The sequence below is a fragment of the Azospirillum cavernae genome (genome assembly GCF_003590795.1).
GTDB classification, from domain to species: Bacteria; Pseudomonadota; Alphaproteobacteria; order Azospirillales; family Azospirillaceae; genus Azospirillum; species Azospirillum cavernae.
The window spans coordinates 56178-113317 of record NZ_QYUL01000003.1 but is presented as its reverse complement, the minus strand read 5'-3'; the positions used below and the strand labels follow the sequence as shown (position 1 = coordinate 113317).

General features: G+C 66.7%; 51 protein-coding genes, 3 tRNA genes and 1 pseudogene (2 of these 55 cut by a window edge). 27 read left to right on the top strand and 28 right to left on the bottom strand.

The features are described 5' to 3' along the window. The 5 genes in view from D3877_RS20490 to D3877_RS20470 are tightly spaced (at most 44 nt apart) and all read right to left on the bottom strand, a layout consistent with a single transcriptional unit that may run on beyond the window. Positions 1-404, bottom strand: partial view of a MetQ/NlpA family ABC transporter substrate-binding protein gene (locus tag D3877_RS20490; protein WP_119832658.1) — the 5' portion only. Its footprint begins 403 nt before the window's first position; 404 of the gene's 807 nt are visible here — the first part of the coding sequence; its start codon is at positions 402-404; its stop codon lies off the left edge, out of view. Between the two features lie 12 nt (positions 405-416). Next, positions 417-1085 (bottom strand): methionine ABC transporter permease, encoded by a 669-nt coding sequence (locus tag D3877_RS20485; RefSeq protein WP_119832657.1) that lies wholly within the window; start codon positions 1083-1085, stop codon positions 417-419. Beyond that, entirely contained in the window at positions 1063-2115 is a 1053-nt protein-coding gene (locus tag D3877_RS20480) for a methionine ABC transporter ATP-binding protein (RefSeq protein ID WP_119833115.1), read from the bottom strand. The genes D3877_RS20485 and D3877_RS20480 overlap by 23 nt, the downstream gene beginning before the upstream one ends. A gap of 44 nt (positions 2116-2159) precedes the next feature. Further along, entirely contained in the window at positions 2160-2264 is a 105-nt protein-coding gene (locus D3877_RS20475; protein ID WP_238475000.1) for a MetQ/NlpA family ABC transporter substrate-binding protein, read from the bottom strand. Positions 2265-2284: 20 nt separating this feature from the next. Beyond that, positions 2285-2485 carry a hypothetical protein gene (locus D3877_RS20470; RefSeq protein ID WP_119832656.1) on the bottom strand — a complete coding sequence of 67 codons (201 nt, stop codon included), beginning with the start codon at positions 2483-2485 and terminating at the stop codon, positions 2285-2287. 502 nt (positions 2486-2987) lie between these two features. Between D3877_RS20470 and hisG the strand changes: the two genes are divergently transcribed. The 12 genes from hisG (at position 2988) to D3877_RS20410 (ending at position 12319) form a co-directional block, all read left to right on the top strand. After that, positions 2988-3695 (top strand): ATP phosphoribosyltransferase, encoded by a 708-nt coding sequence (gene hisG / locus D3877_RS20465; RefSeq protein WP_238474999.1) that lies wholly within the window; start codon positions 2988-2990, stop codon positions 3693-3695. Next, positions 3679-4998, top strand: coding sequence for a histidinol dehydrogenase (gene hisD, locus D3877_RS20460; RefSeq protein ID WP_119832654.1), 1320 nt, complete (start codon positions 3679-3681; stop codon positions 4996-4998). Before hisG ends, hisD begins: the two co-directional genes overlap by 17 nt. Then, positions 4995-5477, top strand: coding sequence for a UPF0262 family protein (locus D3877_RS20455; RefSeq protein ID WP_119832653.1), 483 nt, complete (start codon positions 4995-4997; stop codon positions 5475-5477). Before hisD ends, D3877_RS20455 begins: the two co-directional genes overlap by 4 nt. A gap of 22 nt (positions 5478-5499) precedes the next feature. Further along, complete coding sequence (locus tag D3877_RS20450; RefSeq protein WP_199720871.1) at positions 5500-5967, top strand: arsenate-mycothiol transferase ArsC; 468 nt, start codon at positions 5500-5502, stop codon at positions 5965-5967. 165 nt (positions 5968-6132) lie between these two features. Then, complete coding sequence (locus tag D3877_RS20445; RefSeq protein ID WP_119832651.1) at positions 6133-8454, top strand: hybrid sensor histidine kinase/response regulator; 2322 nt, start codon at positions 6133-6135, stop codon at positions 8452-8454. A 267-nt stretch (positions 8455-8721) separates the two neighbouring features. Next, entirely contained in the window at positions 8722-9597 is an 876-nt protein-coding gene (locus tag D3877_RS20440) for a lysozyme family protein (RefSeq protein ID WP_238474998.1), read from the top strand. Positions 9598-9708: 111 nt separating this feature from the next. Beyond that, positions 9709-9927, top strand: coding sequence for a translation initiation factor IF-1 (gene infA, locus D3877_RS20435; RefSeq protein WP_119832649.1), 219 nt, complete (start codon positions 9709-9711; stop codon positions 9925-9927). Positions 9928-9962: 35 nt separating this feature from the next. Continuing rightward, positions 9963-10559 carry a Maf family protein gene (locus D3877_RS20430; RefSeq protein WP_420796909.1) on the top strand — a complete coding sequence of 199 codons (597 nt, stop codon included), beginning with the start codon at positions 9963-9965 and terminating at the stop codon, positions 10557-10559. 22 nt (positions 10560-10581) lie between these two features. After that, entirely contained in the window at positions 10582-11799 is a 1218-nt protein-coding gene (locus D3877_RS20425; RefSeq protein WP_119832648.1) for a ribonuclease E/G, read from the top strand. Further along, positions 11796-11993, top strand: coding sequence for a DNA gyrase inhibitor YacG (locus D3877_RS20420; RefSeq protein WP_119832647.1), 198 nt, complete (start codon positions 11796-11798; stop codon positions 11991-11993). The genes D3877_RS20425 and D3877_RS20420 overlap by 4 nt, the downstream gene beginning before the upstream one ends. Before the next feature lie 106 nt (positions 11994-12099). After that, positions 12100-12175: transfer RNA gene (locus D3877_RS20415), tRNA-Phe, on the top strand. A gap of 68 nt (positions 12176-12243) precedes the next feature. Next, positions 12244-12319, top strand: a tRNA-Phe gene (locus D3877_RS20410). A 141-nt stretch (positions 12320-12460) separates the two neighbouring features. Here D3877_RS20410 and D3877_RS20405 read toward each other — a convergent pair. From D3877_RS20405 to D3877_RS20320, 18 genes are all read right to left on the bottom strand, one after another. Further along, positions 12461-13429, bottom strand: a complete 969-nt coding sequence (locus D3877_RS20405; RefSeq protein WP_119833113.1) for a choline ABC transporter substrate-binding protein — start codon at positions 13427-13429, stop codon at positions 12461-12463. A gap of 101 nt (positions 13430-13530) precedes the next feature. Then, positions 13531-14067 (bottom strand): prolyl-tRNA synthetase associated domain-containing protein, encoded by a 537-nt coding sequence (locus D3877_RS20400; protein WP_119832646.1) that lies wholly within the window; start codon positions 14065-14067, stop codon positions 13531-13533. Between the two features lie 143 nt (positions 14068-14210). Beyond that, positions 14211-15092: a glycine betaine ABC transporter substrate-binding protein gene (locus D3877_RS20395; protein ID WP_119832645.1), complete on the bottom strand. Its 882-nt coding sequence runs from the start codon at positions 15090-15092 to the stop codon at positions 14211-14213. Between the two features lie 53 nt (positions 15093-15145). Continuing rightward, positions 15146-16210: an HAD family hydrolase gene (locus D3877_RS20390; protein ID WP_274379640.1), complete on the bottom strand. Its 1065-nt coding sequence runs from the start codon at positions 16208-16210 to the stop codon at positions 15146-15148. A 107-nt stretch (positions 16211-16317) separates the two neighbouring features. Continuing rightward, complete coding sequence (locus tag D3877_RS20385) at positions 16318-17202, bottom strand: ABC transporter permease (RefSeq protein WP_119832644.1); 885 nt, start codon at positions 17200-17202, stop codon at positions 16318-16320. A gap of 3 nt (positions 17203-17205) precedes the next feature. Then, a complete protein-coding gene (gene proV / locus D3877_RS20380) occupies positions 17206-18480 on the bottom strand; it encodes a glycine betaine/L-proline ABC transporter ATP-binding protein ProV (RefSeq protein ID WP_238474997.1) in 1275 nt (424 codons plus the stop codon). Between the two features lie 97 nt (positions 18481-18577). Then, complete coding sequence (locus D3877_RS20375; RefSeq protein ID WP_119832643.1) at positions 18578-19360, bottom strand: adenine nucleotide alpha hydrolase family protein; 783 nt, start codon at positions 19358-19360, stop codon at positions 18578-18580. Continuing rightward, positions 19353-20573 carry an electron transfer flavoprotein subunit alpha/FixB family protein gene (locus D3877_RS20370; protein ID WP_119832642.1) on the bottom strand — a complete coding sequence of 407 codons (1221 nt, stop codon included), beginning with the start codon at positions 20571-20573 and terminating at the stop codon, positions 19353-19355. Before D3877_RS20370 ends, D3877_RS20375 begins: the two co-directional genes overlap by 8 nt. Then, the gene (locus D3877_RS20365) at positions 20570-22477 is read right to left on the bottom strand and encodes a DUF3483 domain-containing protein (protein ID WP_119832641.1); all 1908 of its coding nucleotides are present in this window, start codon (positions 22475-22477) and stop codon (positions 20570-20572) included. The genes D3877_RS20370 and D3877_RS20365 overlap by 4 nt, the downstream gene beginning before the upstream one ends. Before the next feature lies 1 nt (position 22478). Next, positions 22479-24515, bottom strand: coding sequence for an NADH:flavin oxidoreductase (locus D3877_RS20360; RefSeq protein ID WP_119832640.1), 2037 nt, complete (start codon positions 24513-24515; stop codon positions 22479-22481). Positions 24516-24631: 116 nt separating this feature from the next. Beyond that, on the bottom strand, positions 24632-25951 hold the full coding sequence (gene glyA / locus D3877_RS20355; protein ID WP_420796908.1) for a serine hydroxymethyltransferase: 1320 nt from the start codon (positions 25949-25951) through the stop codon (positions 24632-24634). A 79-nt stretch (positions 25952-26030) separates the two neighbouring features. After that, entirely contained in the window at positions 26031-27410 is a 1380-nt protein-coding gene (locus D3877_RS20350) for an L-serine ammonia-lyase (RefSeq protein WP_119832638.1), read from the bottom strand. Positions 27411-27589: 179 nt separating this feature from the next. Continuing rightward, positions 27590-28207: a sarcosine oxidase subunit gamma gene (locus D3877_RS20345; protein ID WP_158599954.1), complete on the bottom strand. Its 618-nt coding sequence runs from the start codon at positions 28205-28207 to the stop codon at positions 27590-27592. Continuing rightward, on the bottom strand, positions 28200-31220 hold the full coding sequence (locus D3877_RS20340) for a sarcosine oxidase subunit alpha (RefSeq protein ID WP_119832636.1): 3021 nt from the start codon (positions 31218-31220) through the stop codon (positions 28200-28202). Before D3877_RS20340 ends, D3877_RS20345 begins: the two co-directional genes overlap by 8 nt. After that, a complete protein-coding gene (locus D3877_RS20335; protein ID WP_119832635.1) occupies positions 31217-31546 on the bottom strand; it encodes a sarcosine oxidase subunit delta in 330 nt (109 codons plus the stop codon). The genes D3877_RS20340 and D3877_RS20335 overlap by 4 nt, the downstream gene beginning before the upstream one ends. Before the next feature lie 13 nt (positions 31547-31559). Then, the gene (locus D3877_RS20330) at positions 31560-32810 is read right to left on the bottom strand and encodes a sarcosine oxidase subunit beta family protein (RefSeq protein WP_119832634.1); all 1251 of its coding nucleotides are present in this window, start codon (positions 32808-32810) and stop codon (positions 31560-31562) included. 135 nt (positions 32811-32945) lie between these two features. Then, positions 32946-34064, bottom strand: coding sequence for a GlxA family transcriptional regulator (locus tag D3877_RS20325; RefSeq protein WP_119832633.1), 1119 nt, complete (start codon positions 34062-34064; stop codon positions 32946-32948). Between the two features lie 124 nt (positions 34065-34188). Continuing rightward, positions 34189-35151: a GlxA family transcriptional regulator gene (locus D3877_RS20320; RefSeq protein WP_238474996.1), complete on the bottom strand. Its 963-nt coding sequence runs from the start codon at positions 35149-35151 to the stop codon at positions 34189-34191. 227 nt (positions 35152-35378) lie between these two features. Here D3877_RS20320 and betB point away from each other — a divergent pair, with 227 nt between their 5' ends. Beyond that, entirely contained in the window at positions 35379-36848 is a 1470-nt protein-coding gene (gene betB, locus D3877_RS20315; RefSeq protein WP_119832631.1) for a betaine-aldehyde dehydrogenase, read from the top strand. 68 nt (positions 36849-36916) lie between these two features. After that, the gene (gene betA / locus D3877_RS20310) at positions 36917-38614 is read left to right on the top strand and encodes a choline dehydrogenase (RefSeq protein WP_119832630.1); all 1698 of its coding nucleotides are present in this window, start codon (positions 36917-36919) and stop codon (positions 38612-38614) included. A gap of 120 nt (positions 38615-38734) precedes the next feature. Here the strand turns inward: betA and D3877_RS20305 are convergent, their stop codons facing one another. Then, entirely contained in the window at positions 38735-39142 is a 408-nt protein-coding gene (locus D3877_RS20305; protein WP_338014627.1) for a MarR family winged helix-turn-helix transcriptional regulator, read from the bottom strand. A 100-nt stretch (positions 39143-39242) separates the two neighbouring features. On the opposite strand from D3877_RS20305, the gene D3877_RS20300 reads away from it, so the two are divergent. Together D3877_RS20300 and D3877_RS20295 are read left to right on the top strand one after the other, a co-directional pair. Further along, a complete protein-coding gene (locus tag D3877_RS20300; protein WP_119832628.1) occupies positions 39243-39668 on the top strand; it encodes a VOC family protein in 426 nt (141 codons plus the stop codon). A gap of 319 nt (positions 39669-39987) precedes the next feature. Beyond that, entirely contained in the window at positions 39988-41913 is a 1926-nt protein-coding gene (locus tag D3877_RS20295; RefSeq protein ID WP_119832627.1) for a bifunctional 5-dehydro-2-deoxygluconokinase/5-dehydro-2-deoxyphosphogluconate aldolase, read from the top strand. A gap of 22 nt (positions 41914-41935) precedes the next feature. On the opposite strand, the gene D3877_RS20290 is transcribed toward D3877_RS20295, so the two are convergent. Continuing rightward, entirely contained in the window at positions 41936-42175 is a 240-nt protein-coding gene (locus D3877_RS20290; protein WP_119832626.1) for a hypothetical protein, read from the bottom strand. A 309-nt stretch (positions 42176-42484) separates the two neighbouring features. Between D3877_RS20290 and iolD the strand changes: the two genes are divergently transcribed. The 8 genes from iolD (at position 42485) to iolG (ending at position 52885) form a co-directional block, all read left to right on the top strand. Then, positions 42485-44332 (top strand): 3D-(3,5/4)-trihydroxycyclohexane-1,2-dione acylhydrolase (decyclizing), encoded by a 1848-nt coding sequence (gene iolD, locus D3877_RS20285; RefSeq protein ID WP_119832625.1) that lies wholly within the window; start codon positions 42485-42487, stop codon positions 44330-44332. Between the two features lie 62 nt (positions 44333-44394). Next, positions 44395-45285 carry a myo-inosose-2 dehydratase gene (gene iolE, locus D3877_RS20280; RefSeq protein ID WP_119832624.1) on the top strand — a complete coding sequence of 297 codons (891 nt, stop codon included), beginning with the start codon at positions 44395-44397 and terminating at the stop codon, positions 45283-45285. A 34-nt stretch (positions 45286-45319) separates the two neighbouring features. Continuing rightward, positions 45320-46825 carry a CoA-acylating methylmalonate-semialdehyde dehydrogenase gene (locus D3877_RS20275; protein ID WP_119832623.1) on the top strand — a complete coding sequence of 502 codons (1506 nt, stop codon included), beginning with the start codon at positions 45320-45322 and terminating at the stop codon, positions 46823-46825. A gap of 114 nt (positions 46826-46939) precedes the next feature. Beyond that, positions 46940-47896, top strand: a complete 957-nt coding sequence (locus tag D3877_RS20270) for a substrate-binding domain-containing protein (protein ID WP_119832622.1) — start codon at positions 46940-46942, stop codon at positions 47894-47896. A gap of 117 nt (positions 47897-48013) precedes the next feature. After that, a complete protein-coding gene (locus D3877_RS20265; protein ID WP_119832621.1) occupies positions 48014-49603 on the top strand; it encodes a sugar ABC transporter ATP-binding protein in 1590 nt (529 codons plus the stop codon). 16 nt (positions 49604-49619) lie between these two features. After that, entirely contained in the window at positions 49620-50642 is a 1023-nt protein-coding gene (locus tag D3877_RS20260) for an ABC transporter permease (protein WP_119833110.1), read from the top strand. Positions 50643-50668: 26 nt separating this feature from the next. Beyond that, positions 50669-51811, top strand: coding sequence for a Gfo/Idh/MocA family protein (locus D3877_RS20255; protein WP_119832620.1), 1143 nt, complete (start codon positions 50669-50671; stop codon positions 51809-51811). Between the two features lie 57 nt (positions 51812-51868). Beyond that, on the top strand, positions 51869-52885 hold the full coding sequence (gene iolG, locus D3877_RS20250) for an inositol 2-dehydrogenase (protein WP_119832619.1): 1017 nt from the start codon (positions 51869-51871) through the stop codon (positions 52883-52885). Between the two features lie 53 nt (positions 52886-52938). Here the strand turns inward: iolG and D3877_RS20245 are convergent. Together D3877_RS20245 and D3877_RS29545 are read right to left on the bottom strand one after the other, a co-directional pair. After that, positions 52939-53027: transfer RNA gene (locus D3877_RS20245), tRNA-Ala, on the bottom strand. Between the two features lie 273 nt (positions 53028-53300). Continuing rightward, positions 53301-53696, bottom strand: a complete 396-nt coding sequence (locus D3877_RS29545; RefSeq protein WP_147395245.1) for a hypothetical protein — start codon at positions 53694-53696, stop codon at positions 53301-53303. A gap of 166 nt (positions 53697-53862) precedes the next feature. Between D3877_RS29545 and D3877_RS20235 the strand changes: the two are divergent. Together D3877_RS20235 and D3877_RS20230 are read left to right on the top strand one after the other, a co-directional pair. Then, positions 53863-54372: pseudogene (locus tag D3877_RS20235) on the top strand (methyl-accepting chemotaxis protein); the annotation flags it as partial. A gap of 148 nt (positions 54373-54520) precedes the next feature. Then, positions 54521-55366, top strand: a complete 846-nt coding sequence (locus D3877_RS20230) for a MurR/RpiR family transcriptional regulator (RefSeq protein WP_119832617.1) — start codon at positions 54521-54523, stop codon at positions 55364-55366. A 185-nt stretch (positions 55367-55551) separates the two neighbouring features. Here D3877_RS20230 and D3877_RS20225 read toward each other — a convergent pair whose 3' ends face one another. Then, positions 55552-56694: a porin gene (locus D3877_RS20225; RefSeq protein WP_119832616.1), complete on the bottom strand. Its 1143-nt coding sequence runs from the start codon at positions 56692-56694 to the stop codon at positions 55552-55554. A gap of 389 nt (positions 56695-57083) precedes the next feature. Here D3877_RS20225 and iolB point away from each other — a divergent pair, with 389 nt between their 5' ends. Next, positions 57084-57140 carry the beginning of a 5-deoxy-glucuronate isomerase gene (gene iolB / locus D3877_RS20220; RefSeq protein WP_119832615.1) on the top strand. The gene runs 753 nt beyond the window's last position, so only the first 57 of its 810 coding nucleotides appear in the window; its start codon is at positions 57084-57086; the stop codon falls past the right edge of the window.

Below are 57140 nucleotides of genomic sequence, written 5' to 3'. Positions count from 1 at the left end.
GGGATGGCGACCTTGTCGCCGACGGCCAGATCGTCCAGGCTCTTGAGCTTCTTGGAATAGATGCCGATGGGGAAAACCACCGTCTTGGCGACGCTGACGATCTCGTAACCGCGATCCCGAACCTGATTGTCGAGATAGGGCTGATGCTGGAACGAGTTGGCGTCCAGATCGCCCTGCGACAGCGCTTGGTTGGGGATCACATAGTCGGAGAATTCCAGCACCTGAAGGTCCAGGCCTTCCTTGGCGGCCAGCGGCTTGACGACTTCCAGAATCTGGGCGTGCGGGCCGGGGGTGACGCCGATCTTCAGGCTTTCCGCCATCGCCGCGCCCAAAGGCGCGCCAAGGGCGATGGCGACGGTGGCGGCGCCGGCCAGCAGGGCCGTCAGCGAACGGATACGCAGCATCACGAACTCTCCTCAGACTTTCAGATGTCGTTTGTTGACGCGGCGGGCGATCCAATCGCCCGTCGATTGCACGATTTGCACCAGCACGATCAGCACCACGACCACCGCCAGCATCACTTCCGGCAGGAAGCGTTGATAGCCGTAGCGGATGCCCAGATCGCCCAGACCGCCGCCGCCGACCGCGCCGACCATCGCCGAATAGCCGATCAGGCTGACCGCCGACAGGGTCAGACCCATGGCGATGGCGGGCATCGCTTCGGGCAGCAGAACCTTGGTGACGATCTGGAACGGGGTGGCCCCCATCGCCTGGGCCGCTTCGATCAAGCCGCGATCCACCTCCCGAATCGCGTTTTCAACGATGCGGGCGATGAAGGGGGCCGCCGCGACGGTCAGCGGCACGATGGCGGCGCTGGTGCCGATGGAGGTTCCGGCGATCAACCGGGTGAAGGGAATGATCGCCACCACCAGAATGATGAAGGGGGTGGAGCGGGTCATGTTGACCACCGCCCCGACGATCCGGTTGAAGACCAGATTCTGCAACAGCTCGCCCCGCCCGGTGACGGCCAACGCGACGCCGATGGGCAGGCCAATCAGCGTGCCGATGGCCCCCGACACCGCGACCATGTGCAGCGTGTCGATCAGCGCCTTGATGAGCAGATCAATGATTTGCGGGGAGAGCATAGCCCAGAACCTCGACACCCAGATGATTGACGTTCAGCAGGCTGATGGCCGCCTCGACGGCGGTGTCATCGCCCAGCGCTTCGACCACCAGCGTGCCGAAGGGCGCGCCCTGGATCTCGTCAATCTGGCCGTGCCAGATGTTCAGATCCAGGTTCAACTGACGGCTGATGGCGCTGATGACCGGGCTGGTCGCCTTTTCGCCGGTGAAGGTGATGCGCAGCACCGGGTTGGCCCCCGGCTGCGGCGTCGGCGACAGTCGCGCGCGCAGACCGTCGGGAATGCCCCGGTTGATGACCGGATCGACGAAGCTGCGGGTGGTCGGGTGGGTCGGGTGGGCGAAAATGTCGAAGACCGGCCCCTGTTCGATCACCCGCCCGGCTTCCATCACGGCGACCTTGTGGCAGATCTCCTTGATGACGCCGATCTCGTGGGTGATGAGGACGATGGTCAGGCCCAGCCGCCGGTTGATGTCGGCCAGCAGATGCAGGATCTGCGTGGTGGTTTCCGGGTCGAGCGCGGAGGTCGCCTCGTCCGACAGCAGAACCTTGGGCTTGCTGGCCAGCGCGCGGGCGATGCCGACGCGCTGCTTCTGCCCGCCCGACAGCTCCGACGGGTAGCGGTCGCGCTTGTCGGTCAGACCGACCAGATCGAGCAGCGGCTCCACCGTCTGGCGAATCACCGGCTTGGCCACCCCGGCCAACTCCAGCGGCAACGCCACATTGTCGAACACGGTGCGCGAGGACAGCAGGTTGAAATGCTGGAAGATCATGCCGATGGAATGACGCGCCTCGCGCAGCTCCTTCGGGGACAGCGCCGTCATCTCGACGTCGTCCACCCGCACGCTGCCGGAGCTGGGGCTTTCCAGCAGGTTGATCGTGCGCAGCAGCGTGGATTTTCCAGCCCCGGAGCGCCCGATGACGCCGAAAATCTCGCCCCGCTCGATGGTCAGGTCGATGTCGGCCAGCGCCGTGACCGGCGCGCCCGCCCCACGGGAGGGGAAAGTCTTCTGAAGGTTTGTGAGCGTTATCATCTTTTGGTCGGCAAAGGGGGAGGTCACGCCTCCCCCAGCCCCTTTCACCATGTCGGAATGATGGAGCCGTTGAAGCGCGTTTCGACAAACTGCCGCACTTCGGGCGAACGATACAGCGCAATAAAGCGTTTGATCGTCGGGTCTTCCATGCGGTCCTTGCGCACGTCAATCAACGGCGGCGGTTGTTGGCCAAACGGCTGTAATGCTGATTGGCGGCGCGTTCGGCCTGTCCGACGTTGCGGAAGACCCGGCGATCCAGGTCGCGGAAGGCCCAATCCGAGACGAAAAAGGTGTAGCCGCCCCGGTCGGCGACGACGATTCCGGCGGAATGCCCCTGAACTTCGATGGCGTAAGCGTTGGCGGTGGTCATGGCGATGGCTCCCCAAACCCACGGCGACCGGCGTTTCGGGTCAGCGGCGTGGGCGATGATGGCGTAAGGGCTGGGCGACGAACGGGCGCTGGGGTCAGCGGCGACACATTCGGGCGCAGGCGCAAAGCCGGGGGTTGGGCCGTCGGTGGGTCGTCATCAGGGTCATATCCGGTCTCTCCAGGTCAGAGGTCCACGACCGGCATCGTGGCGCTTTAGCGTTTGGTGACGCGGCGCAAGCTGCTGAATTCAAATTGCCGCGCGGGTCGCCCCCCTTGGGCGGCCCGATGGGTTTTATCTACTCGTTGAGTTGGGTTTACGTCAACAGGATTTTTGCATGAAAAATGTGAAATCATCATTTACACAATTTTAAAACGTTTAATTTGCCTGTGGTCCGCCCCGCCACACCAGCAGGTGACGCGCGCGCGGAATGTGCTATCTATCGCGTCTGCGGTTCACCCGAGGCGCTCCCCGCGCCCCGGCGGTTCATCCGAGGGAGAGAGTTTTGTCCGCCGATACCAGCGCCCTGAGGACTCCGGCCAACGACGCATCGGTCACAGACCGCTTGGTCCTGGCTTTGCCCAAGGGGCGAATCCTGAAGGAACTGCGCCCGCTGCTGTCGCACGCCGGAATCATCCCCGAACCGGCCTTTGACGACGACAAGAGCCGCCTGCTCCATTTCGCGACCAACATCCCCAATCTCAGCATCATCCGCGTCCGATCCTTCGACGTGGCGACCTTCGTCGCTTTCGGCGCCGCCCATCTGGGCGTGGCGGGCAACGACGTGCTGATGGAGTTCGATTACCCGGAGATTTACTCCCCGCTCGATCTGGGGATCGGCAAATGCCATCTGGCGGTCGCCGAACCGGCGGAGATGATCGCCAGCGACGATCCGACGCGGTGGAGCCATGTGCGCGTCGCCACCAAATACCCGGAAGTGACCAAGCGCCATTTCGCCGCACGCGGCGTCCAGGCCGAATGCGTCAAGCTGAACGGCGCGATGGAGCTGGCGCCGACGTTGGGCCTGTGCCGCCTGATCGTCGATCTGGTCTCCACCGGCTCGACCCTGAAGGCCAACGGGCTGGAGCAGGTGGAGCACATCGCCAACGTGTCCTCGCGCCTGATCGTCAACCGCGCCGCCTTCAAGACGCGACCCGAAGTTTCTCAGTGGATCGACACCTTCCGGGAGGCCGTCAATGCCCATCAGGCTTGATATCCGCGACGCCGACTTCGCCGTCGGCTTCGAGGGGCTGCTCCACGCCAAGCGCGAGGCAAGCGAAGACGTCCAGACGCTGGTCGCCGGGGTGATCGACGAAGTCAAGACGCGCGGCGACGCCGCCCTGATCGACTTCACCGCCCGCTGGGACCGCCAGACGCTGACCGCCGACACCCTGCGCATCAGCGAGGAGGAGATCGACGCGGCGACGGCCAAATGCGACCCGGCCACGCTCAACGCGCTCGACCTCGCCGCCGCGCGGATCGAGGATTTCCACCGACGGCAAGTGCCCGAAATGGTTGACTACCGCGACGCCCAGGGCGTGCGGCTGGGCGCGCGCTGGACGCCCGTCGGCGCCGTCGGCCTCTATGTGCCGGGCGGCACCGCCTCCTACCCGTCGTCGGTTTTGATGAACGCCCTGCCCGCCAAGGTGGCCGGGGTGGAGCGCGTCGTCATGGTGGTGCCGACGCCCGACGGGATCATCAACCCGCTGGTGCTCGCCGCCGCCAAGCGCTGCGGCGTGACCGAGCTGTACCGCGTCGGCGGGGCGCAGGCCGTCGCCGCGCTGGCTCATGGCACGGCGACGATTCGCCCGGTCGACAAGATCGTCGGCCCCGGCAACGCCTTCGTCGCCGCCGCCAAGCGTCAGGTGTACGGGCTGGTCGGCATTGACAGCATCGCCGGGCCATCAGAAATCCTGGTGGTGGCCGATGGCCGGAACAATCCGGCCTGGATCGCCATGGATCTGCTCTCCCAGGCCGAGCATGACGTCTCGGCCCAATCGATCCTCATCACCGACGACGCGGCGTTCGCCGACGCGGTGGCCGCCGCCGTGGACACGCATCTGGAAAGCCTGCCGCGCGCCGCCATCGCCGGGGAAAGCTGGCGGGAGCATGGGGCCATCATCCTGGTGGGCGACCTGCTGGCCGACGCCCCCGCCCTGGTGGATCGTCTCGCGCCGGAGCATCTGGAACTGGCGGTCGAGGATCCCGACGCGCTGGCCACCCGGATCCGCAACGCCGGGGCCATTTTCCTTGGCCGCCACACGCCCGAAGCCATCGGCGACTACGTCGCTGGCCCCAATCACGTTCTGCCGACGGCGCGCAGCGCGCGCTTCTCGTCGGGCCTCAACGTGCTGGACTTCATGAAGCGGACGACCTTCGTCGGCTGCGACGCCGACAGCCTGCGCGCCATCGGCCCCGCCGCCGTCACCCTGGCGCGGGCGGAGGGGTTGGACGCCCACGCCCTGTCCGTCGCCCTGCGCCTGCCCGCCGACTTAGCCCAGGGAGGGACCGCGTGAGCGCACGGACCAACCGCCGCATTTCCCATGTGACGCTGGATGAAAAGACCGTCGTCCGCCGCAAGCCGGAGGTGGAGCACGAACGCGCCGTCGCCATCTTCGATTTGCTGGAAGAAAACGAGTTCTGCCCCTGCGACCACGCCGAATCCGGCCCCTATCACCTGCATCTGTCCATCGAAGACAACCGGCTGGTCTTCGACATCCGGCGCGAGGACAACAGCGAGCTGGACAAGCTGGCGCTGCCCGTGACCGGCTTCCGGTCCATCGTGAAGGATTACTTCCTGATCTGCGAAAGCTATTACGCGGCGATCAAACGCTCGACGCCGTCGCAGATCGAGGCCATCGACATGGGCCGACGCGGCCTGCACAATGAGGGGTCCGAAATGCTGCGCGAACGGCTGACCGGCAAAGTCGAGATGGATCTCCAGACCGCGCGTCGGCTGTTCACGCTGATCTGCGTTCTTCATATACGCGGCTGACGGGGGCGGGCGGCGCATGGTCATGGCTGTGACCCCGGCATTCCCGACCCTTCCGGTCACGAGCGTTTTGTTCGCCTGCACCTACAACATGATCCGTTCGCCGATGGCGGCGGCGATCATGCGCCATTTCCATGGAACCCGCGTCTATGTCGATTCGGTCGGCGTGCGCGACGGGGACGAGGTTGATCCCTTCGCCGTCGCGGTGATGGAGGAGATGGGCATCGACCTGTCCAAACACCGCTGCCGCACCTTCGAGGATCTGGAAGACACCAATTTCGACCTGATCGTCTCGCTGTCGCCCGAGGCCCAGCACCGCGCCATCGAAATGACCCGCACCATGGCGTGCGACGTCGAATTCTGGAACACCTTCGACCCCACCCTGGTCGATGGATCGCGCGAGGCCATGTTGGAAGCCTACCGGCAGGTGCGCGACGGCCTGCTGATGAAGGTCAAGCAGCGCTTCCCCCTGTCGCGCGGCCCCAGCGTGTGAGGTCCATCAACCTGTGGATGCTTTGATTTCTCATCAATTTTCCCCACTGACGGCGATTCCCTAGCGTCGGGTATGATGATATTGAGCTGTGTCATGGAGGCGTCCGCGACACCGTTCTAGCGTCGTGCGATGACCACCCGTTCCCCTGACGGAGATACGCTGACGATGCCCGCCAGCCTGTTGACCCGCCTGTTCCGCGCCATCGGCCCGCGCAGCCTGCGCGTTCGCCTGATGGGGGTGGTGCTGGCCTCGCTGGCGTTGCCCCTCGTCGGGGCCTTGTACGTCTTCGATCAACAGTTGGATGATCGGCTCGACGCCGCCAGCGAATTGGCGCTGCATCTGACCGACGACGGGGTGGAACGCCAGCGCGACCTGATCGGCGAGGCCCGCAACCTGCTGGGCGTGTTGTCGATGGTTCCGGCCATTCGCGACGCGACCTTTGACGACACCGACGCTTGCGTCGCCACGCTCGCCCCGATGCCGCGCCAGCATCGTTGGACCACGGGCGTCTGGCTGACCGACGCCAACGGCCTCATCATCTGCGACACCACCGGCCCCGGCGCCGGCATCAGCCTGCGCGAGCGCGAGTATTTCCAACGAGCGCTCGACACCAAGGACGTGGTGATCAGCGATTTCATCATTGGCAAGCGTTCGCTGAAGCCTCTCATCATCGTCGCCCGCCCGATTTTGGAGAATGGCGAGGTCAAGCGTATGATGGGCGTCGCCGTCGATCTCACCTGGCTGACCGATCTGGTCAAGGTCATCAAGCAGCCTGACGCGCGGGTGATGGTGCTGGACCGCAAGGGCGTCATCGTCGCCCGCCAACCCGACCCGGAGAGCTGGCTGGGCCGCAACGTCAGCGACTTGCCCCACGTCCAACGCATGCTGAAGGAGCGGCACGGTTCCTTCGACACCCCCAGCGCCGACGGACGCGGGCGTTTGTGGGGCTTCCAACATTCCGTCGAAACCAACACCATCTTCGCCGTCGGCATCCCCACCGAACCGATCCGGACCGAAGCCAAGCGGGATCTGCTCCAGGGGTTGATCCTGCTGGGGTTGGCCGCCATCGTCAGCGTCGCCGCCCTGTGGGCGCTGCTGCGGGCGTCCGTCTTGCGCTGGGTGTGGGAGTTGGGCAACACGGCCACCCGCATCGGCACGGGCGGCGGCGGCGCCGTGATCGAAGCCGAGCGCGCCCCCCACGAGTTCCGCGTCGTCTCCCACGCCTTCAACGACATGTCGCAGCGCCTGAAGCAGCGCGAGCAAGAGTTGCGCGGCGCGATGGAGGAGGCGCGGGCGGGCAGCCGCGCCAAGGAAGAGTTCCTGGCGACCATGAGCCACGAGATCCGCACGCCGATGAACGGCGTGATCGGATTCGCCGAAATGCTGCTGGAAACCCCGCTGACCGCCGAACAGCGCCGCTACGCCTCCCAGGTGCGCGACGCCGGGCGGTCGCTGCTGACCGTCATCAACGACGTGCTGGATTTGTCAAAGCTGGAGGCCGGTCGGCTCGATCTGGTCAGCGTGCCTTTTCGTCTTGATGATCTGGCCGACCGCTGCGTCGCCATCGTCCGTCTGACCGCTGAACACAAAGGGCTGGAACTGCAAACCAGCATCGCCTCGACCGCGCGCGGCTTCGTCATGGGCGACCCCGACCGGGTGCGCCAGATTCTGCTGAATCTGCTGGGCAACGCGGTGAAATTCACCGATCGGGGTTCCGTGCGGTTGATGGTCAAGGCCGTGGACAACGGTCGGGGCGAACGGCGCTGCACCTTCACCGTGACCGATTCCGGCATCGGCGTGCCGGAAGACCGCCAGCAGGATCTGTTCCAACGCTTCAACCAGTTGGAGCGCGGGCGCGGCGGCACCGGCCTTGGGCTGGCCATCTGCCGCCGTCTGGTCGAGTTGATGGGCGGCGAGATTGGCATGGAAAGCCAGCCCGGCGTGGGCAGCAGCTTTTGGTTCGCCCTGCCGCTTCTGCCAGCGGGCAGCGCCGCGCTCCAATTGGCGAACACCCCCCCGTCGCCAACCGACCTGGAGCGGGTCAGCCGCCGCGTCCTGCTGGCTGAAGATCTGGAGATGAACCGCGATCTTGCCATCGCCATGCTGACCAAGGCCGGTCATCAGGTCGATTCGGTGAAAGACGGCGCGGCGGCGGTCGCGGCGGTGCAGGAAAACCACTACGACATCGTGTTGATGGACGTGCAAATGCCGGTGATGGACGGGTTGGAAGCCACCCGCCAAATCCGCGCCCTGCCCGGCCCGGTTGCACGCGTCCCCATTCTGGCGCTGTCCGCTGGCGTTCTGGCTGTGGAGGTGGAGCGTTGCGCGCAGGCGGGGATGAACGCCCATCTGGCCAAGCCACTGGAAAAAAAGAAACTCCTCGATTCTATCGCCCATTGGGTTGCCTTGGCCGAAGCGGATCCGCTGACGGGCGCCCCGCCCGATCACACGGATCCTCCCGCAACGCAGTTGGTGGCGCACACGTAACGAGTCGGTGCTATACTGCGTCATCCATGCCCACCGACGGGTGGGCGGCGCGTTGTTGGCCACTGGTGCTTCATGAAGGTTTCTCAGCCCCCTCTCGTTCCCGTTCCGGAGCGGAAACCCGATCCGCCGACGTCTGGTCTTTCTGGGTCTGGTCTTTCAGGATCCGGCCTGTCGGCCAATGGCGACGGCGCGTCGTTCCTTGACATGATGGCGCAGTCACAGCCATTGCCACGCGGTCGCCTCGCCAACGGGCAGAAACCGCCGCCCATGCCGACCAGCAAGCCGGAAGCGCCGATGGAGCTGGCCGACGGCACGCTGGTGCCCCTGCCCACGCGCAAGCCGTCCCTGCCGCTCGCCAGCAAGAGCACGAACGCGGCCACCGCGCTCGCCACCTCCGGCACGCCGACCGCCAACCGCGTGCTGTTGGCCTCCCAACAGGTCGCCGGTCTGTCCGGTCACAGCTTCACCGCCATTTTGGCCCAGGCCACCCAGGAAAGCGGGCTGAACAGCGCCGCCAAGAACAGCACCAGCAGCGCCGCCGGGCCGTTCCAGTTTCTGGAGCGGACCTGGCTCGACCTGTTCCGCCGCCATGGCGCCGCCTATGGCCAGGGCGAATTGGCCAACCAAATCCAGGTCCGCAACGGCGTCGTCTCGGTCGCCGACCCGGAAACCCGCAAGAAAATCCTTGATCTGCGGCACGACGTCGATCTGTCCGCCGGGATGGCCGCCCGCTATCTGTCGGAAGGCCGGGGGCAGTTGGAAAAGCGGTTGGGCCGTCCAGCCAGCGAAAGCGAAAGCCGGATCGCCTATGTGATGGGCGTCGGTGGGGCGGCGAAGCTCATCAGGGCCGCCGAATCGGACCCGACCAGTGTGGCCTCCGACCTGCTGCCCGCCGCCGCCAAGGCCAACCACAACCTGTTTCACGACCGCAGCACGGGTCGGGCGTTGAACGCGTCGGAAACCGTCGCCCGCCTGACCCGGCGCATGGAAATCGACCAGCGCGAGATGTTCGCCGCCATCTCAAAAGCGGCGGAACCGGCGCAAAAGCTGGACGGGAGCAACCAATCGCCGCTCAGCCCGTTCCAGAACGTCGCCCTTCCCGACCCATCGGGCGGGGATGACGCGGCGGTGGCGCAGGGCTGACCCGCGACCAAAGCTGCGACGGAACGCGCCCATTGTGGGAATCCCCCTTGACCCAGCGGCTTGGGGGCGTCAGTTATTGCCACGAAACATTACGCACGGACAAAAGGTCATATGGCAAAGGAAGATCTGATCGAGTTTTCTGGGAGCGTCGTCGAACTGCTTCCGAACGCGATGTTCCGGGTTAAGCTCGACAACGATCACGAGGTTCTCGCACACACCTCCGGCAAAATGCGCAAGAACCGGATCCGGGTTCTGGCGGGCGACCGCGTCAATGTGGAAATGACGCCGTACGACCTGTCCAAGGGCCGGATCACCTTCCGGTTCAAGTAACCGCACAGCCGACGCCGCAGTCCCCCGTGATGAGCATGTCCATGGCGCACCGACTCGTCTTGGCTTCGGCCTCGCCGCGTCGGCTCGATTTGTTGCGCCAGATTGGCGTGTCGCCCGCTGCGGTGGACCCGGCCGATCTCGACGAAACACCCTTGCCCCGCGAATTGCCGCCCCAGCACGCTTTGCGTCTGGCCGGTGAAAAAGCCGCCTGCGTCGCCGCGCGCCATCCCGATTCGTGGATTCTCGCCGCCGACACCGTCGTGGCCTGCGGGCGTCGCATTCTGCCCAAAGCGGAACGGGAGGACGAGGCGCGCCAGTGCCTCGACCTGCTGTCCGGTCGGCGACACCGCGTCTATGGCGGCGTCGTCCTGCTGGTTCCCACCGCCGAGGGCGGCCATCGCCGCTCCGAACGTCTGGTCCGCACCGACGTGACGTTCAAATGCCTGTCCAAGTCTGAAACCGACGCCTACATCGCGGCGGGGGAATGGCAGGGCAAGGCGGGCGGTTACGCCATCCAGGGGCGGGCCGCCGCTCTGATCCGTTGGATCGGCGGCTCTTACAGCAACGTCGTCGGCCTGCCTCTGCACGAGGTCGCCGGATTGCTGCACGGCCATGGCTTTCCCATTCCATGACCCTCGTTGAGGGATTTTCGGCGTGAGCCGGATTGAGCTTCTCATTGACCAGGACGGCCCGCTGACGCGGGCGGCGGTGCTGGCCGATGGGCGCTTGACCGATCTGCACATCGACCACGCCGACCGCCCATCCCTGCTGGGCCATGTCTTCCTCGGTCGGGTCGAACGCATTGTCACCGGCATGGAGGGCGCCTTCGTCGATCTTGGCGGCGGGATGTCCGGCCTGTTGATCGCCGCCGACGCCCGCAACCCCGACGGAAGCCGCCCCAAACAAAAGCCCGAGCGCATCGGCGCGCTGCTGCGAGCGGGGCAATCCATCATCGTCCAGGTCAAGGCCGACGCCCATGGCGCCAAGGGACCATCCTTGACAATGGACGTCACCCTGCCCGGTCGTTTCCTCATTCACGCCCCCTTTGGCCGCGACGTCGCGGTGTCCAAGCGGCTGGGAACCGGCCCCGCGCGCGCCGCCCTGTCGCAACGGGTGCAGGCGCTCGTGTCCGGTTCCGGCTGGATCGTCCGCGCCGGAGCCGCCGCCGCGTCCGACACCGCTCTGACGCTGGACGCCGAGGCGCTGATCCTGCTGTGGCGCGGCGTCCAGGCCGACGCCGCCAAGGGCGGCCCGCCCCGCCTGCTCTGCCCCGGCCCCGACGCCCCAGCGCGCGCCCTGATCGAACAGGGCGCCGCCGCGCTCGACACCATCCTGATCGACGGGGAGGCGCTGGCTCGCCGCGTGACCGGCTGGTGCGACGACCGCGCGCCCGATCTGTCGCCGCTGATCGCCCGCCACGCGCCTCCGAGCCGACTGTTCGACCTCCGCGACCTCGACGGCGCCATCGCCGAACTCTTGGACGTCCGCGTCGCCCTGCCGCGCGGCGGCTCTCTGGTGATCGAACGCACCGAGGCGTTGACCGTCATCGACGTCAACGCTGGGGAGCGCGGCAACCCGCTGGACGTCAACCTCGACGCCGCCGCCGAGATCGCCCGCCATTTGCGCCTGCGCAACATTGGCGGCATCATCGTGGTGGATTTCGTCAACATGCGCGCCCGCAGCGACGCCGAGCGGGTGCTGGCCGCCTTGACCGAGGCGGTGGACGGCGACCCGACCCAGACCCAGGTTTATGGCATGTCCAAGCTTGGCCTCGTCGAGTTGACCCGCGCCCGCCGGGGAACCCCCCTGGCCGCCCTGCTGTCGCCGCCGCCCTCGTCCACGACGCCCGCCGCCACCGGAGTCTCTTCGTGACCGCATTCCTCGCCCCCTCCGCCCTGCCGCCCTGCCCCATTTGTGGCCGCGCCGCCGAACCGACGATCCGCCCCTTTTGTTCCAAGCGCTGCGCCGACGTCGATCTGGGCCGCTGGCTGGGCGGCGTGTACCGCGTGGAAACGCCGGAAGGCCCTGATGAATCCGGCGAAAACGCCCCGTCCGAGGACGCCTGAAAAAAGCGGGAGCTGATGTTTTTTCTCTGGACAGCCCCCCTGAATTTTCCTACAAAGCGGCCCTCGACGCATGGCGACGACCAAAAATCGTAACGCGACGCCGGATGCCCAGGTAGCTCAGTTGGTAGAGCAGGGGACTGAAAATCCCCGTGTCGGCGGTTCAATTCCGTCCCTGGGCACCACCCTCTTCTTTGGGGGTGTTTAAAAAATCGACCCTTCTTTGGTCGTCGGCCCATTGGCTGCGCCGGATGCCCAGGTAGCTCAGTTGGTAGAGCAGGGGACTGAAAATCCCCGTGTCGGCGGTTCAATTCCGTCCCTGGGCACCATTCTCTTTACCAACACAATCGAATTGCCAAGCGACCGCGACGCTTCCGCTCCACAGAGCAGACGCCGCAAACACGCGCGCAAAGTCAGTCAATCCCGACGGGCGGCGTCCAGAGTGACGCCGCCACGGAAACCCGCTTGTCTTACGATTTGGGAAGACCCAGCTTGGCCTGGACGGCGGCCAGACCGTCCTTGCCGTCGAGGGTGGTGACGCCCTTCAACCACGCCTTCACCGTGTCGGGGTTCTTCTTCAGCCATTCGGTGGCCGCTGTGTTCGGCTTTTTGTTGGCGTTCATGATGCCGTCCATGACCGCGTTTTCCATGTCCACGGTGAAGGACAGGTTGCCAAGGAATTTGCCGACGTTCGGGCATTCGGCGGCGTAGCCCTTGCGCACGTTGGTGCTGACGGTCGCGCCGCCGAAATCCGGGCCGAACCAATCGTCGCCGTCGGCCAGATAGGTCATTTCAAAGGATTTGTTCATCGGGTGCGGCGCCCAGCCCAGGAAGGCGATGAACTTCTTGGCCCGCACCGCCCGTTTGACCTCGCCCAGCATCCCGGCCTCGCTGGATTCGATCATCTTGAAGTCTTTCAGGCCGAAGGCGTCGGCCTTCAACATCTTGTCGATGATGAGGTTGCCGTCGTTGCCCGCCTCGATTCCATAAATCTTGCCGTCCAGCTTGTCCTTGAACTTCGCGAGATCCTTGAAGCTCTTCAGTCCGGCGTCGGACGCGTATTTCGGCACCGCCAGCGTGTATTTCGCCCCTTCCAGATTGACCCGCGTCACCTCGACCGAGCCGTCGTCCAGCACCGGCTTGATGAAGCTCTCCATCGTCGGCATCCAGTTGCCGAGGAAAATGTCGAGCGACTTGGTTTTCAATCCCAGATAGACCACCGGCACCGACGAGATGTTCGTCGTCGCCTTGTAGCCCAGCGCGTCCAGCGTCACCGAGGCCAGCGCCGTGGTCGCCGCGATGTCGGTCCAACCAACATCGCCAAATCGCACCGTTTTGCAAGCGGCGGGGTCGGCGGCGAAGGCCGCCCCGGCCGATCCCAGCGCCACGCAGGCAGCCGCCAAAACGCCCAACGAGCAACCCATCGTCTTTGCCGTCATCGTCGTCATGCCCCTCATGCTCCTCTGTCCCGGTTGTTCAGACGATCCGGCGTGGCGCCGACGTCTTCTTGTGTTTGGTCGGCCTGTCGAGTCTTGGCGTGTTACGGCGCGGCTTCCTCCAAGGCGGCGTCCAACGCGACCACCAGAGGCTCCGAACCGACGCTCTCCAGGAAAACCCGCAGATCGTCGGTTCGGACCGCCGTGGTCGCCGTGTTGGTCAAGGGGTGGAAGGCGACGCGCGGCGCGGCCATCAGGGCGGCGTCCAACACCAGACGGACCCGCCTCTCCCGATCATTGACCAAGGCGAAGGGGCTGACCGCCCCCTGCCGCACGCCCAGCGTGGCGAACAGCAGATCCTCCTTGGCGAAGGACAGCCGTTTGGAGCCGATCTGTCCGGGCAACCGCTTCAAATCAATCAGCCGGTCGGTCGGCGCGGCGATCAGCCAAAGCTGGTCCTTGGCGTCCTTCAGCAGCAGATTCTTGGTGTGCAGAGCGTCGAGCGCCGCCCAATGCGGCAACGCCTCCTCCACCGTGTGGACGGGCGGATGCCGGATGGTCTCGGCGACGACGCCCAGCGCGGCGAGCCGTTCGAGCAGATCCTCGCTGTTCAGATGGTCCAACGGCGCGTCGCTTGCCATGGTGGTTGTCACCCGCTGATTGTTCAGGACATAGCATGAAGCGTCTCACGGCGGCGGACCCGACCGCTTGAACCGTTCGGGCATTGCGCTTGAACGGACGCGCCGTCCGACAATCCGCCGCTCCCGCGATGGCGCCGCGAAAATCAGAGCTTGCCCGTCACCCAATAGTCAATGCGGGTCTTATTGGCCTTGATGTAGTTGTCCACCGCCTGCTCGTAGCTGGTCTGTTTGGCCTCGTGCATCATCGCCTCCAGATCGCCAATGGGGATGACCATGCGGTTGAGGAACTCGTAGACCGAAGGGTGATCCTGATAGAAGCCCTTGCGGACCAGGGCGTTGACGCTCTCCAACCCGCCAAGCGCGCCCTTCGGATCGTCCAGATAGCGCAGCTTCCAGTTCGCGAACATCCAATGCGGACTCCAGCTCGTCACCACGATCCACTCGTTGCGCTTCATCGCGCGGTCCAGCGCCGCCAGCATCCCGGCGTCGCTCGCCGACACAAGCTGATACTTGTCCAGCCCGTAGGTTTTGAGCGCCTTTTCCGACGCCTGCATCAGCCCCGATCCTGGATCAATGCCCTGGATGCGGTCGCTCAGCTTCTTTTGCACGTCGGGCTTTTTCAGATCCTCAAGACTCGCCAATTCGCTGGCCGGGATGTAATCCGGCACCACCCAACCCAATCGCGCCCGGGTGTAGAGCGGGCCGAGATCGACAATGTCCTTGCCGACCTTGTCGAGGTAGGGCTTGTGGGTCAGCGGCTGCCAGGACATCAGCATGGCGTCCATTTTGCCAGCGGCCAACCCCTGATACTGAACGCCGATGTCGGCCATCGTCAGCTCGACCTTGGTGTCCAACCGCTCTTCAATCAGCTTTTTGGCGAGCTTGGTCACAGCCTCGGCGTCCGACCAAGCGGTCCAGCCGATGTTGACCTTCTTGTCCGGTCCGGCCAGCGCCCCGGTGGAGGCCAACGCCAACGTGGCGGCGGCGGCCAGTGCGACCAGCGTGTTTGACAGCGTTTTCAGCATGTTTCATTGCCTTCCCTGTTCGATGGCGGTTTCCGCTCATCGGAGATTGCGCGTCACTGAATCTCTTGGGCCTTGACCACCAGCCAGTTTTGGTCCGCCGTGACCGGCTGTCCCAACGCCTTCTGGCGGGCCGCCGCGTCCTCCCACATGGATTGGATTTGCTTGCGGTATTTGTCCTTGCGGTCCACCCACAGGCGGATGCCGCCATGCTCGACGTCGGTTCCATGGAGAAGCATGTAACCGTCGCTGGTCGGCGTGTCGCCAGCCACCAGGATTGGCTTTTTCCATGGGTCGATGTAGGTCAGGATCGCCGCGTATTTACCGGAAAACCAGGTCAACGGCGCCCACAGATAGGTCCCAAGCTCCAGATCCATGGTCTGGGACCAGTCGTATTTTTTCTGTTCGATCAGCTTGCGGGCGGTGGTCAAGGCGCCGGTCTTGCGGTCCTTCAACAGCATCGACACGCCGATGACATTTTCCGGCTTGATGTTGTAGCCGTATTTCGGATCGGCGGCGACCATGCGCACCAACTCTTCGCTGGCGGCGGTCATCACATAGACTTCGACGCCGTTCTTGTGCATCAGATTCACCAGCTCCAACTGCCCGGCGTAGGGCTTGGGTGGGCTGATCTCGATGGTTTTGAGGGCGTCGCCCTCGTAATAATCCGATGGGATCGGCTTGCCTTGGGCCATCAATTCATCGACGTACCCCTTCAACTCGCGCAGGGTGAAGCCGGAAAAGACCTGCGCGACCCAGGGGTAACAGACCTGATCGTCGATCTCGCACAGCCGGTAATAATAGCTGTTCAGGCTTTCCTTGTGGCCGTTGATGTCCTTGAAGGGAATCAGCTTCAGCGACGGATCAAGCTTTTCCCGCGTCAAAATCCCTTTCATTTCCAGATAGGGCAGCAGGGATTCCTCAAGGTCATAGCGGTAGAGCGTGTTGTCCATGTCGAACACGGCGTAGGCGCCCTTGTTCGCGTTGGCTTCGACCAGGGCCTTCAGCGCGGTCGCCGCTGGCGCGGGCCAATGGGCCAGTTCGTCCGCCGCCAGGGCGGGACCGCCGGATCCGGCGGCGACCGCTCCAGTCATCAGAATCGCGCCCAAAAACGCCGTCATTCTGTTCATTGAGATCCCCCCGCAGACATGAGTGAAGGCAAAGAACGGGCGTTCCGGCGCGCGAACGCGCCAGCCGCCAACCCAAAAAAGTGAAACCCTCAAACGGCTTACCGAGCCAGCGCCGCCGCCCGCAGCCGGGTGAGGAAGGCGAAGGGCCGTCGCGCCGGAGCCTTGGCGGCGCCAAAGCTCTGGGTGATGCGGTCCAACACGATGGCCAGCAGCACGACCGACAGGCCGCTTTCAAAGCCCAACCCGATGTCGAGCCGCTGGATGCCCTGAAGCACGACGTTGCCCAAGCCCCCCGCCCCAATCATCGAGGCGACGACGATCATCGACAGCGCCATCATCATGGTCTGGTTGACCCCGGCCATGATCGACGGCAGCGCGTTGGGCAACTGCACCTTCAACAAAAGCTGATGCGGGTGGCAGCCAAAGGCGCGCCCCGCCTCGACCAATTCGCCCGGCACCTGCTGGATGCCCAGCATGGTCAGCCGCACGGCGGGCGGCATGGCGAAGATGACCGTGGCGATGATGCCGGGCACCCGGCCCAGCCCAAAGAACATCACCGCCGGGATCAGATAGACGAAGGCGGGCATGGTCTGCATGAAATCCAGCATCGTCTTGCCCAGATGCTCGGCGACGCGGTTGCCCGCCATCCAAATCCCCAGCGGTATCCCAACCACCAAGCTGAGCAGGGTGGAGGACAGCACCAGCCCCAGCGTGCTGGCCGTCGGCTCCCACAGGCCCATGCTGAAAATCAGCGCCAACGACCCCATCGTGAACAGCCCAAAGCCAACGCCGACCCGCCAGAAGGCGGCGGCGGCGATCACCCCGCCAAGCAGCCAGGGCGGCATGCCCAGCAGCGCCGCGTCGATGCCGCCGCCAAAACCGTCGACGATGGCGGCGATGACGTCCAGGGAGGGTTGGAAATGGTCAAGGATGAAGGTGACGAGCTGTTCCGCCCACGCGCCGATCCCGATCTTGCCGTCCATCGCTCAGGCCCCCCTGTCCAAGGTTTCCAGCAGCACCGAGGGCGAAATGGCCCCCAGATAAATTCCGTTCGCGTCCACCACCGGCACCGGGCAGGGCGCCGACGCGACCCGGCGCAGCAGGGTGTGAACCGGAACGTCGCTCGTCACCGGCTCGATCCCCGGCAGAAAGGCGGAGAGGAAGCGCGGCTCGCCGCCGCGCAGCGCCTGCGCCACCGAATCCCGCGACACGATGCCCTGGAAACGGTTCTCGCCATCGCGGACATAGCCGAAAAGATGCCCGCTTTCGGTCAATTGCTGAAGCGCCGGACCCAGAACGCCGGGAACCCGGACGATGGTGTTCGACGCCTCGAACCGGGCGACGTCGCCCGCGCGCAGCACCCGCGAGACATCCACGTTGCGGAAAAAGGAGCGGACGTAATCGTCGGCGGGCGCGCGCAGAATGTCATAGGGGGTGCCGACCTGAACGATCCGCCCGCCTTCCATGATGGCGATGCGGTCGCCGATCCGCATGGCTTCGTCCAGATCGTGGGAGATGAAGATGATGGTGCGCTTCTGCTCGCGCTGAAGCCGCAGCAGCTCGTCCTGCATTTCGGTGCGGATCAACGGATCGAGCGCCGAAAACGCCTCGTCCATCAGCATGATGGTCGGGTTGTTGGCCAGCGCGCGGGCCAGCCCCACCCGCTGCTGCATGCCGCCCGACATTTCGCGCGGGTAGCGGTGGGCGTAGGCGCCAAGCCCGACCTGCTGAAGCGCGACCATCGCCGCGTCGCGCCGCTTGACCTTCTCCACCCCGGCGATTTCCAGGCCAAAGGCGGCGTTTTCCAGCGCGGTGAGGTGGGGCAGCAGGGCGAAGGACTGGAACACCATGCTCATGTCCCGCCGCAGCACCTCGACCAGTTCCCGCCGGGACAGTTTGGTCAGGTTGCGCCCGTCGAGCAGGATTTCGCCGCCGCTGGGTTCGATCAGCCGATTCAGCAGGCGGATCATCGTCGATTTGCCCGAGCCGGACAGGCCCATGATGACGAAGATCTCGCCCGACCGAACCTCGAAACTGGCGTCCATCACGCCGACGTTGACGTGGAGTTTTTCCAGGACCTCGGCCTTGCTCGCCCCGGCTTTCAGCATGGCCAGAGCGGGCTTGGGATCGGCGGTGAAGATTTTGTAGAGGTTGCGGACCTGAAGCCGGACGTCCGCCGCCGCCCCGACCTTTTCCGCGACCACCGGGGGCGCCGTCGTCGCGGCGGCTGGGGCGTCGTCCAAGCGCATCGTCATGGTCATCACGCCCTCCGTCCGATGTTGCGTCGTTCTGTGTTGGGCCATCCCGTCCGTGCGGAAGCGGCGAAGACGGGGGCCTGGCGTGGTCGGTCGTCGATCGTCATCGCGGCTGCATTCCCTGTTCCTGGAGATAATCCCAAATGGCGCGGGCGGCCTCGTCGGGGGACGGCTCGACCAGCACGCGGCCCTGCCCGGCTTTCGCTTCCGTCGCCGCGCGCAATCGTTCCAACGCGCCGCCAGTTCCACCGCCCGCCGCGCCAACGCTCAGGCGCTTGGGCCGGTCGCGCCACGGGCGGGCGGCGCAGGCGGTCAGAAACGCGTCGGGCGGCGCGTCAACCGGGACGACCTCGATCCGACCGCGCCGGGCCGGGCCGAAGGCCGACGGACGGGCGGCGGGGGCCGCCGGATGAACCGTCGCAACGAAGGGAAGCTCAACCCGCAGCGCGCGCCGCTGCCCACGGGCCAGCGCCTGAACAACCTCCGCCGTGCGACCCTCCGCGTCCAGCGCGATGGCGACAACGTCCGGCACGATGGCGAGGCCCAGCGCCTGGGCGACGACATAGGGCAACATGCCGCTGTCCTCGCCCCCCTCCGCCTGGTTGCCGGTGAGGATGATTCCGGGCGACAGGCCGCGCAGGCGGGCGGCCAGCGCGTCGGTCGGGTCGCGGCCCTCGGCCATGGCGAGCACGGTCAATCGCTCCAGCCCCATGCCCAGATAGTCGCGCAGGGCCGGATTCGTCGGATCCCCAGCGTGCAGCGCGTCACGTCGCCCCGGCGGCAGACCGAAGGCCAGTTCCAGCGCGCGGGCGTCCGACGGCGCGCGCCGCGCCTGGCCCGACGCCGGATGCCGCCCCACGGACACAAGGATGGCGACGTCAACCATGGCCACCCTCCCCCGCCAAACGCAGCAGCGCGGGCATGACCGCCTGCGCGTCGGCGATGATCGCCAGATCGGCGCGCTTGATCATCGCCGCGTGGAGGTCGGTGTTGACGGCGACGACGCGCTCCACCCCGCCGACGCCCTGAAGATGCTGGGGCGCTCCGGCGATGCCGAAGGCCAGATAGCAGCGCGCCGACACCACGGTTCCCGACGCCCCAACCTGCCGGTCGCGCGGCAAATGTCCCGCGTCGCACACCACGCGGCTGCCCGCGCGGGTCGCGCCCAACGCCCGGCCCAAATCGGCGAACACGACCCAGTCGGTGACGCCGTTTCCGGCGCTGAGGATGAAATCCGCCTCGCCCAACCCCACCCCGTCGGGATCGACCGGCAGCCGCCGGGCCTCGCGCAGCTTGGGCGCGTCCGGCGACGTCTCGGGCGGGTCGAGCCGCCGCGCCTCATGCCGCACGGCCCCCAGCGGGGCCACCGCGTCGGCGGCGATGGACAGAAAGCGAGACGGCGCGCAAGACAGCTCGGTCGCCCCGCCCCCGGCGCGGCGCGCGACGCGGCTGGCCGACAGGCTTTCGACTCCGGCGAACAAGCGCTCCCCGCAAGCGGCGGCGACGCGGCGGGCAAGATCGCCGCCCTCCGGGCTTTCGGGAAACAGGACGTGGAGCGGGGACCATCGGGCGATGGCGGCGACCAGGGCGGCGGCGCGGCGCTCCGGCGCATACTCGGCGGCCCAAGCGGCGGGCAGCGGAATCACCCGGTCGGCACCCAGAGCGCCCCAATCATCGGCCCCGTCCGGCGCCACAGCGACGACCGCGCCATCAACCGCGTCGGCCAACAGACGCGCCGCCGCCAGAAGCTGGCGGTCATGCGCCGACAACGCCCCATCGGGTCGGTCAAGCGCCGCGAAGATCAGGCAGGCCGGGTTTTCGATCACCCGCAAGGGTGGCGCGGCGGGCGCGGCCCGCTGTCCCCGCCCCGGTGCCGACATTGAAACGGCGGCCCCCGTCCCCTTGCCGGTCCAATCCAGACGCAGGCGGGGCGCGGTTTGCAGCGTGGCGTCGGCGCGCCGCGCGCGCGGGTCGCGCCGGGGCCGTCCGCCCGACGACGCCGCAATGGCGTCGGGATCAAGCACCAGCCGTCGCCGGGGTTCGGTTTGCACAATTCGCGCCGTCCGTTCGGCGCGCGGGTCGCGGCGGCGGGCGGTCATCGGGTCGGCTCCGTCGCCGCCAGAACCAGTTCGGCGATTTCGGCGACCGCCGGGCGCGGCTCCACCACCCCTTCCAGCATCAGCGTGCAGGTCGGGCAGGCGACCGCCAGAATGGGCGCACCGCTGGCCCGCGCGTCGTCCATCCGCATGTCGGGAATCCGCCGCTCCCCCGCCACATCGGTCAAGGGCGCCCCCCCGCCCCCGCCGCAACAGCGCGAGCGCAGGCCGGAACGCTCCATCTCCCGCCGCCGCGCCCCGATGGCGTCGAGCAGGGCGCGCGGCGCGTCGGTTTCGCCGTTGTAGCGGCCTAGATAGCAGGGGTCGTGATAGGCGACCGCCTGGCCCAGCGGCGCCGTCACTGTCAGCGCGCCGCTGCGCACCAGCTCCAACAAAAAGGCGGTGTGGTGCAGCACGGTCCAGCGCCCGCCGAAGGCTGGATATTCGTTGCGCAGAGTGTGGAAGGCGTGCGGATCGGCGGTGACGATGCGCGCGAAGCGTCGGCCATTCAGAAGGGCGACGTTGCGCCGGGCCAGATCCTGAAAGGTCGCCTCGTCGCCCAGACGGCGGGCGACGTCGCCGCAATCCAGCTCCTCCGCCCCCAACACGGCGAAATCGACGCCCGCCCGGCGCAGCAGCAGGACCAGCGCCCGCAAGGAACGCTGGTTGCGCAGATCATAGGCCCCGTCGCCCAGCCACAGCAGAACGTCGCACGTCCCCCCGGCGGCCAAAACCGGCAAACGCAGATCGACCGCCCAATCAAGCCGACGGTCCAGCGAGCGCCCGCCCGGATTGTCGGTCGCCCGCAACTCCTCCAGCACGCCCGCCGCCTTGGCCGGGGTCGCGCCCAGCTCCAGCGTTTGGAAACGGCGCAGATCGACCACCGCGTCGACATGCTCGATCATCATCGGGCATTCCTGCACGCAGGCCCGGCAGGTGGTGCAGGCCCACAGCGTGTCGGGGTGGATCATCGCCTGCGGCCCGACCAGCGGCCGCGACGGGCCGCTGGTCGCCGCCCCAACCGGGCGACCGGGATGGCGGCTCCCGGTATAGGCGCGGTCGTCGCCGCCCTCGTCCAGCGACAGAACGAGATCCTGAATCAGCTTTTTCGGGTTCAGCGGCAACCCAGCGGCGAAGGCCGGACAGGCGGTTTCGCAGCGCCCGCACTGGACGCAGGCGTCAAAGCCCAACAGCCGGTTCCAGGCGAAATCCACCACCCGCCCGGCCCCCAATGGCCCGGAATCCGCCGTCTCCAAATCCAACGGACGCAAGCCGCTGTCGCGCCCCGCCCCATCGTGGAACCGCGCCGGACGCGGGTGGGCGACCAGATGCAGCGCGCCATGGACGGCGTGCTTCAGCGGCCCGTTCCACACCCCGAACACCAGCTCCGCCAAGCCCCAACCGCCCAGCGCCACCAGCGCCAACCCGACCGGAACCGGCAGAACCCCGCCCGCGCTCTGGTCCGCCGCCACCAGCAGAAAGGCCGCCGCGAAGCCGGTCAACGCCAAGGGCAGCCGGTTGAAACGCCCGCCCGACAAACCCGCCGGACGCAACACCCGACGCCGGTAGCCGACCATCAACCCGCCCGCCAGCATCGCCGCCAGCGCGAGCGCCAGAAGCCCCCACAGCGCCGGATGCCGCAAGGGCGGCAGCGCCAACACAACCAACAGGGCGAGCGCCGCGAGAAAGCCGCCCGCGCTCAAGGCGTGAAACCGCGCGTTGAAGGGGGTGCGCCCGACCACGGCGTGGACGTCCACCAGATAACGCCCCGGCAAGGCCGCCAGCCCCGCCCACAGATCGACCGCCGCCGCCCGCCCGGCGCGCCAACGCCGCGCCTGAACCAGCGCCAGCGCCAGCCCAACCAGCAGAACCGTCAGCGTGACCGTGGACAGCGCCGCCGCGACCATCTCACAGATCCTTGCAGAGACGCGCGGCGTCGTAGATGGCGGCGTGGATGTTGCGCCCGGCCACCGCGTCGCCGATGCGGTACAGCGCGCAGCCCTGTTCCGGCACGGGCTGCGGACGACCGGACAGCAGACAATCCAGGTCGGTTTCGCCCCGGTTGGCGGATTGTTCCTTCAGGTCGCGATACAGCCCGTCGTTCGGCAGCGTCCCCAACTCGACGACGATCTGATCGACCAGCCGCTCCTCCTCCTCGTGGGTGTAGTCGTTGCGCAGGACGGCGACGCGGCGGTTGCCCTCCGGGTAGATCTCGACCAGCGTGTGGTTGGTCGTCATCATCACGCCCAGCCGGTACAGCTCGCGCAGATGGATCGGCTGGTTGGTGGTGCCAACCTCCTCCGCGATCATGCGGTCGGGGGTGGCGATCTCGACCAGCGCGCCGCGCGTGGCCATGAATTCGGCGCAGGACGCGCCATGATGCAGGCCGGTCCCGTCATACATCAGCACACTGCCCGTCGGCTCCACCGCGCCGGTCAGCACGTCCCAGCTTGTGACGGCCAAATCCGATCCGGGAAAATCGCCCCGGTCGGGACGCCCGCCGGTCGCCAGAATCACCACATCGGGCCGCTCCGCCTCGACCGTGGCGGCGGTGGCCTCCACCCCATAGCGGATCTCGACGCCCAGCTTCACCGCCTGTTGGGTCAGCCAGCGGGTGACGCCGGTCAGCGCCTCCCGCCAGGTCGCTTTCGCGGCGACGGCGATTTGCCCGCCGGACGACGCCGCCCGTTCCAGCAACAAAACGGAATGGCCGCGTTCGGCGCAGACCCGCGCCGCCTCAAGCCCCGCCGGACCCGCCCCGACCACCAGCACGCGGCGGCGCGCCGGGGCCTTGGCGATGACGTGCGGCATGGTCGCTTCGCGCCCGGTCGCCGCGTTCTGGATGCACAGGGCGTCGCCGCCGACATAGATGCGGTCGATGCAATAACCGGCGCCGACGCATTGCCGGACGTCGTCCAACCGTCCTTCGGCAAGTTTGCGCATCAGATGCGGGTCGGCGATGTGGGCGCGGGTCATGGCGACCATGTCCACATGCCCCTCCTCCACCGCGCGGGCGGCGGTGGCCAGATCGGTCACGCGCTGGGCGTGGAACACCGGAATGCCGACCTCGCGCTTGATGCTGCTTGGCAAATGCAAAAAGGGCGCGACCGGAAAGGACATGTTGGGCAGCGAGATCGCGTGCGCCATGTGATCGCGCGCCTGCCCGCCCAGCACATTGACGAAATCAATCAACCCGCGTTCGGCGTAGGTCCGGGCGATGGTGACACAATCCTCGTTGGTCAGACCGTCGTCGATCAGCTCGTCGCCCGACATGCGGATGCCGACGATGTAATCGTCGCCGACCTCCGCCCGGATCGCCTCGAACACCTCGACGCCGAAGCGCATGCGGTTTTCCAGGCTGCCGCCGTATTTGTCGGCGCGGCGGTTGACCGAGGGACTCCAGAACTGGTCGATCAAATGGCCGTGCGCGGCGGACAGCTCGAACCCATCAAGCCCGCCCTCTTTGCAACGCCGCGCCGCCGCCGCGAATCCGGCGATGATCCGCTTGAAATCCCAATCCTCCATCTCCTTGGGCGTGTTGCGGTGCGCCGGTTCCCGCCGGGCCGAGGCCGACACGGTGGGCAACCAGTTCTCCGTGTCCCAGCGCGTCCGCCGCCCCATATGGGTCAATTGGATCATCAGCGCCGCGCCGTGGCGGTGCACCCGGTCGGAGAATTCCCGAAAGAACGGAATCACGCTGTCGTCGGCGACCGAGATCTGGTTCCACGGCGCCGCCGGACTGTCCACCGCGACCGAGGAGGAGCCGCCGAACATCGTCAGGGCGATGCCCCCCTTGGCCTTTTCCTCGTGGTAAAGCTGGTAGCGTTCCTTGGGCTTACCGTCGGAGCCGTATCCCGGCGCGTGGCTGGTGCTCATGACCCGGTTGCGCAGGGTCAAATGCTTGATCGTCAGCGGCTTGAGAAGAGTCTCGGCGGGCGACGGCATGGCGGCTCGCTTCTCAATGGCGATGGAAGAAAGGATGTCACCGGATCGTCAAGAAAACCTGTTCACCTGCGACAGATCACCGCATGATTGCGACAGCCCGTCCCTTTTGCGCGTGGTCAGACGAGCGCCGGTTCCGCCGCCGTCCGGTAGATGGGAAACCGCTCGCACAGCGCCCCCACCTTGCGGCGCACCGCCGTTTCCACCGCGCTGTTGTCTCCGGTGTTGCTGGCGGCCAGCCCGTCGAGCACCTCGGTGATCCAATGGCCGATCTGCTCGAACTCCGCCACGCCGAAACCGCGCGTGGTCGCCGCCGGGCTGCCCAGCCGGACGCCCGACGTGATGGTCGGCTTTTGCGGATCGAACGGCACGCCGTTCTTGTTGCAGGTCATTCCGGCATGCTCCAGGCTGGCTTCCGCCGCCTTGCCGGTCAGGTTCTTCGGACGCAGATCCAACAGCACGATGTGGCTGTCGGTGCCGCCCGACACGATGTCGAAACCGCCCGCCAGCAAGGCCGAGGACAGGGCGCGGGCGTTGTCCAGCACGGCGCGGGCGTAATCCTTGAACGCCGGATCCAGCGCCTCGCCAAAGGCCACCGCCTTGGCGGCGATCACATGCATCAGCGGGCCGCCCTGAAGGCCGGGGAACACCGCCGAATTGATCTTTTTGGCGATGGCCTCGTCGTTGGTCAGCACCACGCCGCCGCGCGGGCCGCGCAGGGTCTTGTGGGTCGTCGTCGTCACCACATGGGCGTGCGGCAGGGGGGAGGGGTAGACGCCACCCGCCACCAGCCCGGCGACATGGGCCATGTCCACCATCAGATAGGCCCCGACCTCGTCGGCGATGGCGCGGAAGCGGGCGAAGTCGATGACGCGCGGATAGGCCGACCCACCGGCGACGATCAGCTTTGGCTTGTGCTCGCGCGCCAACCGTTCGACCTCCTCGATGTCGATCAAGCCGTCGTCGCGCCGCACGCCGTAGGGGATGGCGTTGAACCATTTGCCCGACAGGTTGGGCGGCGCGCCGTGCGTCAGATGCCCGCCCGCCGCCAGCGACATGCCAAGAATGGTGTCGCCCGGCTTCAGCAGGGCCAGAAACACCGCCTGGTTGGCCTGCGCCCCGGAATGCGGCTGCACGTTGGCGAAGCCGCAGCCGTAGAGTTGGCAAATCCGTTCGATGGCCAGCGCCTCGACCGAATCGACATGCTCGCAGCCGCCGTAATAGCGTTTGCCGGGATAACCCTCGGCGTATTTGTTGGTGAGAACGGAGCCTTGCGCCTCCAGCACGGCGGTGGAGACGATGTTTTCGGACGCGATCAACTCGATCTGGTCCTGCTGCCGCCCAAGCTCGCGGCCAATGGCGGCCCACACCGCCTCATCGGCGCGGCGCAGCGCGGCGCCGGGCGCGCCGAAGGTCAAGGACGGGGGAGCGGCGGCGATGATGGTGGTCATGGCGATTCCCTGTTCATGGTGGTCGGCGGCGAGGATCGGGCGGCCTTCGTCCGGCCAGCCCCGGCGGTCAGCATTCGACGATGTTGACCGCAAGCCCGCCGAGCGAGGTTTCTTTGTATTTCGTCTGCATGTCCGCCCCGGTCTCCCGCATCGTGCGGATGACCTTGTCGAGCGAGACGTGGTGCAGGCCGTCGCTGTTCAACGCCAGCCGGGCGGCGTTGATCGCCTTCACGGCGCCAATGGCGTTGCGTTCGATGCACGGGATTTGGACCAGCCCGCCGATGGGATCGCAGGTCAGGCCCAGATTGTGCTCCATGCCGATTTCGGCGGCGTTTTCGATCTGGGCGGGGGTGCCGCCCATCGCGGCGGCCAAGCCGCCCGCCGCCATCGAACAGGCCACCCCGACCTCCCCCTGACACCCGACCTCAGCGCCGGAGATTGAGGCGTTTTTCTTGTAGAGCGTGGCGATGGCGGTCGCCGTCAGCAGGAAATCGAAGAGGCCCCGTTCGCTGGCGTTGTGGCAAAAGCGGTCATAATAATGCAGCACCGCCGGAACGATGCCCGCCGCGCCGTTGGTCGGCGCCGTCACCACCCGACCCCCGGCGGCGTTTTCCTCATTCACGGCGATGGCGTAGACGCTGATCCAATCCATCACCGCCATCGGGTCGCGCAGCGCCGATTCCGCCTTGCCGCAGGCGTCGCGGTAAAGCGCGGCGGCGCGGCGGCGCACCTTCAGCCCGCCCGGCAGCACGCCGTCCTGGGCGATGCCGCGCGCCACGCAGCCCTTCATCGCGCTCCATATGTTCCGCAGTCCGGCGTCGATCTCGTCATCCGACCGCCACGCCCGTTCGTTGTCGCGAACCAGTGCGGCGATGCTGCGCCCGCTGTCGCGCGCCATCGCCAGCATCTCGTCGGCGGAGCCGAAATCATAGGGAAGGGTCGGCGCGTCGGGCGAGGGTTCGTTGCGGTGCAACTCCTCCTCCGTCACGACGAAGCCGCCACCGATGGAGTAGTACACGCGGGTGTCGAGCGTTCGCCCCGCCGCGTCGAAAGCGGTCAACCGCAGGCCGTTGGGGTGGCCGGGCAGACTCTCCCCCCGGTGCAGCAACAGGTCGCGCTCCGGCTCGAACACGATGTCCGGCCCACCGCCCAACCGCAGCCGCCGGTCGCGGCGCACGGCCTCGACCAAGGCGGGGATCCGTTCGGGATCGACCGTGTCCGGCCATTCGCCGAGCAGCCCCAGCAGAACGGCGCTGTCGGTTGCGTGGCCGATGCCGGTCAGGGCGAGCGAGCCGTACAGCTCCGCCGCCACCCGCTGGACGGCGTCCGGGTCGGCGCGCTCCGCCAGACCGGCGACGAAGGCGGCGGCGGCCTTCATCGGTCCCACGGTGTGGGAGCTGGACGGGCCGATGCCGATCTTGAACACATCAAAGACGCTGACGGCCATGGGCGATGTCCTTGCGCGTCGGTTGTGATCGGGTGGTAAAGGGAGATTCGCTGGCCCCCTCCCCGACCCTCCCCCGCTCACGCGGGAGAGGGGGCCTGGACCTTTGTCAATTCCCACGCCCGCTCCCTCTCCCGCAACGCGGGGGAGGGCTGGGGAGGGGGCAAGCCGCGCTCAAACCCCTACCCGCTGATCGCCCGCCCGTTGTATTCGGCCATGGCGTCGGACAGCCACAGCCAGACATATTCGGCGAAGGAGCGGCGCGGCAGGATGTCGTAGGTCGGGGCGTCGTCGCGCTGGTGCAGGATGATCCCGGCCCGCGCCAGAACCGTCTGGGCGCATTGCCCCGGACGAAAACCACGCGGGTGCAGGTCGAGCGTGCAGCCCTTTTGCAAGGTTTCCCGCGCCGACGGGCCGGACAGACGCAGCAGGGCGCGGTTGCCGGTGACGTCGGTGACGGCGGCGTGCAGGCCGGTCAGCGCCTCGCGCAGTTGGGCCATCACCGCGCCCTCCTGCCCCGGCGCGGTCAGGATCAACCATTCGTCGGGGCCAAGCCACAGCACCGTGACGTCGGCGGCGGACTGCACCGTGTTGGCGTTCACCGGCAGCAGTCCTTGCAGCACCCCGCCGACGGCGCGGGCGGCGCGCGGGTCGTGGCCGTCGCAGCGCAGATTGATCTGACCGGGCGGGATCATCTCCACCAGGGTCAAGGCGCCGCCCGCCCGGTCGGGCGGAACCGCGAAGGCCGAAGCGAAGCGGGCGACCGCGCCGACGCGCGGCAAGTCAACGGCGTTAGCCATGGAGGCGCACTCCCTCGGGATCGTAGAAAACCGGCTTGACGACGGCGCAGGCCACATTCTTGTCGGCGAGCGGCGCATGAACCGTCTGGCCGATCATCCGCGATCCGCCCGCGATCAGGGCCAGCGCGATGGAACGGCCCATCGTCTCGCTCCAATAGCTGGACGTCACGTAGCCGAGCATCGGGATGGGAACCGTTCCGCCCGCCTGCGCCGTGATCTGCGCGCCTTCCGGCAACACCATGGTCGGATCCTGGGTCAGCAGGCCAACCAACTGCTTGCGGTCGGCGCGGCTGGTGTCTTGGCGGGTGAAGGAGCGTTTGCCGACGAAGTCCGCCTTCTGCTTCGACACGATCCAATCCATGCCGAGATCCTGCGGCGTCACCGTGCCGTCGGTTTCCTGGCCGACGATGATGTAGCCCTTTTCGGCGCGCAGCACATGCATGGTCTCGGTGCCGTAGGGCGTGACGCCATGCGGCGCTCCCGCCTTCATGATCTCCGTCCACAGACGCAGGCCGTGATAGGCCGGGACGTTGATCTCATACGACAATTCGCCGGTGAAGCTGATGCGGAAGATGCGGGCCGGAACCCCGGCGACGACCGCCTCCTTCATCGCCATGAAGGGGAAGGCGTCGGCGCTGAGATCCAAATCCGGGGCCAGCGCCGCCACGACGTCGCGCGCCTTCGGTCCGGCGATGGAGGCGGTGGACCAATGTTCGGTGACGCTGGTCAGATGGACCCGCAGATCCGGCCATTCCGTTTGAAGATACTCTTCCAGCCAATCCAGCACCTTGGCGGCGTTGCTGGTGGTGGTGGTCATCAGGAAATGGTTGGGGCCGAGGCGCGTGGTCACGCCGTCGTCGATCACCATCCCCTCTTCCTTGCACATCACGCCGTAGCGGCAGCGCCCGACGTCGAGCTTGCTCCAGGCGTTGGTGTACATGCGGTTGAGCAGGATCGCCGCGTCCGGTCCCTGGATGTCGATCTTGCCGAGAGTCGACGCGTCAAGCACGCCGACGCCGTTGCGCACCGCCCGGCATTCCCGGTTCACCGCGTCGTGCATGGATTCGCCAGCGCGCGGGAAATACCAGGGGCGTTTCCACTGGCCGACATCCTCAAAGACCGCGCCATTCTCCACATGCCAACGGTGCATCGGCGTCACCCGCGCCGGGTCGGCCAGTTCGCCGACGTCGCGCCCGGCCAGCGCCCCGAAGACGACCGGCGTGTAAGGCGGGCGGAAGGTGGTGGTGCCGACCTGCGGGATCGGCGCGCTGAGCGACTGGGCGAGGATGGCCAGGGCGTTGACGTTGGACGTCTTGCCCTGATCCGTGCCCATGCCCATGGTGGTGTAGCGTTTCAAATGCTCGACCGACTGATAGCCCTCGCGCGAGGCGAGCAGCACGTCGGCGGCGGTCACGTCGTTCTGGAAATCGACGAAATGCTTGCCCGATCCGCGCCCAACCAGTTGGGTGGACGGCACCACCCACAGCGGGCGCAACGGCTCCTCGGCGTCGGCCTCGGCGCGCGGCACGGGCAGCGGCGCGTCGGCGGTGAAGCCAGCCTCCCGCGCCGCCTCGGTTCCGGCGGCCACGCCCTCGGCCAGACAATCGGGCAGCGCGAAGCGTCCGTTGCAGGTTCCGGCGCAATGCAGGGCCTGGGTCGCCTTGTGCGGCACGAAGCAGGCCGCCGCCTCGTCGTAACGCAGCTTGCCGGTGGATTGGGAATAAAGATGCACCGCCGGATTCCAGCCGCCCGACATCGCCAGCAGGTCGCAGGCGATGCTGGTCCGCGCCATCCCGACCACGCCGCCGCCGTCGGCGGCCAGCGGCATGACGTCAACGGAGGTCAGGCGCTTGCCGCCCTCGGTCGCCACCACGGCGCGGTTTTCCAACACGGTGATTCCCGCCGCCCGCGCCTTGGCCGCCAAGGGTCCGTTGACCGCCGTCCGCACATCGACGATGGCGGCGATCGCGATCCCCGCCGCCTGCATGTCGAGCGCGGCGGCGTAAGCGCTGTCGTTGTTGGTCAGCAGCACGGCCCGCTTGCCCGGCGTGACGCCGTAGCGGTTGACGTAGGTCCGCACCGCGCCCGCCAGCATGATTCCCGGCCGGTCGTTGTCGGCGAAAACCAGCGGGCGCTCATGGCCGCCGGTCGCCAGCACGACGCGCTTGGCCCGGACGTTCCACAGCCGTTGCCGCGACAGATGCGGGGCCGCGCCGCGCGGCAGATGATCGGTGCGCCGCTCGGTCAAGGTCAGATGGTTGTGATCGTAATAGCCCGCCGCCGTGGTCCGACGCAGCACGCGGATCTCCGGGCAGGCGGCCAACTCGGCCTCGATCTTGGCGATCCACGACGCGGCGGGCAGACCGTCCACCGTTTCGCCGCTGGTCAGCAGGGAGCCGCCCAACTCGTTCTGCTCGTCGGCCAGAATCACCCGCGCGCCGGTGCGCGCCGCCGCCAAGGCCGCCGTCAGACCGGCGGGACCGGCGCCGACGACCAGCACGTCGCAATGGACGTGCATCTTGTCGTAACGGTCGGGGTCCGGCTCCTTCGGGGCCTTGCCCAAACCGGCGGCGTGGCGGATCAGCGGCTCATACAGCTTCATCCACAGGCTTTGCGGATGCATGAAGGTCTTATAATAGAACCCGGCGACGAAGATCTTCGACAGCAAGCCGTTGACCGCGCCGACGTCGAAATTCACGTTCGGCCAAGCGTTTTGGCTGGCCGCGCTCAGCCCCTCATACAGCTCGATCTGGGTGGCGCGCAGGTTGGGTTCGGTGTGGCCGCCGCGCTCCAACTGGATCAGCGCCGACGGCTCTTCCGACCCGGCGGACAGGATGCCGCGCGGGCGGTGGTATTTGAAGCTGCGGGCGACCAGATGCACGCCATTCGCCAACAGGGCAGAAGCCAGCGTGTCGCCTGCGCAGCCCTGATAGCTCTTGCCGTTGAAGGTGAAGGTGACGCTGCGGGTCCGGTCGATGCGGCCGCCCGACGCGGTGCGGTGGCTGTTGCTCACGAGCGGACTCCCTGCTGGCTGGCCTGCGGCGGCTGGGCTTCGGCGACGGCGGCGTCTGGTTCGGCTGCCGCGCCGGGGGGATAGACCCGCAAAATCTCGTGGGTCACGGTGTGGCGCTCCACGTTGAACCAGCGGCGGCAGCCATGGGCGTGAACCCAGCGTTCGCGGTGAACGCCCTTGGGGTTGGCGCGCAGAAACAGGAAGTCGGCCCATTCGGCGTCCGACAAGGCGGACGGATCGGCGGGACGGACGCGGTGGGCCTCGCCGCCGTAAGCGAACTCGATCTCGTCGCGCGGGCCGCACCAGGGGCAATGGATCAGGAGCATGGCGGAAACCCTCCTAATGCGCCACGGCGGCGGCGCCGTGTTCGTCGATGAGATAGCCCGACGTGAAACGGTCGAGCGAGAAGGGCGCGTTCAGGACGTGCGGCTCGTTGCGGGCGATGGTGTGGGCGAAGACCCACCCCGACCCCGGCGTCGCCTTGAAGCCGCCGGTCCCCCACCCGCAATTGATGAACAGATTTTCGACCGGGGTTTTGGAGATGATCGGGCTGGCGTCCGGGCAGGTGTCGACGATGCCCGCCCAATGGCGCAGCAGGCGCAGGCGGCTGAAGATCGGGAACAGCTCCAGCAACGGGCCGATCTGGTGTTCGATGACGTGGAAGCTGCCGCGCTGGGCGTAGGAGTTGTAGGAGTCGATGCCGGCGCCGATGACCAGCTCGCCCTTGTCGGATTGGCTGACATAGACGTGAACGGCGTTCGACATCACCACGCAATCCAGCACCGGCTTGATCGGTTCGGACACCAGCGCCTGGAGCGGATGGCTTTCCAGCGGCAGGCGCAGATCGGCCATCCCGGCGACGACGCTGGAATGACCGGCGGCGACCACGCCGACCTTGCCCGCCTGGATGTAACCCCGGGAGGTCTCCACCCCGACCACCTTGCCGCCGACGCGGCGCAGGCCCGTGACCTCGCAATTCTGGATGATGTCCACGCCGCGCGCGCTGGCGGCGCGGGCGAAGCCCCAGGCCACCGCGTCGTGGCGGGCGGTGCCGCCGCGCCGTTGCAGCGTGCCGCCCATGATGGGATAGCGCACGTCGGGCGCAATGTTGATCGCCGGGCAGAACTCCTTGACCTGCTCGCGCGTCAGCCATTCGCTGTCGATGCCGTTGAGGCGCAGCGCGTTGACCCGCCGCACGCTTTCCCGCACGTCGTGGAGATTGTGGGCGAGGTTCAGCACGCCGCGCTGGCTGACCATCGTGTTGTAATTGAGATCCTGGCTCAGCCCCTCATAGAGCTGAAGGGATTTCTCGTAGAGCGCGGCGCTCTCGTCCCACAGATAGTTGGAGCGCAGGATGGTGGTGTTGCGGCCCGTGTTGCCGCCGCCCAGCCAGCCCTTTTCCAACACGGCGACGTTGGTGATCCCGTGTTCCTTGGCCAGATAATAGGCGGTCGCCAGCCCATGCCCGCCACCGCCGATGATGACGACGTCATAGGCTGGTTTCGGCGCCGGATCGCGCCAAGCGCGGCCCCAATGCTCGTGGTGCGAGAACGCGTTTCGGATCAGTGAGACGATCGAGTAATTCGACATGCCTGCCTCGCGCTTTTCACGAGGGTCAGTAGACGGCGGAACGGGGTAGAAACGCTAGAATGCAGCGGCCAACCCATTTGAACAAATGCGACATCGCCGTCGCGAACGTTCAAGCTGACGCGCTCACCGACACCCTCACTCGTACAGCCGCCGATCCGGTGGCGCGCCGCGCAGGTCGAAGGCGCGCAGCAGGGCCGCCGGGCTGTCGCTGGGCAAGGTGAGGCCGTCCGGTTCGCCGCCGCCGCGCCGCAGGGAGGAGGGGGACACGCCGAACCCCTCGCGGAATTGGCGGGAGAAATGGGCGCAATCGGCGAATCCGCACTCCACCGCGATGTCGGTGATGGAGCGGGTCGAGTTGCGCAGCAGCCAGAGGCCGTAGCGCAGGCGCAGCACGCGGTAAAAGGCGGTCGGACTCATGCCGGTGGAAAAGCGGAACAGCCGTTCAAACTGGCGGGTGCTGATGTTGACCTTGCGGGCGATGTCCTCGACCGTCAGCGGGTCGGCGAGATGCTGCTCCATCAGCAGCAGGGCGCGGCGCACCCGGTCGTTGACCACCTCGTTGTGGGTGGGCGGCTGCGGTTGCGGCTGGTTCGCCGGGCGGGCCTTGTCGATCAGCATGATGTGCATGGTTTTCTGGGCGCAGGCCCGGCCCAGATGCCGTTCGATCAAATAAGCCGCCAGATCGGCGACCCCGGCCCCGCCCGAACAGGTGATGCGGTCGCGGTCCACCACGTAAAGCTGGTCGGCCACCGGCTCGACGTCCGGGAATTCCTCGACGTAGTCGCTGTAGTGATACCAACTGACGCAACAGCGCCGCCGCGTCATCAGCCCGATCCGGCTCAAGGCGAAACCGCCGGTGCAGACGCCGACCAGCGTCACCCCGGCGGCGGCGGCGGCCTTCAAATAGGCGATGGTCTCGGCGTCCAATTGCGGGCCGGGATTCAGCAGGCCACCGACGACGACGATGTAATCGAAGCCGCGCGGATCCTGGAACGCTTCCCACGGGGCGATGGACACGCCGCAGCTTGACCGCACCGGCTCGGTTCCCGACCCGGACCCCATGATCGTCCAGCGGCAGCGGATCTGCCGCGATCCGTCGCCGTCGTCCGCCGCCAACCGCAGGGCGTCGAGAAAGGTCGCCAGCGCCGTCAGGGTGAAGCGGTTGGCCAGAATGAAGCCAACGGACAGCACGGCCTCCTTCGACCGTTTCGGCGCGTCGCCGGGTTGCCAGCCGTTCCAGGCGCCATCGGGCATGCCACGCTCTCCCCTTGTTCCCCGCGACAAACTGTCGCCTCTTTTTCAACGGGGAACAAGGGGGCGCGCGTCGGATCGGATCCGCCAATGGTCAGAGGCGCGACGACGCCAAAGGACCGTCCGCTCAGGCCCCCACAGGCACGCGGACCCGCTGCCCTTGGCGGTCGCTGCGCGGCGGCACGCCAAAATGGTCGCGGTAGCATTTGCTGAAATGGGTGGCGGAGACGAAGCCGCAGCAGACCGCCACCTCGATCACCGACAGCGTGGTTTGCGACAGCAATTGACGCGCCCGCTTCAGCCGCAGGCCCAGATAATGGCGGGCGGGCGAGCAATCGAGGTATTTGCGGAACAGCCGTTCCACATTGCGCCGCGACTGCCCCAGCATGGCCGACAGCGTCGCCAGATCCAGCGGATCTTCGATGTTGTCCTGCATCAGCCGGATGATGGCGTGCAGCTCCTTGCACTCCATCCCCGGATTGGGCTGGATCGCCTCATGCTGCTGGGCGTGGCCGGGGCGGATGCGGTCGTGCAGCATCTGTTCGGCGATGTCGATGGCCAGCGGCTCGCCATGGGTCGCGGCGATCCGGTGCAGCATCATGTCGGTGGCCGAGGTGCCGCCCGCGCAGGTGAAGCGGTTGCGGTCGATGGTGAACAGCTCCCCCGTCGCCTCGATCTCCGGGAAGGTTTCGGCGATGCCCGCCAAATTCTCCCAATGGATGGTGCAGCGGTAGCCGTCGAGCAGCCCCGCCCGCGCCAGAATGTGGCTGCCGGTGCAGACCGCGCCCAGATTGGTTCCCCGCGCCGCCGCCCGCCGCAGCCAGGACAAGACCGCCCTGTCGTCATACCGATGGCCGCCGACGCCGCTGCACAGAACCACCGTCGGCAACGGCGGGGCGTCGTCGAGGCCATGGTCGCACAGCACGCCGACGCCGTTGCTGGCCCGCTCGCCCCCGCCGTCCTTTGAGATCAGAACCCAGCGGTACAGCGTCCGCCCGCTGATGTGGTTGGCGAGGCGCAACGGCTCCACCGACGCGGTGAAGGCGATCATCGAAAAATCGGGGACCAGCAGGAATCCGATTGTTTCCATCCCATCACTCCTCATCCCAACAGCGGAGAGCCAAAAGCGGATGTCCGAGGGTGGCATGGCTCGACAGTAGCATCGCCCCCGCCGCTCCCGGATTGAACATGAACGCCCTTGTCCTTGTCCCGAAGCGACAAGTGCGGAGAATGGGGACGACGGCGTTTATTTTTTATTGGACGACCAATTAAAAAAAACGGCTAAGCTGTGGTCCAGCGAACGGCGGAGGCGGAATCATGGCGCGGTTCGGACGACAGGCTCATTACATCCACGGCCAACCGACGCAAGCGGGCGGCGACGACACCTTCACCACCATCAACCCGGCAACGGGGGAGGCGCTGGCCGAGGTCGCGCAGGCGACCAGCGCGGATGTGGACCGCGCCGTCGACAGCGCGCGCGCCGGACAGGCCCAATGGGGCGCCCTGCCCGCCATGGAGCGCGCCCGCGTGCTGCGCCGGGCCGTCGCCCTGCTGCGCGAGCGCAACGACGAGCTGGCCGAACTGGAAACGCTCGACACCGGAAAGCCGCTCAGCGAGACGCGCGCGGTGGACGTCGCCACCGGGGCCGACGTGCTGGAATATTACGCGGGCCTCGCCCCGGCGCTGGAAGGGCGGCAAATTCCGCTGCGCCCCTCCTCCTTCGTTTACACGCGGCGGGAGCCGCTGGGGGTGGTCGCCGGGATCGGGGCGTGGAATTACCCGATTCAGATCGCCTTGTGGAAATCGGCCCCGGCGCTGGCCGCTGGCAACGCCATGATCTTCAAACCCAGCGAGATCACGCCGCTGACCGCCCTGCGGCTGGCCGCGCTTTACAGCGAAGCGGGTCTGCCCGACGGCGTGTTTAACGTCGTCCAGGGCGATGGTAGGGTCGGCGCGCTGCTCAGCGCCCATCCGGGAATCGAGAAAATCTCCTTCACCGGCGGGGTGGAGACCGGCAAGCGGGTGATGGCGGCGGCGGGCGGATCCTCGCTGAAGGATGTGACGATGGAGTTGGGCGGCAAGTCGCCGTTGATCGTCTTCGCCGATGCCGACCTCGACCGCGCCGCCGACATCGCCATGATGGCGAATTTCTACAGCTCCGGCCAAGTCTGCACCAACGGCACGCGGGTGTTCGTCCACCGCAGCGTCCAGAAGGGTTTCGAGGAGCGGCTGTTGACCCGCGTGCGGCGGATTCGTCTGGGCGACCCGCTCGACCCGGCGACGAATTTCGGCCCCCTCGCCAGCTTCCCGCACCGCGACAAGGTGCTGGGCCTCATCGAGTCCGGCAAGGCGGAGGGCGCGCGGCTGCTGGCGGGCGGCGGCCCGCCGGACGGCGATGCCTTCGCGCGCGGCGCTTATGTGGCGCCTACCGTCTTCACCGATTGCCACGACCGCATGCGCATCGTACAGGAGGAGATCTTCGGCCCCGTCCTGTCGATCCTGACCTTCGACGAGGAGGAGGAGGTCATCGCACGGGCCAACGCCACCCGCTATGGGTTGGCCGCCGGTCTGGTGACGCAAGACCTCGCCCGCGCCCACCGCGTCATTCACCGGCTGGAGGCCGGGATCTGCTGGATCAACGCCTGGGGCGAATCGCCGCCGGAAATGCCGGTGGGCGGCTTCAAGGAATCCGGCGTTGGCCGGGAAAACGGCGTCGAAGCGCTCGACCAATACACCCGTGTCAAATCGGTGCAAATCGAGTTGGGGCCATACGCGTCCGTGTTCTGACCGACGCCGTCCATGCGCCATCGGTTCCGTCTCGCCTGAGAATCTCTGATTCACAGAGGGTTTGAGTCATGTCCAACGCGCGTCACGACTATGATTACATCATCATCGGCGCCGGATCGGCGGGCAACGTCCTGGCCTGCCGGTTGACCGAGGATCCCGGAGTCAGCGTGCTGTTGCTGGAGGCGGGCGGGCGCGACCATCGGATGGACTTCCGCACCCAGATGCCGGCGGCGCTCGCCTTTCCCTTGCAGGGGCGGCGCTACAATTGGGCCTACGTCACCGAACCCGAACCGCGCATGAACAACCGCCGCATGGAATGCGGGCGGGGCAAGGGGCTGGGCGGCTCCTCGCTCATCAACGGCATGTGCTACATCCGGGGCAACGCGCTGGATTACGACGGCTGGGCCGAACAGCCGGGGTTGGACGGCTGGAGCTATCTGGATTGCCTGCCCTATTTCAAAAAGGCGGAAACCCGCGACGCCGGGCCGAACGCCTATCACGGCGGCGACGGCCCGGTGCAGGTGACGACCGCCAAACCCGGCGTCAACCCGCTCTATGAGGCGATGATCGAGGCCGGAATCGAGGCGGGTTACGCGCGCACCGACGATCTGAACGGCCACCGCCAGGAAGGCTTCGGCCCGATGGACCGCACCGTCACCCCGCAAGGGCGGCGGTCGAGCACGGCGCGCGGTTATCTCGACCGCGCGCGCGGGCGGCCCGGCCTGACCATCGTCACCCACGCGCTGACCGACCGCATCCTGTTCGACGGTCGCCGCGCCATTGGAGTCGCCTATCTGCAATCCGGCGCGCCGGTGACGGCCCACGCCCGGCGCGAGGTTCTGCTCTGCGCCGGGGCCATCGCCTCCCCCGCCATCCTGCAACGGTCGGGCGTGGGGCCAGCGGCGGTTTTGCGCGATCTTGGCGTGGCGACGGTGCTCGACCTGCCAGGGGTGGGGGCCGATCTGCAAGACCATCTGGAAATGTACATCCAGTATGAATGCAAACAGCCGGTGTCGCTGTACCCGGCCCTGCAATGGTGGAACCAACCGGCCATCGGCGCGGAATGGCTGTTTCGCGGCACCGGAATCGGGGCCAGCAACCAGTTCGAGGCGGGCGGCTTCATCCGCACCGACGACGAGGTTGCTTGGCCCAATCTCCAGTATCATTTCCTGCCGGTGGCGATCAGCTACAACGGGACCAACGCGGTCAAGGCTCACGGTTTCCAGGCGCATGTCGGCTCCATGCGCTCCCCCAGCAAGGGGCGGGTGCGGGCGGTGTCGCGCGATCCGAACGCGCCGCCCAGCATCCTGTTCAACTACATGGCCGAAGAGCAGGATTGGCGGGAGTTCCGCGCCGGACTCCGCATCACCCGGACGATCATGCGGCAAAAGGCGCTCTCCCCCTATCGCGGGCGGGAAATCAGCCCCGGCGCGGACTGCCAGACCGACGCCGAGATCGACGCCTTCGTCCGCCAGCACGCCGAAACGGCCTATCACCCATCCTGCTCCTGCCGGATGGGAACCGACGAGATGGCGGTGGTGGACGAACAGGGGCGGGTGCATGGGATGGAGGGGCTGCGCGTCATCGACGCGTCGATCATGCCGCGCATCATCACCGGCAACCTCAACGCGCCAACCATCATGATGGCGGAAAAGCTGGCCGACGTGATCCGCGACCGACCGCCGGAACCGCGCGCCGACGTCCCCTATTACGTCGCCCCCACCGCGCTCGCCGTCGTTGGAACGCGCCGCATGGCCGTGGCGTGATCCATGCCGATGCCGTCCATGCCCCCTTGGGTGCCGCCGCCGGAGCAAAACGCCGCCCCGCCCGGCCTGTGGTGCCGGATCAGAAAAGTGGTGGTCGGCTGGTGGCGCGCGGCGCGCCGATCAACGTGATCGGGACAACCGAAGGAGATCGGCGCGCAGGGCGTCGGCGTCGGCCAAGTCCGCCTCCAGCGCCGCGTGCTCGGCGGTCCACAGCGGAACCGCCTGGGCCAGCAACGCCCGCCCCTCCGCCGTCAGGCTCAGCAAACGGCCCCGCTTGTCCGTGGGGTTGCTGAGGATGGCGACTAGCCCCCGGCGTTCCAGCGGCTTCAGGGCGGCGGTCAGCGTCGTGCGGTCCATCGCCAGCAGGGCGGCGACCGGGGCCATGCCCGGCGGCTCCGGGCGGTTCAACGCCATCATCAGCGAGAACTGACCGTTGGTCAGATCGAGCGGACGGAACAGATCGTCAAAGCGCTTGGCCAGGGCGCGCGCCGCCCGCTGAACATGCAGGCAGAGACAGCGGTCGCGCACCAAAATCGTTGTTTCGTATGGGATTTTCGCGTCGTTTGACATGGGTCAATTATGTTGATATCAACGTATCTTGTCAAGACCTCATGCTTGGAGTCGTCCCATGATCGTTCAGCCCTATCTGTTTTTTGAAGGCCGTTGCGAAGAGGCGATCACCTTCTACCAGCGTGTGTTGGGCGCCAAAGTCGGCATGTTGCTGCGGTTCAAGGATTGCCCTGACACACCCCCGGAAGGCGCGATGCCGCCGGGCAGCGAAAACAAGATCATGCACGCCGACCTGCGCATCGGCGATTCCACGATCATGGCGTCGGACGCTTGCGGAGCGGTTCCAGCCGACTTGAGTTCCGCTTTCAAGGGCTTTTCCCTGTCGGCGACGGTGGCCGACGCGGACGAAGCCAACCGCCTGTTCACCGCGCTGGGCGACGGCGGCGCGGTGCTGATGCCGTTGGGCAAGACCTTCTTCTCCCCCTGTTTCGGCATGGTTCAGGACCAGTTCGGCGTGTCGTGGATGGTGATCGTTCAGGAATAAGCGGTTCATCCGTTCCATCGCCCCCCTGCTCGATCCGTTTTCCGCCCCCGTCGTCGGCGCCGTTTGGTCCGGCGGCGGGGCGTTTTCATGCCCGCTCGGCGCCTTGCCAGATGGAATAAAAATTCTTGATTGACGGGTTGGGGAATTTTTGTTCTATAATCAAACCAACGTTCCACCGCCTGCCCACGCAAGGCCCCGACCCAAAAAAGCCGGAACGATTGGGGGAGACACGACCGATGGGGACCGCCACGCGCGCGGCCCGGCTGCGGTTCCGCTCGTCCAGCGTTCGCCCGGCTTCGGATTTCAGCGGAGCTGATTCATGCCTCACGAACGCTCACTCGACGTCATTTCCATTGGCCGCTCCTCCGTCGACCTTTACGGCGAGCAGGCGGGCGGCCGGTTGGAGGACGTCCAAAGCTTCGCCAAATATGTCGGCGGCTGCCCGACCAACATCGCGGTCGGCACGGCGCGTCTGGGGCTGCGCTCGGCCCTGCTGACGCGGGTCGGCGACGAGCATATGGGCCGCTTCATCCGCGAACAATTGATCCGCGAGGGGGTGGAGACCAGCCACGTCGTCACCGACCCCGAACGGCTGACCGCGCTGGTCATTCTGGGCATTCGCGACCGCGAAACCTTCCCGCTGATCTTCTATCGGGAAAACTGCGCCGACATGGCGATTTGCGAGGATGACGTCGATGAGTCCTTCATCGCGTCGGCCCGCGCCATCCTGGTCAGCGGGACCCACTTCTCCACCCCCGGCACCGACGCCGCCATGCGCAAGGCGATGCGGCTGGCGCGCGCCAACGGCGTGAAGGTGGTGCTGGACATTGATTACCGCCCCGTCCTGTGGAAGCTGACCGGCCATGGACTGGGGGAGGAGCGTTTCGTCGCCGACGGCGGGGTGACGGCGTTGATCCAAACCATCCTGCCCGGCTGCGACCTGATCGTCGGCACGGAGGAGGAGTTCCACATCGCGGGCGGCAGCACCGACACCGTGGCCGCCCTGCGCGCCGTGCGGCGGCTGAGCCGGGCGACGCTGGTGTGCAAACGCGGGCCGATGGGCTGCGTGGTGTTCCCCGGCGACGTGCCGGACAGTCTGGAGTTGGGCGTGCGCGGCCCCGGTTTTCCGGTCGAGGTTTACAACGTGTTGGGGGCGGGCGACGCCTTCATGTCGGGCTTCCTGCGCGGCTGGCTGCGCGACGCGGCGCTGGAGGATTGCTGCAAATACGCCAACGCCTGCGGCGCCTTCGCAGTGTCGCGCCACGGCTGCGCTCCGGCGATTCCGACCTGGACCGAACTGACCCATTTCCTGACCCATGGCAGCCCGACCCCGCGTCTGCGCGAGGATTCGCGGCTGTCCCACATTCATTGGGCGACCACCCGCCGCCGCGATTGGCCGGAGGTGCTGGCCTTCGCCATCGACCACCGCGCCCAGCTTGAGGCGATGGCCGAGCGCCACGGCGCCGATCCCGCCCGCATCGCCGATTTCAAACGCTTGGCGCTGGACGCCGCCCGACAGGGCGCGGGCGGACGCGACGGTTTCGGCATGCTGCTGGACGGCATCCATGGCCAGGACGCGCTGGCGGCCTTGACCGGAACCAACGCCTGGATCGGTCGCCCCATCGAGCTTCCCGGATCGCGCCCCCTGCGGTTCGAGGGCGGCCCCGACGCCGCCGTTCTGATCCGCGAATGGCCCGCCGAGCATGTCGTCAAATGCCTGGTCTTCCTGCACCCCGACGACGAACCCGTGTTGCGCGGCGAGCAGGAACGGCAGATCGAGGCGCTGTTCGCCGCCTGTCGCGGCACCGGGCATGAATTGCTGTTGGAAATCATCCCGCCCAAGGGATCGCCGGTGGACGACGACACCATCGCCCGCGCGCTCGACCGCTTTTACGAGCTGGGCGTGTTGCCGGATTGGTGGAAGCTGCCCTCCCCCGCCAGCCAAACGGCGTGGAATCGGATTTCCGACGTCATCGCCGCGCGGGATCCGCTGTGCCGGGGCGTGTTGATCCTCGGCCTCGACGCCCCGGAGGAGGAGTTGCAAGCCGGTCTGGCGCTGGCCGCCCGGCAGCCGATCTGCAAAGGTTTCGCCGTTGGCCGCACCCTGTTCGGGGCCGCCGCCGAGGGCTGGCTGTCCGGCGCCCTGACCGACGCGCAAGCGGTGGAAACGATGGCGACCGCCTACCGCCGCCTCATCGCCTTCTGGGACGAGCAGCGGGCCGAGGCCAAGCGCGCGGCGGCCTGAACCGCGTCGCACGGCGGAATGGTCAGTCGGCCTCCGCGATCTGAACGGGTCGGGCGTGCTGGGATGCCCCTCCACCCCCCGGCTTCGCGCGGCTGCGGCTGCGCGGGGCGATGGACAGGCCCGTCCAAACGGCGCTGACGCGCAGGCTGTCCGGGAACGGCGGTCGTTCGGCCCGCTGTTCCGCAAAACGACGCGTGGACGGCTGACCGGCGCACGCGGCCAGCGTCACGGCGCAGAACAGGGCAAGACAGAGCTTTGGCATGGCGGCTCGGTTCGGGAGATGTCGTGTCCGGCAGGAAAAACCCGAACGCCGTATAAAATCCATGTGGCGCGCCGACCGGCTGGCGTATGCAAAAACATCCCGCACTGCGAAACATCCGTAAAGCCAACAACAAGCTCTTTACAGCCTCATTTAGAACGTATATTCTAAACTGGAAAGCAAGACGGAAGAAAAATGCCGTCATCCGGTGGCCGCGACGCGCGCCGGTTCAAAAAGACGGATCCCGCCCGTCGATGGGCGACGATCCCGGAGGAACACGGGCCGCAACCGGCCCCTTGAGGAGTAGCGAGAATGGCGACCGTGCGCCTTACCGTGGCCCAGGCTCTGGTCAAGCATCTGAGCGCCCAATTTGTCGAGCTGGACGGCCAGGAACTGCCGCTGTTCGCCGGTGTGTGGGCGATCTTCGGGCATGGCAACGTCGCCGGTCTGGGCGAGGCGCTGCACGCCGCCCGCGACACGCTGCCGACCTACCGCGCCCACAACGAACAGGGCATGGCGCACGCCGCCATCGCCTACGCCAAGGCGCAAGGCCGCCGCCGGATGATGGCCTGCACCAGTTCGGTCGGGCCGGGCGCGGTCAACATGGTGACGGCGGCGGCGCTGGCCCACGTCAACCGCCTGCCGGTGCTGCTGCTGCCGGGCGATACCTTCGCCACCCGCGCGCCCGACCCGGTGCTGCAACAGGTGGAGCAGCCCGGCGATTTCACCGTGTCGGCCAATGATTGCTTCCGCCCGGTGTCGCGCTTTTGGGACCGCGTCACCCGGCCTGAGCAACTCATGCCCAGCCTGCGCCGCGCCATCCAGGTGCTGACCGATCCGGTCGATTGCGGCCCGGTGACGCTGTGCCTGCCGCAGGACGTCCAGGCCGAAGCCTATGATTTCCCGCTGTCCTTCTTCGCCAAGACCGTGCGCCGCGCCCGCCGCCCGGAACCCGACCGCGACGAGCTGGCGGCGGCCTTGACCGCCCTGCGCGGCACGTCGAAGCCGCTGATCGTGGCCGGTGGCGGCGTGCATTACAGCGGCGCCTGCGCGGCCTTGGCCGATTTCGCCGCGCGCCATGGAATTCCGGTGGCGGAAACCCAGGCGGGCAAGGGCGCGCTGGCCTGGGATCATCCTTGCAACGTCGGCTCCATCGGCGTGACCGGATCGAGCGCCGCCAACGCCCTGGCGGAAGAGGCCGACGTGGTGCTGGCCGTCGGCACCCGGCTGGCCGATTTCACCACGGCCTCTTGGTCGGTGTTCGGCAATCCCGCCGGGCGGCTGGTCGGGCTGAACGTCGCCGCCTTTGACGCGGTGAAGGGCGACGCCCTGCCGCTGGTCGCCGACGCGGCGCGCGGGCTGGCGGCGCTGGACGGCGGGCTGGGCGATTGGGCCGCGCCGACGGCGTGGCGGGCGCTGGCGCAAGAGCGGATGACTGTGTGGAACCGCGTGGTGGACGCGGCGACCGCCGACGCCGGGTTGGATTTGCCGACCGACGCCCAGGTGTTGGGCGCCGTCAACCGGGCGGCGGGCGAGGATGGCGTGGTCGTCTGCGCGGCGGGCGGTTTGCCGGGCGAACTGCACAAGCTGTGGCGCACGGCACGGCCCGGCGGCTATCACCTGGAATACGGCTTTTCCTGCATGGGCTATGAGATCGCCGGGGGTTTGGGCGTCAAGATGGCCTGCCCGGATCGCGAGATCTTCGTCATGGTCGGCGACGGCAGCTACATGATGATGAACTCCGAACTCGCCGTGTCGGTGATGATGAAGCGCAAGCTGGTCGTCGTCCTGCTCGACAACCGGGGCTATGGCTGCATCAACCGCTTGCAGAACGCCTGCGGCGGCGCGCCCTTTAACAATCTGCTGCGCGACGCCCATTTTGAAACGGATGTTCTGCCCACCGTCGATTTCGCCGCCCATCTGCGGGCGCTGGGCGCGGTGACGGAGCAGGTGACGGGCGTGGCCGCCCTGTCCGACGCGCTGGAGCGCGCCAAGTCCTCCCCCGTCACCTACGCCATTGTCATCAACACCGACCCGCTGCCCTCGACCAAAGAAGGCGGGGCGTGGTGGGACGTGCCGGTGCCCGAAGTGTCCACCCGACCGGAGGTGACGGCGGCGCGCGCCCGCTACGTCGCCGCCAAGGCCCGGCAGCGCCGCTGAAACGCGCGTTCCAGTTTCTTCCCCTTCCAATCCGTCTCGCTGTTGTGTGGGAGCACCCGATTATGACCGTTCGTCTTGGCGTCAACCCGATCGCCTGGAGCAACGACGACATGCAGGAGCTGGGTGGCGACACCCCGCTGGAGGTCTGCTTGGCCGAAGGCCGTCAGGCCGGTTTCGCCGGGTTCGAGCTTGGCCACAAATTCCCCCGCGATCCCGACGCCCTGCGCCCGATCCTGGAGCGTCACGGCCTGTCGCTGGTCTCGGGCTGGTACAGCGCCGGTCTGCTGGAGCGCAGCGTCGCCGAGGAGATCGAGGCGGTGCAGCCGCATCTGCGCCTGCTGAAGGCGTTCAACTGTTCGGTCATGGTGGTGGCGGAAACCACCGGCTGCGTCCATGGCGAACGCGGCACGCCGCTGTCCAAACGCCCGAAACTCGACGCCGGGCAATGGGCGGAGTTCGGGCGCAAGATGACCGAATTCGGCGATTACCTGCGCGAACAGGGAACCCCGCTGGCCTACCATTACCACATGGGCACGGTGGTTGAGACGCCGGACGAGATCAACCGCTTCGCCGACTCCACCGGCGACAGCGTCGGCGTTCTGCTCGACACCGGGCATCTGACCTTCGCGGGCGGCAACCCGCTGGACGTCGTCGCCGCCTGGGGCCATCGCATCAACCATGTCCATTGCAAGGACGTCCGCGCCGACGTGCTGGCGGCGGCCAAGGCTGGCGACAGCAGCTTTCTCGACGCCGTGGTGAACGGCGTGTTCACCGTGCCGGGCGACGGCTGCGTCGATTTCCCGGCGGTGCTGGCCGCGCTGAAGGCCAAGAATTATCGCGGCGAATGGCTGGTGATCGAAGCCGAACAGGATCCCGCCAAGGCTCACCCGCTGACCTACGTCACCAAGGGCCGTCAGCATCTCAGCGCGCTGGTCGCCGAACTCGGCCTGTGACCGCGCCGCTCTCTTCCGAAAGATCGCCTTCATCATGACCAAGATCCTTCCGCATTTCATCGGCGGCGCGTTGGTTGACGGAACCAGCGGACGCAGCGGCGACGTGTTTAACCCGGCGACGGGCCGCGTCAGCGCCAAGGTTCCGCTGGCGACGGCGGCGGAGGTGGACCGCGCGGTGGCCGTCGCCCGCGCCGCCTTCCCGGCCTGGTCGAACGCCACGCCGTTGCGCCGGGCGCGAGTGATGTTCACTTTCAAGCAGTTGCTGGAGGCCAACGCCGCCACGCTCGCCAGCCTCATCACCGCCGAACATGGCAAGGTCCATTCCGACGCGCTGGGTGAAGTCACGCGCGGGCTGGAGGTGGTGGAGTTCGCCTGCGGCGGCCCCCATCTGCTGAAGGGTGAGGTGGCGGAAAATGTCGGCACGCGCGTGGACAGCCACTCGCTGCGCCAACCGCTGGGCGTCGTCACCGGAATCACGCCGTTCAACTTCCCGGCCATGGTGCCGATGTGGATGTTTCCGGTCGCCATCGCCTGCGGCAACTGCTTCATCCTGAAGCCGTCCGAACGGGTGCCGAGCGCGGCGCTGTTCCTGGCCGATCTGTTGAAGCAGGCCGGGCTGCCCGACGGCGTGTTCAACGTCGTCCATGGCGACAAAATCGCGGTGGACGCCCTGTTGACCCACCCCGACGTCAAGGCTGTGAGCTTCGTCGGCTCCACCCCCATCGCTCAGTATATTTACGCCACGGGCGCGGCCCATGGGAAACGGGTGCAGGCGCTGGGCGGCGCCAAGAACCACATGATTATTATGCCCGACGCCGACCTTGACCAAGCGGTGGACGCGCTGATGGGCGCGGCCTATGGGTCGGCTGGCGAGCGCTGCATGGCGATTTCAGTGGCCGTGCCGGTGACGGACGCGGTGGCCGACGCGCTGGTCGCCAAGCTGACCGAGCGGGTGCGCGGCCTGAAGATCGGTCCCGGCACGGATCCCGCCGCCGACATGGGTCCGCTCGTCACCGGGATCCATCGCGACAAGGTGCGCGGCTACATCGACCTTGGCGTCGCTGAAGGGGCCGAACTGATCGTCGATGGCCGCGAGGTCGCCATCGCCGATCCAGAGTGCGCCGACGGCTATTTCCTGGGCGGCACGCTGTTCGACCGGGTGACGCCGGAGATGCGGATCTACAAGGAAGAGATTTTCGGCCCGGTGCTGGCGGTGGTCCGCGTTCCCGATTACCGCACAGCGGTCGATCTCATCAACGCGCACGAATTCGGCAACGGCACGGCGATCTTCACCCGCGACGGCGACACCGCGCGCGCCTTCGGGGCGGAGATCGAAGTCGGCATGGTCGGCGTCAACGTGCCGATCCCGGTGCCGATGGCCTTCCACAGCTTCGGCGGCTGGAAACGCTCGCTGTTCGGCGATCACCACATGCACGGGCCGGAAGGGGTGCGCTTCTACACCCGTCTGAAGACCATCACCACCCGCTGGCCGACCGGCATCCGCGCCGGGGCCGACTTCGTCATGCCGACGATGTCCTGAGCATCGCCACGGAGGCCGCCACGGACGATCAACGTCCGGGCGGACAAAGCCTCGCACCGTTCCCCTCGCACCGTTCCAAGCCCATCGCGTCAAAAAACCAAACCGGAGGAAATCATGTCCAAGAACACGCTCGCTCTCGCTTTCGGCGCCGCTCTGGCCGCCACCACGGCGCTGACCTCCTTCTCCGCGCTGGCGGCGGGCGAGAAGATTTTCGTCAGCTTCCAGAACCTGTCGGAACCCTTCGTCATCGCCATGAACCGCGCCCTTCAGGCCGAAGCAAAGGTTCTCGACGTCAGCCTGATCGTGGTGGACGCGCAAAGCAACTCGCCCAAACAGTCCGCCGATCTGGCCAACGCGGTGGTGCAGGGCGCCAAGGGCGTCATCGTCGCCCCGAACGACGCCAAGGCGCTGGCCCCGGCCATCGACGATCTGCTGGCCGAGAAGATCCCGGTCGTCACCGTGGACCGCCGCGTCGAAGGCACGACCAAGCCGGTCGCCCATGTCGGCGCCGACAACGTCGCCGGTGGCCGCACGCTGGCCAATTGGGTGGTCAAGACCTTCCCCAACGGCGCCCGCATCGTCCATCTCAGCGGCCAGCCGGGCAGCAGCTCCGCCATCGACCGGGCCAAGGGCTTCCGCGACGGCATCGCTGCGGCGGGGTCCAAGTATCAGTTGATCGCCGACCAGACCGCCAACTGGAAGCGGGCCGAGGGTCTGACCGTCACCGAAGGCATCCTGACCGCCAACGCCAGCAACCCGCCCGACGTCGTCGTCGCGTCGAACGACGACATGGCGCTGGGCGCGCTGGAGGCCGTGCGCTCCACCAGCGGCGGCAAGTCGAAGACGCTGGTCATCGGCTTCGACGCTCTGCCGGAAACGCTGGGCAAGATCCGCGCGGGCGAAATGTCCGGCACGGTGGAGCAAAGCCCGAGCACCCAGATCCGCACGGCCCTGAACACCCTGGTCAACCACATCCGCAAAGGAAGCGAGCTGAAGAGCATGGCGCTGGAGCCGACGCTCATCACCAAGGACAATCTCGACAAGGCCGACCGCATCGGCGAGGTCAAGTAAGCCTCCTCGTTCGAAGCAAGCCTGAACGAGCGGGGAACCGGACGGACGCCATCCCGTCCGTCCGGTTCCCCGGATCGTTCCACACACTCCATTTTGGGCCATTTTGGGAGGCCGGTGATGGGTCAGACGATCCTTAAGGCGGCGGACATCAAGAAGGTCTTTCCTGGCGTCGTCGCCCTTGACGGCGTGCGGATCGAGATCGAGCGGGGCGAGGTTCACGCCCTGCTCGGCGAGAACGGCGCCGGCAAATCCACCTTTCTGAAAATCCTGGCCGGGGCGCAGCCCAGCGACGGCGGCGTCATGGTCTTCGACGGTCAGACGCTGGATCCCGCCGACACGCCGATGGCGCGCCAGCGGTTGGGCATCGTCACGATCTACCAGGAATTCAACCTGCTTCCGGCGATGACCATCGCCGAAAACATGTATCTGGGCCGCGAGCCTCTGCGCCGCAACGGTCTGATCGACTGGCGGCGAATGTACCGCGACGCCAAGACGGTCATTGACGAGCTGGGGTTGGACCTTGACCCCCGCATGCCGGTGCGCGTGTTGAGCGTGGCCGAACAGCAGATGGTCGAAATCTCCAAGGCGCTGACGATGAACGCCCGGCTCATCATCATGGATGAACCGACGGCGGCGCTCAGCGGCAAGGAGGTGGACAAGCTGCACGCGATCATCCACGGCCTGCGCGCCAAGGGCATCAGCATCATCTACGTCACCCACCGTCTGGTCGAGGTGGCGGCGGTCTGCGACCGCTTCACCGTGTTCCGCGACGGGCGTTACGTCGACACCCGCGCCGTCCAGGGATCGACCATGCAGGACATGGTCCGCCTGATGGTGGGCCGCGACGTCGAGTTCCAGCGCCGCCGCGACCGCTTCGCCGGGGAACGGGTGATGCTGGAGGTGCGCGGCGTGTCGCGCGCGGGCAATCTGGCCGATCCGCACGCCTGCGTGCTGACCGATTTGTCGGTGCAGGTGCGGGCGGGCGAGATCGTCGGCTTCGCCGGTCTGGTCGGGGCCGGACGAACGGAGTTGGCGCGCGTCATCTTCGGCGCCGACGGCTGCGACAGCGGCGTCATCGTCGTGGACGGCAAGGTCACGCCGATCCGCAACCCGGGCGACGCGATCGCGGCGGGCATCGCGCTGGTGCCGGAGGACCGCAAGCAGCAGGGCTGTTTCCTGCCCCATTCGATCCGTCACAACATGTCGCTGCCCAGCCTGAAGCGGCTGTCGAAATGGCGGTTCTTCGTCGATGAGACGGGCGAGCGGGCGCTGATCGCCGATTACACCCGCAAGCTGGGAATCCGCATGGCGAACGACGAGGTCGCCATCGGCACCCTGTCGGGCGGCAACCAGCAAAAAGTGCTGCTGGCCCGCTGCATGGCCCTGCACCCCAAGGTGTTGATCGTCGACGAGCCGACGCGCGGCATCGACGTCGGCGCCAAGGCCGAGGTGCATCAGGTGCTGTTCGAGATGGCCAAGGCCGGGGTGGCGGTGATCGTCATTTCGTCCGAACTGCCGGAGGTGATGGCGGTCAGCGACCGCATCGTCACCTTCCGCGAAGGCCGCATCACCGGCAGCCTGCCCGCCGAGGACGCGACCGAGGAAGGGCTGATGAGCCTGATGGCCCTGGGTGGCCCACCAGTTGGCGGCCCGGTTGGCGGCCCGATTGGCGCCGCCGCGACCGCCCACGTTCACGCGGCGCACTGAGATGAAGGACAAGACCATGACCACCGCCGCGACCGTTTCCACCGGGGCGACCGAACCGCCGAAAAAGCCGCGCAACATCGACGTCGTCCAGTTCCTGGAGAAATACGGCGTCCTGATGTTCCTGATCGTGCTGTGCGTCGCCTTCGGCATGAGCAGCCCGAATTTCCTGTCGGTGCGCAACCTCACCAACATTCTGACCGAGGTGTCGATCTATGGCATCGTCGCCGTCGGCATGACCTGCGTCATCCTGACCGGCGGCGTCGATCTGGCCGTCGGCTCCGTCCTGGCCTTCGGCGCGCTGGCCGGGGCCTGGGTCGTCACCAACGTTGGGGCTGGCGCCTTTTTCGGCATGGGCTTTCTGGTCGCCCTGTTGATCTCCTGCGCCATCGGCACGCTGACCGGCTACATCCACGGCAAGACCATCACCCTGTTCAACGTCCCGCCCTTCATCGTCACGCTGGGCGGCATGACCATCTGGCGCGGCGCCACGCTGATGATGAACGACGGCGCGCCCATCGCGGGCTTTGACGCGGGCTATCGCTGGTGGGGCCGGGGCGACGTGCTGGGCATCCCGGTGCCGGTGCTGGTGCTGTTCGTCGTCGCGGCGGCGGGCTATGTCGTGCTGCGCTACACCCGTTATGGCCGCCAGATCTACGCCGTCGGCGGCAACCCGGAAGCCGCCCGCCTGACCGGCATCAACGTGCCGCGCGTTCTGGTCTCGGTCTACGTCATCGTCGGCTTCCTCGCCGGGCTGGCTGGCTTCCTGCTGTCGGCCCGTCTGGGATCGGCGGAGGCCATCGCCGGATCCTCCTATGAGCTGCGCATCATCGCGTCGGTGGTGATCGGCGGCACCAGCCTGTTCGGCGGCATGGGCGGCATCGGCGGCACGATGATCGGGGCCTTGCTGATCGGCGTTCTGCTGAATGGTTTGGTGATGATGAACGTCTCGCCCTATTTCCAGCAGATCGTGATGGGCGTCATCATCGTCCTGGCCGTCGCCTTCGACACCTACGCCAAGATGCGGCGCGGCAAGCGTTGATCGACGCGGACGCAAGGGGAACCCTCATGAACGCCTTGAATGTCGGGCTGGTCGGCAGCGGTTTCATGGGCCGCGCCCACGCCCAGGCCTTCCGCGCCGTCGGCGGCCTGTTCGATCTGCCGCTGACCCCGGTGTTGGACCTTCTGTCCGAACGGGACGAGGCGACGGCGGCCCACGCGGCCCGCGCGCTGGGCTTCCGCCGCCACAGCGGCGATTGGCGGGACCTAGTCGCCGATCCGGCCATCGACGTGGTGGCGATCGCCACGCCGAACCGGCTGCACGCGCCCATCGCGCTGGCGGCCATCGCGGCGGGCAAGCATGTCTATTGCGAAAAGCCGCTGGCGACCACGCTGGCCGACGCCCGCGCCATGGCGGCGGCGGCCGAATCGCGCGGCGTGGTGACGCTGGTCGGCTTCAACTATCTGAAAAACCCGATGATCGCGCTGGCCCGCGAGATTGTGCAGAGCGGGGAGATCGGCGCGATCACCGGCTTTCGCGGCGTCCACGCCGAAGATTTCATGGCCGACCCCGCCCACCCCTTCACCTGGCGGTGCGAGGCCGACAACGCGGGCGGCGCGCTGGCCGACATCGGCAGCCACATCCTGTCGCTGGCCCGCCATCTGGTCGGCGACGTCGCGGCGGTGTCGGGGCGTTTGCACACGGTCCACGACCGCCGCCCGGTCGCGCCCGGCTCCGCCGAAACCCGCGCGGTGACGGTGGACGATCAAGCGCACGCGCTGCTGGAGTTCGCCAACGGGGCCACCGGCACGGTCACGGCCAGTTGGATCGCCCAAGGCCGCAAGATGCAACTGGCCTTCGAGGTGATCGGGACCACCGGCTCCCTCGCCTTCACCCAAGAGCGCTTCAACGAGTTGAAGCTTTACACCAGCGGTGGGCCGCGCGGGCGCGACGGCTTCCGCACCATCGCCGCCGGGCCGGAGCATGGCGATTACGGCGCCTTCTGCCCCGCCCCCGGCCATCAGATCGGCTTCGGCGATTTGAAAACCATCGAGGTCAAGGCCCTGGTCGAGGCCATCGGCGCCCATCGGGCCGGGGGCAAGGCGGCGGCCTACCCCGATTTCCGCGACGCCTGCGCCATCGAACAGGTGGCGGAGGCCATCCATGCGTCGGCCCGCGAACGGCGCTGGATCGCGGTGGACAGCGTGTGATCCCGTCTCCGTCACTCTTCTGCTTTATCGTCGCGTTTCCCCTCAGGAGTGTTTCCCATGGTTCGTTTCGCCGTTCTCGGCTGTGGCCGCATCGGCCGCATGCACGCCCGCAACATCAAGGCGCACGCGCGCGCCGACGTGACGGTCGTCTATGACGTCGCGACCGCCGCCGCGCAAGAGACCGCCGCCGCCGTCGGCGCCAAGGTCGCCCTGTCGGTGGAGGAGGCGTTGGCCGATCCGGCGGTGGACGCCGTGTTCGTCGCCTCGTCCACCGACACCCACGTCGATCTAATCGCATTGGCCGCCAAGGCGGGCAAGCCGGTGCTGTGCGAAAAGCCCATCGACCTGGACATGGGCCGGGTGGAAGCCTGCTGGGCGGAGATCGGCCCCCTCAACCCGCTGGTGATGATCGGCTTCAACCGCCGTTTCGATCCGTCCTTCAAAGCGGTGCGCGACCGCATCCAGGCGGGCGAGATTGGCCGTTTGGAACAGGTCGTCATCACCAGCCGCGACCCCTCCCCGCCCCCCGCCAGCTACGTCAAGAAGTCGGGCGGGCTGTTCCGCGACATGACCATCCATGATTTCGACATGGCGCGCTATCTGGCGGGCGACATCGTCGAGGTGCAGGCCATGGGCGCCAACCTGATCGACCCCGCCATCGGCGCGGAGGGCGACATCGACGCCGCCATGCTGGTGCTGCGCGCGGCGTCCGGCGCGCTGGTCCACATCAACAACAGCCGCCGCAGCGCCTACGGCTATGACCAGCGGATCGAAGCCTTCGGCGCGACCGGCATGTTGCAGGCGCAAAACCGCCGCGCCACCACGGTGGAAGCCTGGGGCGCGGCGCGCACCGGGGCGATGGATCCCGTGCTGGACTTCTTCATCGAGCGTTACCAGGACGCCTATCTGGCAGAGATCGACCATTTCGTCGATTGCGTCGAAACCGGCGCGACCCCGCTGTCGAGCTTCCAGGAAGGCCGCGAGGCCCAGCGTTTGGCCGAAGCGGCGATCCTGTCCCTGCGCACCGGCGCCGTCGTCCGCGTCGCCGACGTCGGGGTTTCTCCTCTGAACTGACTATCTTCAGAAGAGGTTTGACGCATCGTTCGGTGAACCGTTAGTATCATCGCTGGTGGGGTGGACGGGACTCGAACCCGCAATTTCCGGCCAAGGACATAGCTTGCAAAGCTACTGCGTCTACCAGTTTCGCCACCACCCCACCGACCCTTGATGCCCGATGGGCATCATCCTGTCGTTCAAAGAACATGCCTCCTGGTGGGCGGATGTACTCTAATCTATGTCCGCCTTCCGAACTGGCCCCTCTTTAAGGCTCAGCGGAGGTTCGACTCACCGTTCGGTAAACCACTAATTTGATCGCTGGTGGGGTGGACGGGACTCGAACCCGCAATTTCCGGCCAAGGACATAGCTTGCAAAGCTATTGCGTCTACCAGTTTCGCCACCACCCTACCGTCCCGTGATGCCCGATGGGCGTCATTCCGTAGCTTCTTTGGCACGATATCCGCCTGGTGGGCGGATGTATTCGTGTAAGTGCGTTCTCCCAACTAGACCGGCTTTTAAAGCCCGGCTTAAGTGTGATGCGACAGTATTTTCGTTGAGAACGTACCCCTGCTTCTTGGCAACTTCTACAAGCTGCCTCGGCTTCAAGCCTCTTGGCCATACCTCTTCAAGCAATTCCAAAACAAGTTCGCGCTGATTTTTTTTGCGCGCCAACTTTCTTTTAACTCTTGATTTGCGATAAATGTCCAGCGCAGAGCGCAATGCGCTGCATTGCTCTTTAAGCAGGGTTGTACGCTTTTTCATTGCAGCGATTTCTGCAAGAAAATCTGCAATTTGCGTTTCCAACTGAAGCTCATACTCGTCAGCCATCACCGCTCCCCTCTGAAACGGATCATGGCTGTTGCGAACTGCATGGGTCAACAAATTTTTGCACATTTCGATTTGATATTGACACTTAGTCCTCAAGCAAGGTAAGCATAGCTTACCTTGCTTGAGGACTAAAAATTATCTTTCCTGTAGCTTACAAGGATAGTTGATCGACGAGGTGACGGCGCTCATCACCGCGATCACCAAGCAAACCAACCTTCTGGCGCTGAACGCCACCATCGAGGCGGCGCGCGCCGGCGAGGCGGGCAAGGGCTTCGCCGTGGTGGCCGGAGAGGTGAAATCGCTGGCCGAACAGACCGGGCGGGCGACCGAGGACATCGTGCGCCAAGTCGGCAGCCTGCAAACCGCCAGCCGCGCGGCGGTCGCCGCCATTGAGGGCATCGGTGCGGTCATCCGCGACGTGTCGCGCATTTCCGCCGCCATCGCCGCCGCCGTCGATCAGCAGGGCGCCGCCACCCGCACCATCTCGCGCAACGCCGCCGAGGTGTCGGACAGCGCCGCCCCTGTCACCCGCCGCATCGCCAGCGTCACCGACGCGGCGGCGGAAACCGGCGCCGCCGCCGGTCTGGTCCGCGACGAAGCCGACGGGCTGACCCACGAAAGCCGCCGCCTGCGCCATGAGGTCGAAGGCTTCCTGTCAGACGTGAAAGCGGCGTGAATGATTGCGGTTGATTGAGGGCGGGCGCGCCTGCGTCGTTGCGCCCAGCCGGTCGGGCGCAACGCAAAGCTTGGTTCGGGCAGCGGGAACATTTATTCTACTAGAATCCGCGCTGTTCCGCGCCCCACCGACAGGCCGATCCCACCCCATGGAGCCAGACACCGACGCGCCGACGAGCTTCACCGCTCTCCAGGCCGCCATCGCCCAGCGTCAGAACAGCCTCAGCCCGCGTTTGCGGCAGATCGCCGAATACGCGCTGTCCAATCCGAACGACATGGCGCTGGAAACCGTGGCGCAGATCGCCGAACGGGCCGGGGTGCAGCCCTCGGCCCTGATTCGCTTTTCCAAGACGCTGGGGTTCGACGGCTTCACGGAGATGCAGCGCGTCTTCCGCACCCGTCTGACCGACAACATGCCCAATTACAAGGAACGCATCCGGGCGCTGACCGAGGGCGGCCCCGGCCTGTCCGACGCCTCGCGCGTGCTGGAGCATTTCATCGACGCGGGCATCAACGCGCTGGAGCATTTGCGGCAGGAGTTGACGGCGACCGATCTGGACCGCGCCCTCGATCTGCTGGAGCGGGCCGAGCACATCTATGTCATGGGGCAGCGGCGGTCTTTTCCGGTGGCGGCCTATCTGGGCTACGCGCTGGGGCGGTTGGGGCGGCGCACGGTGCTGCTCGACGGCTTGGGCGGCATGCTGCGCCAGCAGGTTCAGGCGATTGGCGACCGTGATCTTCTGGTGGCCATCAGCTTCAAACCCTATTCGGAAGACACGGTGGACATCTGCCGTCTGGCGGCGGAAAACGGCGTCCCCGTTCTGGGAATCACCGACGGAACGCTCAGCCCGATCATGCCGCTGGCCGGGGTGACGCTGGCGGTGGAAGACGCGCAGGTGAAGGGCTTTCGCTCCCTGACCGCGACCATGTGCATGGCGGTCAGCCTGATCGTGGCGTTGGGCCAACGGTTGGACAAGGACAAGGCCGGGCGCTGACACAGCGCGTTGAACGAAAAAAACCGGGCGGTGAAACCACCGCCCGGCGTGAAGGACCTCTTTCGCCAGGAGAGCGCGAGAGGGGACGCACCCGAGAGACGAGCGCAAGCGAACGTTCCAGCAGAGCGGGATGGACAAACGCCATGCCGGAACGAAGCTCCACAACAACCAGGAAAAACCGCCGCTTAGAAAGCGAGATCGGTGCGGGCGATGAAGATGTTGCCCTTGTCGTTGGCGCCAGCGACGTCGGACGTGATCTTGAAATGGTTGAACTCCGGGCCGACCGAGAAGCCGGGGGCGATGACGTAACGGGCGCCCAGCGTGATGAGTTCGGTCTTGGCCTTGCCCGCCGCCGTCAAGCTGCCCGCGTCCTGGGCGTCGAGGTAAGCCGCGCCGATCGTGGTCGCGCCGAAGGTGTATTGCGCGCCGACGGTCCAGACGCTCTGCTTCTCGCGGCTGGTCGCCGTGGCGAGGCTGGAGCGCTTGACGTAGCCGCTGTCGCCCGACCAGGCGTAGCTGCCCGCCACCTTCAAGCCGCCATAGCCGACCGACAGACCGGCCATGGTCGAGGACAGATCCTCGTAGGTCGCCGTCGAGGTCGAGGAGTTCTTCGACTTGCCGCCCGAATAATAGAGGCTGGCGCCCAGCGTCACGTCGCCGAAGGCCCCGGCGTAGTTGCCGCCCACTTCAAACACGTCGCGGTAGGCGCCCGTGATGTTGCCGTTCGGGGCGGCGGTCTTCAGACGGTTGATGTCGGTGTTCACGCTGTCGGAGTTCGGCTGATAGGTCACGCCGAACTGGAAGCCGGAGAATTTCGGCGTCAGATAGGTGAGGCGGGTCGAGCTGTTGCCGGAAATCAGCGTGCGCAGATTGCCGGTGGTGCCGGGCGAGGACGTGTTGCCGAAATAGGCCGGGAAGGAGCCATCGACGCCGCCGGTGCCCCAATCGGACGGGGCGATGATGGCGTATTCGTCGGACAGGCCGTTCTGCATGCCGGCGCTGACGGTGCCGAAGCTGCCGTTGGCGAAGATGTAGGCGCGGTCGGCGACGGTGGCGCGGTTGGCGTTCGGCGTGTCGGTGCCGAAACGGATGCGCGCGCCATATTCCAAACCGTTGTCAGCCTTGGCGATCGGGGTGACGACCAGACGCAGACGGTTGCGGAAGTCGGTCGAGCGCAGACCGGCGTCGCGGTCCTGGCCGACGAAACCGGCTTCAAAATAGGCGTCGCCGCCGACGATGATGTCGAACTTCGACTTGGATTGCGCCATGGCCGAACCGGACGCGAGCGCGACCGTGGCCGCGCCGAGCAGCAGAGCAAAACGTGACATGCGGATTTTTCCTCCAAGCTGATGGTTCGCCGGTTCGGTTGGCCGAACCGCTGGTCTTTGTGACCGTTCTTGACCGCTGTGGGGCGGCCTTGATGGACTGAACATTCCAAATCTGTTCCGAAACCGGAATTTCTCTGGCGGATCGCCCAGAGACACAGAACGATAATTCTGAAATTCCGGCAATCCAGAATCGGAAATTCATACGCTTTCGTACAAAACTGTGTCAAAAACGCCGCACAGCGACCATTTTGCGCGTGCGAAGTCGCAATGCGGAAAAACAATCAGAAAAAAAATTCTATTATTGGGAATGGATGGAATGTAAAATGCCGCCACACCGCCCTATTGTTGGGCGCGGCCTTTTCAAGCGCGTGAACAGGGATGACCAGACCATGAGCAGGCTGCTGCTGCGCAACCACACCCCGGACGAATCCGGGCGCGTCCATCAT

Excerpts from the sequence above, each read along its gene's own strand:
- D3877_RS20485 (WP_119832657.1), bottom strand. The coding sequence starts at position 1,085 with ATGCTCTCCCCGCAAATCATTGATCTGCTCATCAAGGCGCTGATCGAC.
- D3877_RS20480 (WP_119833115.1), bottom strand. The coding sequence starts at position 2,115 with ATGATAACGCTCACAAACCTTCAGAAGACTTTCCCCTCCCGTGGGGCG.
- D3877_RS20475 (WP_238475000.1), bottom strand. The coding sequence starts at position 2,264 with ATGGAAGACCCGACGATCAAACGCTTTATTGCGCTGTATCGTTCGCCC.
- D3877_RS20470 (WP_119832656.1), bottom strand. The coding sequence starts at position 2,485 with ATGACCACCGCCAACGCTTACGCCATCGAAGTTCAGGGGCATTCCGCC.
- hisD (WP_119832654.1), top strand. The coding sequence starts at position 3,679 with ATGCCCATCAGGCTTGATATCCGCGACGCCGACTTCGCCGTCGGCTTC.
- D3877_RS20450 (WP_199720871.1), top strand. The coding sequence starts at position 5,500 with ATGGCTGTGACCCCGGCATTCCCGACCCTTCCGGTCACGAGCGTTTTG.
- D3877_RS20445 (WP_119832651.1), top strand. The coding sequence starts at position 6,133 with ATGCCCGCCAGCCTGTTGACCCGCCTGTTCCGCGCCATCGGCCCGCGC.
- D3877_RS20440 (WP_238474998.1), top strand. The coding sequence starts at position 8,722 with ATGCCGACCAGCAAGCCGGAAGCGCCGATGGAGCTGGCCGACGGCACG.
- infA (WP_119832649.1), top strand. The coding sequence starts at position 9,709 with ATGGCAAAGGAAGATCTGATCGAGTTTTCTGGGAGCGTCGTCGAACTG.
- D3877_RS20430 (WP_420796909.1), top strand. The coding sequence starts at position 9,963 with ATGTCCATGGCGCACCGACTCGTCTTGGCTTCGGCCTCGCCGCGTCGG.
- D3877_RS20405 (WP_119833113.1), bottom strand. The coding sequence starts at position 13,429 with ATGACGGCAAAGACGATGGGTTGCTCGTTGGGCGTTTTGGCGGCTGCC.
- D3877_RS20400 (WP_119832646.1), bottom strand. The coding sequence starts at position 14,067 with ATGGCAAGCGACGCGCCGTTGGACCATCTGAACAGCGAGGATCTGCTC.
- D3877_RS20395 (WP_119832645.1), bottom strand. The coding sequence starts at position 15,092 with ATGCTGAAAACGCTGTCAAACACGCTGGTCGCACTGGCCGCCGCCGCC.
- D3877_RS20390 (WP_274379640.1), bottom strand. The coding sequence starts at position 16,210 with ATGACGGCGTTTTTGGGCGCGATTCTGATGACTGGAGCGGTCGCCGCC.
- D3877_RS20385 (WP_119832644.1), bottom strand. The coding sequence starts at position 17,202 with ATGGACGGCAAGATCGGGATCGGCGCGTGGGCGGAACAGCTCGTCACC.
- proV (WP_238474997.1), bottom strand. The coding sequence starts at position 18,480 with ATGACCATGACGATGCGCTTGGACGACGCCCCAGCCGCCGCGACGACG.
- D3877_RS20375 (WP_119832643.1), bottom strand. The coding sequence starts at position 19,360 with ATGGTTGACGTCGCCATCCTTGTGTCCGTGGGGCGGCATCCGGCGTCG.
- D3877_RS20370 (WP_119832642.1), bottom strand. The coding sequence starts at position 20,573 with ATGACCGCCCGCCGCCGCGACCCGCGCGCCGAACGGACGGCGCGAATT.
- D3877_RS20365 (WP_119832641.1), bottom strand. The coding sequence starts at position 22,477 with ATGGTCGCGGCGGCGCTGTCCACGGTCACGCTGACGGTTCTGCTGGTT.
- D3877_RS20360 (WP_119832640.1), bottom strand. The coding sequence starts at position 24,515 with ATGCCGTCGCCCGCCGAGACTCTTCTCAAGCCGCTGACGATCAAGCAT.
- D3877_RS20350 (WP_119832638.1), bottom strand. The coding sequence starts at position 27,410 with ATGGCCGTCAGCGTCTTTGATGTGTTCAAGATCGGCATCGGCCCGTCC.
- D3877_RS20345 (WP_158599954.1), bottom strand. The coding sequence starts at position 28,207 with ATGGCTAACGCCGTTGACTTGCCGCGCGTCGGCGCGGTCGCCCGCTTC.
- D3877_RS20335 (WP_119832635.1), bottom strand. The coding sequence starts at position 31,546 with ATGCTCCTGATCCATTGCCCCTGGTGCGGCCCGCGCGACGAGATCGAG.
- D3877_RS20330 (WP_119832634.1), bottom strand. The coding sequence starts at position 32,810 with ATGTCGAATTACTCGATCGTCTCACTGATCCGAAACGCGTTCTCGCAC.
- D3877_RS20325 (WP_119832633.1), bottom strand. The coding sequence starts at position 34,064 with ATGCCCGATGGCGCCTGGAACGGCTGGCAACCCGGCGACGCGCCGAAA.
- D3877_RS20320 (WP_238474996.1), bottom strand. The coding sequence starts at position 35,151 with ATGGAAACAATCGGATTCCTGCTGGTCCCCGATTTTTCGATGATCGCC.
- betB (WP_119832631.1), top strand. The coding sequence starts at position 35,379 with ATGGCGCGGTTCGGACGACAGGCTCATTACATCCACGGCCAACCGACG.
- betA (WP_119832630.1), top strand. The coding sequence starts at position 36,917 with ATGTCCAACGCGCGTCACGACTATGATTACATCATCATCGGCGCCGGA.
- D3877_RS20300 (WP_119832628.1), top strand. The coding sequence starts at position 39,243 with ATGATCGTTCAGCCCTATCTGTTTTTTGAAGGCCGTTGCGAAGAGGCG.
- D3877_RS20295 (WP_119832627.1), top strand. The coding sequence starts at position 39,988 with ATGCCTCACGAACGCTCACTCGACGTCATTTCCATTGGCCGCTCCTCC.
- D3877_RS20290 (WP_119832626.1), bottom strand. The coding sequence starts at position 42,175 with ATGCCAAAGCTCTGTCTTGCCCTGTTCTGCGCCGTGACGCTGGCCGCG.
- iolD (WP_119832625.1), top strand. The coding sequence starts at position 42,485 with ATGGCGACCGTGCGCCTTACCGTGGCCCAGGCTCTGGTCAAGCATCTG.
- iolE (WP_119832624.1), top strand. The coding sequence starts at position 44,395 with ATGACCGTTCGTCTTGGCGTCAACCCGATCGCCTGGAGCAACGACGAC.
- D3877_RS20275 (WP_119832623.1), top strand. The coding sequence starts at position 45,320 with ATGACCAAGATCCTTCCGCATTTCATCGGCGGCGCGTTGGTTGACGGA.
- D3877_RS20270 (WP_119832622.1), top strand. The coding sequence starts at position 46,940 with ATGTCCAAGAACACGCTCGCTCTCGCTTTCGGCGCCGCTCTGGCCGCC.
- D3877_RS20265 (WP_119832621.1), top strand. The coding sequence starts at position 48,014 with ATGGGTCAGACGATCCTTAAGGCGGCGGACATCAAGAAGGTCTTTCCT.
- D3877_RS20260 (WP_119833110.1), top strand. The coding sequence starts at position 49,620 with ATGACCACCGCCGCGACCGTTTCCACCGGGGCGACCGAACCGCCGAAA.
- D3877_RS20255 (WP_119832620.1), top strand. The coding sequence starts at position 50,669 with ATGAACGCCTTGAATGTCGGGCTGGTCGGCAGCGGTTTCATGGGCCGC.
- iolG (WP_119832619.1), top strand. The coding sequence starts at position 51,869 with ATGGTTCGTTTCGCCGTTCTCGGCTGTGGCCGCATCGGCCGCATGCAC.
- D3877_RS29545 (WP_147395245.1), bottom strand. The coding sequence starts at position 53,696 with ATGGCTGACGAGTATGAGCTTCAGTTGGAAACGCAAATTGCAGATTTT.
- D3877_RS20230 (WP_119832617.1), top strand. The coding sequence starts at position 54,521 with ATGGAGCCAGACACCGACGCGCCGACGAGCTTCACCGCTCTCCAGGCC.
- D3877_RS20225 (WP_119832616.1), bottom strand. The coding sequence starts at position 56,694 with ATGTCACGTTTTGCTCTGCTGCTCGGCGCGGCCACGGTCGCGCTCGCG.